Origin of the sequence: Rhizobium sp. 16-488-2b (assembly GCF_017741815.1) — a bacterium.
In the GTDB taxonomy this organism is placed as follows: domain Bacteria; phylum Pseudomonadota; class Alphaproteobacteria; order Rhizobiales; family Rhizobiaceae; genus Rhizobium.
Window position 1 is genome coordinate 111886 of sequence record NZ_JAGHMF010000012.1, and the last position, 57671, is coordinate 169556.

Genomic DNA, 57671 nt, shown 5'->3' on the forward strand with positions numbered 1-57671 from the left:
GTGGCCGGTCATCGGGTTCGCGCCGCGGGCGGCGAGGAAGAGACCGGCGCGGGCCAACTGCTCGCAGGTCATCGACAGCGCGCACTGGTGGAAATAGACGCCGAGCACATGCTCGACCGGATGATCGATGTTCTTGTAGGCGCGCATGAAATTGGCGAGCGCGAAATTGCGGTAGCCCGTCTGCGTCTCGGACTTCGCGACCTTGTCGTCGATCGTCACCGTCTCGTCGTCGGCCAGATAGCGCACGAAGCGCAGGACTTCGCCGATCGCCTCGCGCGGCTCGTGTCCGGCAAGCACCACGTCGGCAACGGCAATCGCGCCGGCATTGATGAAGGGGTTGCGAGGGATGCCGGCTTCCTGCTCGAGCTGGACGATCGAGTTGAAGGAGTTGCCCGACGGCTCGCGCCCGACCCGCTTCCACAGCCCCTCGCCGACCTTGCCGAGCGCCAGCGTCAGCATGAACACCTTGGAGATACTCTGGATCGAAAACGGTACGGCTGCATCGCCGACGCTAAAGACCTTGCCATCGACAGTGACGACCGAGAGCCCGAACTGGGCGGGATCGATCTTGGCAAGCTCAGGAATATAGTCCGCGACCTTGCCCTCGCCGATGCGCGGCTGAAGTTCGGTATAGATACTGTCGAGGACTGCCTGCAAATCCGTCATCACGACCCCTCTCAAGATAACAAAAAAGCCGCCCCGAGAGGCGGCTTTTCCGTATGCGAAAACGCCTCGCGCTAATTAACGCGAATAGAATTCGACCACCAGGTGCGGTTCCATGACAACAGCGTACGGTACGTCGCTGAGAGCCGGTACACGAGCGAAGGTAGCAACCATCTTGTTGTGGTCGACTTCGATGTACTCAGGAACGTCGCGTTCAGCCAGGCTGATAGCTTCGAGAACCGAAACCAGCTGCTTGGACTTCTGACGAACTTCGATGACGTCGCCGGCCTTGCAACGGTAGGAACCGATGTTGACGCGGACGCCGTTCACGGTCACGTGGCCGTGGTTGACGAACTGACGGGCAGCGAAGACGGTCGGAACGAACTTGGCGCGATAAACGATCGCATCCAGGCGGGATTCCAACAGACCGATGAGGTTTTCAGAAGTGTCGCCCTTGCGGCGAGCTGCTTCGGCGAAGATCGCGCGGAACTGCTTCTCGCGCAGGTCACCGTAGTAACCCTTGAGCTTCTGCTTGGCGCGCAGCTGCACACCGAAGTCCGAGAGCTTGCCCTTGCGGCGCTGGCCGTGCTGGCCCGGGCCGTATTCGCGGCGGTTCACCGGGGACTTAGGACGGCCCCAGATGTTTTCGCCCATACGGCGGTCAATTTTGTACTTGGACGATTCGCGCTTGCTCATCGTATTTCCTTTCAGAATGTTACGGCTGTTTGTTTCCAAACCGCTCGAAGGAAACACGCCCTCCTTTGGCCTCTTTGAGGGAGGCCCGACAGGATTTTCCGGTTACGCGAACTGGAAACTCCACGGGACATGTCAAATGAAACACGGGACATTGCTGCCCCGTGCTGGCGCGGTCTTTAGGGTGAAGTCACTGGAATGTCAATCACAATCCATGGCCACACCGGCAAAACCGTATGATCCCAAGCAAGCTGGAACGGCTTGCTTCCAAGCAAGCCGGAGCGGCTTACTTCATCGCGGCCTTCTGGGCTTTCAGGCCGAGTGCGTCGCTGATCGTGTAGAACAGATCGGTCTGGTCGGTCAAACCGCTGACATTGGCCGCGCGCGGACCGTAGGCTGCGATACGCAGCTGCGAACCGGTATGGCCCTGGTCGTCGACTTCGTCCGAGTTGCCATAGCTGACAGCCATCACGGCGCCATCCTTGGTCATCAGCGCTTCCGTCAAGCCGGGAGCCTTGGTGCTGGCGTCGATGATCTGGCTGGCATGGGCGTGGTCGGCGGTGACGATGACGAGCGTATCGCCCTTCTGCTCCGCGAACTTCAGCGCTTCCTGAACGGCTTCGTCGAGGTCGACGGTTTCGCCGATCTGGCCGCACGGGTTGGCGGCATGGTCCTGCTTGTCGATCGAGGCACCCTCAACCTGCAGGAAGAAGCCCTTCTCGTTGGTGCTCAAGAGCTCGATCGCCTTCGAGGTCATCTGCGCCAGCGTCGGCGTCGCGGCCGTGCGCTTCTCGTTCGGCTTGCAGACGACAGGCTCCTTCTCGACATTGCCATAGTGGCTGGCCTGCGGGCCCTGCCAGCGGATCGGCATGTTGCCCTCGGCGAAGAGACCGAGAACCGGGGCGCTGTCATTGGCCTGCTTGACGGCGGCAAGTTCATCGGCGTTGGTGACGATCTTGTAGCCGCGCTCCTCTGCCTGCTGGCGCAGCGTCTTGCCCTTCCATTCGCCAGCCTTTGCGGTCTCGCCGAAGCTCTTGGCGCCGCCACCGAGCGTCACGTCGGCGCGGGCGTTGATCAACTGCTCTGTGATCGAACCCTTGCCGCCGTTCTCAAGCGCGTTGCTGGCGCACCTCTCGGTCGTCGCTTCAGGACCATAGCATTTGCGCTGGGTGACATGGGCGATCTGAACGGCAGGCGTTGCGTCCTGCAGCTCCGCGGTGGATACGTTGCCCGTTGCCAGACCAGCAGCCTTGGCCTTTTCCAGCAGCGTCTCATGCGCCTCTTCGCGGATATCAACGCCGATCGCGCCGTTATAGCTCTTCACGCCGGTTGCCCAGGCGGTGCCCGATGCGGCGGAGTCTGTCACATAGGTTGGCTTGCCGGTTTTCTTGTCGAGCGAGTAATGGGTGTACTGGCCGGTGACGGGCAGAGCGTCGATGCCCTTGAAATACTGGCCGGCACCGACGGCGTAGTTGCGCGCGATGGTGATTTCGGAATCACCCATGCCGTCGCCGATCAGAAGGATGACGTTCTTCGGGCGGCCGTCGACGATCGCGGCACGGTAGGCCTCGGTGATGTCGCCGGAGATGCGGCGCGCGCCGCCGGGCGTGCTCAGGTCCTCGCTGGCGCCACGCTCCATGAGCTTGGTCGCAGCCGCATCGGCGGCATGAGCAGGCTGAATGGCAACGGTGGCAAGCAGCGCTGTTGCGAATGCTGTGATCGCACGGGTGGAATTCGACATGGCCAACATCTCCTTTGGGCAAAAGGTCTAAGTACGCCCGAGTAGGGCATGCGGGGTTATCCACCCCTGAGATGAACAGCATGTGACAGGACCAACCCTATCGTGTACCGAAATGCCGATACACGACAAAAAACCGCAAAGCGGCTTTCTATCTGAAAATGTGAATATGGAGGGTGGCTGCTTTTTATTCAGCAGCCGACTGCAGATCATCAGCGTCGGGCGCATTGGCATCGCCGGGCGCCGTCTGGCAGTTGATGTCGGGGAAAGCGACGATCCGCTTGCCGGAGAAATCAGTGTGCACGACAACCGTCCCCTGCTCCTCGAAATAGCCAAGGAGACGCCGGGCGCGACGGGCAGAATGCGTGCCATAGGCCCGCGCGATGCGGGCGTCGGACGGGCAAGGCTCGCCGCAGACGGCGGCCTTGGCGAGCATCAGGAAGACGCCCTGCAGATCATCCGTCACGCCCGAGGACAACGACAGCGCCGTCGCCCATGCTTCCGTCCCGGCGGTCTCGGGATCGACGCCCGAGCGCGATACGGCAACGCGACGGCGGAATTCCGGCAGCGACATCGGCGATCCCGGCACGCGGCGCATGCGAAGGCGCACGAGGAACTCCTGATAGAGCACCGAATCCGTGCGGAAGCCCGAGCCCGGATCATCGAGGATTTCGCTCAATACGGCCGAGACGCGCTCCTCTCGATCTTCCGCCGACATCTCTGGCTGGCTGGCGCGGCCTTCGGATGGCTGCGGCGCGGTGGCTGCGGGTGCGGAGCGCGAAAGCTCGGCCAGGATATCCGTGGTCGGGCGTGGCGCGGGCGCTGCGCGGCGTACGATCGGTCGCTGGAACTCTTCGGGATCCGGCGTGAAGATCAGGTCTTCGACATCCTGAGGAGAATCCGGCAGTGGCATCAGCTTGGGGCTCGACGAACGCGCCGAGGTCTCGACATTGCCGATCTGGATCGGCAGCGGCCGGCGCGACAGGGCCGGACCGAGCGCGACAAAATTACCGCGCTTCAGATCGCGGAACATTTCCGCCTGGCGGCGATCCATCCCGAGCAGGTCGGCGGCGCGCGCCATGTCGATATCGAGGAAGGTGCGACCCATCAGGAAGTTGGACGCTTCGGCAGCGACGTTCTTGGCGAGCTTCGCCAGACGCTGCGTGGCGATGACACCGGCCAGACCGCGCTTACGGCCACGGCACATCAGGTTGGTCATCGCGCCGAGTGAACTCTTGCGCGCATCGTCGGAAACTTCGCCGGCGACCGACGGCGCAAACATCTGCGCTTCGTCGACGACGACGAGGACCGGGTACCAGAATTCACGATCGGCATCGAACATGCCGTTGAGGAAGGCAGCCGCGGCGCGCATCTGCTGCTCGACCTCAAGCCCTTCGAGCGTGAGCACGCAGGAGACACGGTGCTGGCGAATACGATTGGCGATGCCGGCGAGTTCCGCCTCGGTGCGCTCGCCATCGACGACCACATGGCCGAACTTGTCGCTCAGCGTGACGAAATCGCCCTCGGGATCGATGATGACCTGCTGCACCCACGGCGCGGATTGCTCGAGCAGGCGCCGCAACAGGTGCGATTTGCCGGAGCCGGAATTGCCCTGAACAAGGAGACGGGTCGCCAGAAGCTCCTCGATATCGAGCGTGGCCGGATTGCCTCCCGACGCCGATCCCATATCGATACCAACCTGCAAGTCCCATTCCCCTTCTGAAATCAACGCCACTCTTTAGCAGATTCGCGGCGGAATGCTCGGCCTACCGAACAAAACCCACAACCAATCACACCTTTTCGAATCAGGCCGCCTTGTCCGCCACGACCGCCCTTGCTTGGCTCTCTGCCCTAGGGATCAGCATGCGGGTGAAGAGCAGGCTGACGGCAAGCGGAATGAGCAGGATGCCCAGCCCGACACGCAGCCCGAACGCCTCGGCCACAAAGCCGATCGCAGGCGGGCCGACGAGGAAACCGCTGAGCGCGATGAAGGTCAGGATGGCGACGCTTGCGGCCGCCGGCCGGTCCGTCAGGCTGGCAGATGCCGTGACCGCGAGCGGGAAGCCGACCGAGACGCCGACGCCGATCGCCGCAAAACCGATCAGCGCCACCGCCGTGTTCGGCGCCAAGAGCACGATCACCATGCCGGCAAGCGACGCACAGCCGCAGACCCGCGCGATGACAACAGCGCCGAAGCGGCTCTTCATGTAATCGCCGCCGAAACGCCCCGTCGCCACGAGGCAGGCGAAGACGGAGTAGCCGAGACCGGTCAGCGCGCCGGTCGCGAACAGCACGTCGCGCAAATAGACCGCCGACCAGTCGGCGATTGCCCCCTCGGTCATGGTGATGCCGAAGGTGAAGGCGCAGATGCCGAGAAGGGCTGCACTCGGCAGCTTGAACGGCGCGCTTTGCGCATGCGATGCCTCGGCCGCCGGATCGGGCCCGAGCGGCAGACGCACGCTGACGAAGAGCGCGATCGGCAGCACCAGCAGCGCGATCAGGGCGATCGACCAGTTCGCCGGCAGATGCAGCGCGGCAGCACCGACGCCCAGCAGGCTACCCGCCATGATGCCGAGGCTCCAGAAGCCATGGCAGCGGCTCATGATCATGAGGCCGGTCGTCTTTTCCGCCCGGTCGGCCTCGACATTGAGCCCGAGTTCAAGCGTCGATAGCGTGACTCCAAGGATCATCAACGCGAAGAACAACGTCGTGATGTTGTCGGCGAAGGCCGGCAGGGAGACGACCGCGAGAAAGGCCACGAAACCATAGATGATCGTCGCGCGCCCGCCGATTTTCGCGACCAGCCGGCCAGCAAAGGGCAAGGTCATCAGCGTGCCGATCGGCAGCCCGAGCAGCGCGATGGCGAGATCGGCCGGCCCCATGCCGAGCTTCGCCTGCACATCGGGAATGCGCGGCAGCCAGCTGCCGAAGGCGATCGGCTGCAGAAAGAAGATTAGCATCACAAGTCTTTGAAACGACATAAGACAGTCCCCTGTTCGCGTCAGGGAGCCGAAGCCCGCGAACGATTCTCCATCTCAGAGCTTGCGATATCGGCATCGCGAAGGAAAGCGCTGGCAGCGCGAAAGATCGCCGCCACGGAACGATGTCACCTGACGGTGAGACCAAATCCCTGCATCAGCCGTTTCGTCGAAAAATCCGGATTGCCCGAGGTGAAGACCGCGAAGTCGAAATTGTCGGGATGCACGGCATCGGCCACTTCAGGCACGAGGCTGCGCGCGCGCCGGGCGATGGCCTCCGCCGGATCCAGCCAATCGACCGGCCACGGCGCCAGTCTCCGGAAGATGTTGGCCATGAACGGATAGTGCGTGCAGGCAAGCACGACGATATCCGTCTTCCTGCCATCCTTCTCGACGAAGCACTGCGCGATCTCGCCCATGACAGCCTCGTCGGAGAGCGTATCACCCCGAATATAGGCTTCCGCCATGCGGGCGAGGTTCTCCGAGCCGACGAGGCGCACATGGCACTGCTGCGCGAAGGACTGGATGAGATCACGCGTATAGGCGCGCTTGACGGTTCCGGGTGTCGCCAGAACCGAAACGAGCCCCGAGCGCGTCCGCTCCGCCGCCGGTTTGATCGCCGGCACGGTGCCGACGAACGTCATGCCGGGGAATGCGGCGCGCAGGTCGGCGCCGGCGAGCGTGAAGGCCGTGTTGCAGGCGATGATGCAGACCTCTGGGTCATGCTCGCGAAGCAGCTTCGCAAAGAGATCGATGATCCGCTCCCTCAGAGCCTGCTCTTCCCAGCCGCCATAGGGAAAACCGGCATCGTCGGCGACATAGATGAAACCGCGCTCGGGCATCAGTACCCGCGCCTCGCGCAGCACCGTCAGCCCGCCAATACCTGAATCGAAGACCAGGACGGGTTTCAGCTCATGCGTCGCTGCTGTCATCTTCCTGATGTTCCTTGACGTCTGCGGGCGCCCGGCTTCCGCGCGGATATTTCCGCGAGAAACGGTCGAGGGAGGAGATCACGCCGCGCATCACGCTGATTTCCTGCTCCGTGAAGGCGCGGCGAGAAAGGACTGCCCGGAGATTGTCGATCATTTTCGGCTTTTTCGCGGGCGGATGGAAATAATTGCGCGATTCCAGTGCTTCTTCCAACTGGTCGTAGAGCCCGTGCAATTGCTCCTTCGTCGATTGCGTCTGCTCCATCGCCTGGAAGGGAACGCTGCCGAGATCCTCCATGCCCGATTTCATCCACTCGTAGGACATCAGGAGCACGGCCTGTGCGATATTGAGCGAGGCGAAGGCGGGATTGACGGGGAAGGTCACGATCTCGTCGGCCAGCGCCACTTCTTCGTTGGACAGGCCCCAGCGCTCACGCCCAAAGAGGATGCCGGTCCCCTCGCCCGCCGTAAACCGCGCACGCAACGTCTGCGCCGCCACCACGGGCGAACGCACCGGCTTGAAGCCATCCCGCTCGCGCGCCGTCGTCGCATAGACGAAGTTGAGATCGGATATCGCCTCTTCCAGCGTCTCGAACACCTTGGTGCCCTCGATCACGTGGTCGGCCTTGGAAGCGGCGGCCTGTGCCTTCTCGTTCGGCCATCCGTCGCGCGGATTGACGAGGCGCAGTTCGGAAAGACCGAAATTCGCCATGGCCCGCGCCACCATCCCGATATTCTCGCCCATCTGCGGTTCGACCAGAATGATGACGGGACCTTCCGTCAGAAGAAGACGCTCGCTGTTCGTGCCTGCCATGAAGTCAAAATCCTTTTGCTAGGCGCGGAAATAGCCAAGACCGGCCGAAACGGCAAGGCTTATGCGGTGCGGCGTCGCCTCATTCCGCGTCGTCATCGAGGTGAGCATCGAGATCAACGTCAGGAGTTTGCGCAACGGTGCGGCCATGGCGGATGGACGTGACCTCGATTGCTTCGCCGTCGTAGGAATAGTCGAGCAGGTAATCGCCAACCACCAGTGTTCGGTTGCCCGATATCTGCAGGCCATGCATGTGGTTTCCGACCTCCGGAAAGGTGCGAAGCAATTCCCTCGCCTCCTTCACGGCCTGCGAGAATTTGCGGGCCGCGGCGGGGCTGTGATGGCGCAGGTATTCGGCTTCTCTACGGACGTAATTGGCCGCATCCCTAGAAAGCCGGACAGGGATCATGCGACCTTCCCGGCGATGATCTTGTCCATTTCGGCGATCACATCGTCGAGGTCTTCATACTCGCCCGATGCGATCTGCTCGCGCCCCTTGATAGCAGCGAAAATGTCCGCGCCTTCGTTCAGCAGATATGTCCTCAACGCGCGAACGATGATGTAGCTTCTGGATCGGTCGGTCGCATCGGCAATGGCTTGAATATCCGACAACACCTCACTGGGAATGCGAAGCGTGACGGATTCGGACATGTTTGCTTTCGTCATCGTCGTCTCCTGCCTCAAGCTAAACGTTTAGCAAGACATTGTAAGACAAATCTCTGATCAGCACAAACAAGCGGTCGGCTCCCGGTGCGGTGAGCCTCTACATCACGTTACGCGTCCGGATACAGCCGCTCGAGCGTCAGGCCGATCATCTCAAGCCCCTGCCGCCACCCCCTGCTGGCGTGCGGATGGTGACGCGTGGTCGATACGGGAATCTTGCGATCGACAAAGAAACACTCCGAGCGGCGCGCCGATGCGGACGTGACGCGGGCGAGGCTGGCGTCGATCAATTGGCGCGCATCGTCGCCGGTGATCGAAGCCTCCCGGTTCTTCGCCATCATCCGCGCCCAATAGGTGGCGGCCAGAAAGATCGCCAGCGTCTGCCGGACCTGTCCCGGCCTGGTGACAACCGACCATGACGAGCCGAGCGGGCGTGCCGTCGTCGCCAGATCCTTGTAGGCGGCGTCCAGCGCCTGCGACAGGCCAATCAGCCTATGTCGCGGCTCGCCGGCGGCGGTGGCCTTCAGCAGCGCGTCCAAAGCAGCGAACCATTTGTCCAGCACAAGATCGAGTGCGCCGCGAGTCCGCGCCGGAAAGACGACGAAGGCGACCAGCGTACCGACCGCGGCGCCGAGCGCGGTTTCCTCGACACGAAGCAACAAGAGATCCAGCGTCAGCGATCCGATCATCCCGTAAACCAGGCAAAGCGCGATCGACACGAAGAAGGTCATCGTCGCATAGCTCGTCTGCAGGAAGTAGAAGGCGAGGAAGATGGAGAGACTTGTGATCACGAGCGCTGGAGCCAGATGGCCCCTCAACAGCGTCGCGAGCAGAAGCCCGATGCCGATGCCGAACAGCGTCCCCACCGAGCGTTGCAGCGCCTTCATTGCCGTATCGCCGCGCGAATTGGTATTGGTGAAGACGAGGAAGGAGGCGAGCACCGCCCAGAACCAGCGCTCTCGCGACAGACCGAGACCGAGCGTCATGGCGATCGCCGCGGCGACGGTGATCTGCAGCGCCGAGCGCATCAGCGGATTGCTTAACGAGAAATCCAGCTGAGACGCTGAAGCCGGCGCCTCGGCCACGGCGGCGATATCGGCAAAGCCCGTCCGGTTGCCCTCTTCGATGGTCTCGACGAGCTCAGCCCGCGCATTGCCAAGCCTGATCAGAGCGCGTCTAGCCTCGGCCGAGGGACCTTCGTCATCCTCGGTCGGCGGGCGCACCTTGTGGCCCTCGATGATCCGATGCACCAGCTCGAAGGACGGCAGCGATTGCGAGCAGAGCATGATCGCGCCCTCCGTCGCCAGATGCGCATCGAACAGGCGAATCGCCAGTTCGCCCGCCGGCTCGGTGCCGGGATCAAAGACGCCGCTCGGAGGGCGCGGAATGAAGCTCTCGGCCATCAGCACCACCTCCTTCAGCCGCTCCTCCAGCTGATTGAGTTCCTGCCGGTCCGCATCCGAAACATGCCCCTCCGCTGCCAGTGCGGCGATCTTGAAGAGGATCTGGTTGATCCGCCCCTGCACGCTCTCAAGCGACCGCAAGAGATCGCGCCGCCAGTCATCAGGCAGCACGACGGAGCGCACCGCATGCGCAATCAGCGAGGAGACGATCGGGCCGATCGCCACGAAGGACAGCTCGGCAAGCGGCGGCTGGAAATAGGCGCCGAGAAAGTACGACATGAAGGCGAACATGCCGATCGCATGGCCGCGCGGCCCGAAAACACGTGCGGAAGCCGCGAGAAAAATGATCATAAGAAAAGCGGCGTCGGAGATCAGCCGGTGCCCTTCAAGCCCTGCTGCGATGACTACGACCACCAGACTGGCGGCGCAGCCGAGAAGTCGCGTCACTAGCTGCCGCCCGCCGCCCTTGTCGCGCACCGCGACACCGCCCTCGATCGCCAGCACGATCCCGAGCCCATAGGAGGCGATAGGCAGCGGAAACAGCAGTGAATGGATGACGAGCAGGACACCGAAGGAGAGCGCCACCGACAGCGTGACGCGGAGCGCCATCCTCAGCCGCGACAGCGCCGGATCGTTGGCAAGCAGCCAATCTCGAAAATCAAAACCGGAAAACAAAGAGTTCAGGCCCCGGAGCGGAGGAATGGTGTTTCACCGCTCACATATCGCCAAGGCTCTTAAAAGCAAATCAATCTTCGCGTCGAAGGCGTCCGACCGATAGGCCGTCACTGCCCCTTGGCGATCTGCACCATGGTGTTCTTCAGCGAGTTCGCGGGCTGCCCGGGATCGCCTTCGGTGAAGACATCGTCGACGACAGCCTTGCCGCCCTCTTCCAACACCTCGAAGCGCACGGTCGTCAGTGCCTGCTTGTCGTCGACGCCGTCCATGCAGGTCTGCTTTTTGAACGTCACCACCACTTCCGTCGCGCCGTTTTCGCCGGGCTTCGGCGTATAGGTCATGTCCTGCAGCGGGCACGCATCCTCGCCGTTGACGATGACATCGTAATCGAACGGCGACACGCCATCCTCGTCGGCCGCGGGGTTCTGCATCGCGGCGCGGTACTTGGCGACGAAATCCTTGCTGTAGATGCGCGTCAGCCTGCTCTCGTCGAAGATGTCTTGCCAGTCCTCGTCGGCGCCAGACCAGTTCTTGGTCGTGGCCCCCATGATCTCCTTGACCGGCGCCGTCGCGTCAGCGGCGAATACCGTGGCAGTGAGGCCGAGCAAGGCGGCAAAGGCAAGCGAAATCGTCTTCATGATCAAATGTCCGAGGCAATGGTTTTGCGCGGAGACTAGCCATTTTCCGTGTCTTGGCAATGGCGCAAAAACACACAAATCAGCCCTGCTTGCGGCTTTGCACTCCGGGCGCACAATGCTATAGCCCACGGGATTTTATATCACCCACCAGGGACGCATGTCCCTCAAAAGCTTAACGAGGCAGATACATGAAGAAGATCAAGGTCGCCAACCCCGTCGCCGATCTCGACGGCGATGAAATGACGCGCATCATCTGGCAGTTTATCAAGGATAAGCTGATCCATCCGTATCTGGACCTCGAAATCGACTATTACGACCTCTCCGTCGAAAACCGCGACGCCACCAACGACCAGGTGACCGTTGATGCCGCCAACGCCATCAAGAAGCACGGCGTGGGCATCAAGTGCGCGACCATCACGCCGGACGAAGATCGCGTCAAGGAATTCAACCTCAAGCAGATGTGGAAGAGCCCGAACGGCACGATCCGCAACATTCTCGGCGGCGTCATCTTCCGCGAACCGATCATCTGCCAGAACGTGCCGCGCCTCGTTCCCGGCTGGACCAAGCCGATCGTCGTCGGCCGTCATGCCTTCGGCGACCAGTACCGCGCCACCGACTTCAAATTCCCCGGCAAGGGCAAGCTGACCATCAAGTTCGTCGGTGAAGACGGCCAGGTCATCGAGAAGGAAGTGTTCGACGCTCCAGGCGCCGGCGTTGCCATGGCCATGTATAACCTCGACGAGTCGATCCGCGAATTCGCGCGCGCCTCGATGATGTACGGCCTGATGCGCAAGTGGCCGGTCTACCTGTCGACCAAGAACACCATCCTCAAGGCCTATGACGGCCGCTTCAAGGACATCTTCCAGGAAGTCTACGAAGCTGAATTCCAGGATCAGTTCAAGGAAATCGGCATCACCTACGAGCACCGTCTGATCGACGACATGGTCGCATCCGCTCTGAAGTGGTCCGGCGGTTACGTCTGGGCTTGCAAGAACTACGACGGCGACGTCCAGTCCGACACCGTTGCCCAGGGCTTCGGCTCGCTCGGCCTGATGACCTCCGTTCTTCTGACGCCGGATGGCAAGACCGTCGAAGCCGAAGCCGCGCACGGCACGGTGACGCGTCACTACCGCCAGCACCAGAAGGGCCAGGAAACCTCGACGAACTCTATCGCTTCGATCTTCGCCTGGACCCGTGGCCTCGCGCACCGCGCCAAGCTCGACGACAACGCCGAACTGGCGAAGTTCGCAGCCACGCTCGAAAAGGTCTGCGTCGACACGGTTGAGGCTGGCTTCATGACCAAGGACTTGGCGCTGCTGATCGGCCCCGATCAGCCTTGGCTCTCGACCACGGCTTTCCTCGACAAGATCGACGAAAACCTGCAGAAGGCCATGGCATAAGCCATCTGAAATATGCGAACGATGCGGCGGGGTTTTCCCCGCCGTTTTCGTTTCAGGGACATTAGGAGGGGACCAACAAGATGACCACGACCATCCGCCCGCTACAGCCATCGGACCGTAGCGCCTGGGAACCACTCTGGGCCGGCTATCAGCGGTTCTATGAAGTCACGATCCCCGACGAGACGACGGACCTCACCTGGGGCCGCTTCCATGACCCGGCAGAGCCGATGCACGCGCTCGGCGCCTTCGATGGCGACGGCAGGCTGGTCGGCATCGTGCACGCGATCTTTCACCGCTCCACCTGGCTGCCGAAATGGACCTGCTACCTGCAGGATCTCTATGTCGACGACAGCCAGCGCGGTCTCGGAACCGGCGCGGCATTGATCGAGGCCGTCGCCGATCTTGCGCGCGAGCATGGCGCCGGCCGGCTCTACTGGATGACACACGAGACCAACGCCACGGCGCGAAAGCTCTACGACCGCATCGCCGAGCGCTCCGGCTTCATCCAGTATCGCAAGGCGCTCTGACCGGCGCCGCTACTGCCAAAAATCTGACGTCGCCATGCCATAGACGTTGCCTCGCCGCTGGCCCGCGCCAGTTATGTAAAAAACGAGGAGAACACCATGGCCGACGAACTGATCTTCTACACCAACCCGATGTCGCGCGGACGGATCGCCCGCTGGATGCTGGAGGAAACCGGCGCTCCTTATACGACGGAGGTCCTCGGCTTCGAAAGCAGCATGAAGGCGCCGGATTATCTCGCCGTCAACCCGATGGGCAAGGTGCCGGCGATCCGCCACGGCAAGACTGTCGTCACCGAATGCGCCGCCATCTGCGCCTATCTGGCCGAAGCCTTTCCGGAGGCAGGCCTTGCGCCGACGGCCGAAGAGCGCGGCAGCTATTTTCGTTGGATGTTCTTCGCCGCCGGCCCGCTGGAAGCAGCCACCACCAACCGCGCGCTCGGCTTCCATACGCCGGCCGACAAGAGCCGGATGGCGGGCTATGGCAGCTATGCCGACGTGATGGACACGCTCGAAAAGGCCGTCAGCGCCTCGCCCTATATCGCCGGCAACCGCTTTACGGCGGCCGACGTCTATGTCGGCTCGCATGTCGGCTGGGGCCTCGGCTTTGGCACCTTCGAGAAACGCCAGGCCTTTGCCGATTACGTCGCCCGCGTCACCGACCGCTCCGCCTACAAGCGGGCGAACGCGATCGATGACGAAGCCACCAAGGCGCTGCAGAAAAGCGCCTGATCAGGCTCATGCGAGCGGCATGTAGATCTCGGTGACTAACTCGGTCGGCGGCACGTCGCGCGGATTGTTGAGGTAATCCTCGAACATCAGCCCATCGCGCAGCTGCCGGCCCGACGCCGGCAGCCATTCCGAAAACAGCCACTGATAGGCCTTGTGCATATCGGCATAGGGTCCCTTGTGGCTGAGCACCGCATACTCCCCGCCATCGAGGGTGAAGGGCTCAAGCGGTGCCTCGACCGCAATCCCGCCTTGGACGGAGACACAGGCGATGGAGCGAAGCTTGTCTGCCGGCACGAGATCGGGATCGTCGAAATAGACGCCGATCATCCGCATATCCGGCTTCGCCAGCCCGCGCGCGTGGAGCGTGCCGAAGAGAACCTCGAACGCCTTGCTGATCTGCATATACGAGCCCGTGTGGCGCACGCCGACAAGCGCGATCGGCTCGATCTTCAGTAAGGTAACGTTGAACATGGCCTTGGTCCTTCCGTTAGGTGAGGGTTGGAATTCCGTATGGCTTCCCTCTTTCCGATAACGGGCCGGCGGCATGCCGTAGACCGATTTGAAAATGCGATTGAAAGACTGGAGGTTGGGATAGCCGGATCGCCTGGCAATCTCCCCGATACCGAGATCCGAACGGACGATATCGCCCGCCGCGCGATGCAATCGCAGCCGCTTGACGGTCGCCGCCAGCGTCTCGCCATGAACCGCGCGATAGATCCGGTGCCAGTGATAGCTTGACATGCAGGCGATCTCGGCGAGCGTGTCCATATCCAGCTCTTCATCGAGATGATCATGGATATAGGCTGAAACCCGCCTCAGGCGGCTTTCGTAGAGTGCCCATGCCGTGGTGCCGTTCATGTCGAAACCTCATGCCAGTTGACCGGCTGCAGACAAGCATAACGCGATTTGACAAATCCTGCTGAGTTGATGAGCAGCATGGAATTTGCGCTTCTCCATTTCAGCAAAGCGCCCCCTCTCTGCCCTCATCCCTGTGCTCGTCACAGGGATCCAGCGCGATCAAGTCATTGATCGCAATAGATTCTCTTCGCCGCGCGGACGCGCGCCGGCTGGATTCCTGTGACAAGCACAGGAATGAGGGCGGCAAGGATCTGCCGGCGCAAAAGAAAAAGGCGGGCACCCGAAGCACCCGCCTTTCGCAATTCAATCAAGAGCCGGCCGATCAGCCAGCCAGCGCAGCCGCCACGGCCTCGAGCGCCTCATCGGCCTTCGATCCATCCGGACCGCCGGCCTGCGCCATGTCCGGACGGCCGCCGCCGCCCTTGCCGCCGAGAGCGGCAGAGGCGATGCGGACCAGATCGACGGCGCTGAAGCGGCCGACGAGATCAGCGGTGACCGCGACCACGGCGCTGGCCTTGCCGTCTTCGGATACGCCGATCAGCGTCACGACGCCGGAACCGAGGCTGGCCTTGCCGTCGTCGGCGAGACCCTTCAGATCCTTCGGATCGACGCCGGAGATGGCCTTGCCGAGGAACTTGACACCAGCGATGTCGCGCACCGCCTCTTCCGAGGCGCCCTGCCCGCCGCCCATGGCGAGCTTGCGCTTGGCGTCCGCCAGTTCCTTCTCGAGCTTGCGGCGCTCGTCCATCAGCGCTTCGACGCGCGTCAGCACGTCAGCCGGCTGTACCTTGAGCGAGGTCGCCAGCGCCTTCACGCGCTCGTCCTGTTCGGCGAGATAGGCACGCGCCGCCTCACCGGTGACCGCTTCCAGACGGCGAACGCCGGAGCTGACGGCGCTGTCGCCGAGAATGCGCACGAGGCCGATGTCACCGGTCGCCGACACATGCGTGCCGCCGCAAAGTTCGATCGAGTAAGGCTTACCTGTCTTCGCGCCATGCAGCCCCTGGCCCATGGAAACGACGCGGACTTCGTCGCCATACTTTTCGCCGAACAGCGCCATCGCGCCCTCGGCGCGGGCGTCGTCGACGCTCATCAGGCGGGTCGTGACCGGCGAATTCTGCAGAATGATCTCGTTGGCCATATCCTCGACCACCTTGAGCTCTTCCGCCGTCATCGGCTTCGGATGCGAGACGTCGAAGCGCAGGCGATCCGGCGTGACCAGCGATCCCTTCTGGGCCACATGGGTTCCGAGCACTTCGCGCAGCGCTTCATGCAGCAGGTGGGTCGCCGAGTGGTTGGCGCGGATATGCGAACGGCGGGCGTGATCGACGGTCAACGCCACGGCATCGCCGGCCTTGACCGTTCCTTCGACGACGGTGCCCGTGTGAACGAACAGGCCCTCGCCGCGCTTTTGCGTATCGGTGATTTCGATCTTGGCGTTATCGGACGAAATGACGCCCGCATCGCCCATCTGGCCACCGGATTCACCGTAGAACGGCGTCTGGTTGACGACGATCTGCACCTTGTCGCCCTTGGCTGCTTCGGAGACAGAGGCACCGTCCTTGACGATCGCCTGAACGACGCCTTCGGCGATCTCGGTGTCATAGCCGAGGAATTCGGTGGCGCCGTGCTTGTCGCGCAGCTCGAACCAGATCGTCTCGGTCGCCTTGTCGCCGGAGCCGGCCCAATGCGAGCGGGCTTCGGCCTTCTGGCGCTCCATGGCGTCGGTGAAGCTAGCAAGATCGACGTTGATTTCGCGGGCGCGCAGCGCGTCCTGCGTCAGGTCGAGCGGGAAGCCGTAGGTGTCGTAAAGCTTGAAGGCGGTCTCGCCGTCGAGCATGTCGCCCTTGCCGAGCGTCGTCGTGGCATCCGACAGAAGCGACAGGCCGCGCTTCAGCGTCGTGCGGAACTTGGTCTCTTCCAGCTTCAGCGTCTCGGTGATCAAGGCTTCCGCGCGCACCAACTCCGGATAGGCGCGGCCCATCTGCTGGATCAGCGCAGGCAAAAGCTTCCACATCAGCGGCTCGCGCGCGCCGAGCAGTTCGGCATGGCGCATGGCGCGGCGCATGATGCGACGAAGCACGTAACCGCGGCCTTCGGCGGACGGCAGAACGCCGTCGGCGATCAGGAAGGCGGACGAGCGCAGGTGGTCGGCGATGACGCGATGGCTGGCGCGCTGCTCACCCTCGGCCTTGACGCCGGTAGCTTCCTCCGACGCCGAGATCAGCGCGCGGAACAGGTCGATGTCGTAATTGTCGTGCTTGCCCTGCAACAGGGCTGCGATACGCTCGAGACCCATGCCGGTGTCGATCGACGGACGCGGTAGGTCGACACGCTCTTCCTTGGTGATCTGCTCGTACTGCATGAAGACGAGGTTCCAGATCTCGATGAAGCGATCGCCGTCTTCTTCCGGCGAACCAGGAGGGCCGCCCCAGATGTGGTCGCCGTGATCGTAGAAGATTTCCGAACAGGGGCCACACGGGCCGGTGTCACCCATCGCCCAGAAATTGTCGCTGGTCGGGATGCGGATGATCTTGTCGTCGGAGAGGCCGGCGATCTTCTTCCAGAGATTAAAGGCTTCGTCATCGGTGTGATAGACGGTGACCAAAAGGCGCTTGGCGTCGATACCGAATTCCTTGGTGATCAGCGTCCAGGCATGCTCGATCGCCTGCTCCTTGAAGTAATCGCCGAAGGAGAAATTGCCGAGCATTTCGAAGAAGGTATGGTGGCGCGCGGTATAGCCGACATTGTCGAGGTCGTTATGCTTGCCGCCGGCGCGCACGCACTTCTGCGCGGTCGACGCCGTCTTGTAGGGGCGCTGCTCGAGACCGGTGAAAACGTTCTTGAACTGCACCATGCCGGCGTTCGTGAACATCAGCGTCGGGTCGTTGCGCGGCACCAGCGGGCTCGATGAAACGATCTCGTGGCCGTTCTTCTTGAAGTAGTCGAGGAAGGTCGACCGGATTTCGTTCACACCGCTCATGCTATGCCCTTCAGTGCTGCCCAAGGCAGGTCAAATCTTGAAAATTCAGTGGCTTTTATCGCTGACGTTAACCACTGTCCAGCAGACAAACAAAACCGGCTGCATTCTGATCAAGGAATGCAGCCGGCTTTGAACTATTCAGTCGTGGATCGAGGCTTATTCGCCGTCGGAATCGTTGGCGTCAGGGCCGCCATTCTGCAGCTGATCGGCGATCAGGCCGGCGTTCTGGCGGATCGACGTTTCGATTTCGCGCATCAGCTCCGGGTTATCCCGCAGGAACGTTTTGGCGTTCTCGCGGCCCTGGCCGAGACGCTGGCTGTTATAGGAGAACCAGGCGCCCGACTTCTCGACGATCCCGGCCTTGACGCCGAGGTCGACCAGCTCGCCGGTCTTCGATACGCCTTCGCCATACATGATGTCGAATTCGACCTGCTTGAAGGGAGGCGCCATCTTGTTCTTGACGACCTTGACGCGCGTCTGGTTGCCGATCACCTCTTCGCGCTCCTTGACGGCGCCGATGCGGCGGATGTCGAGGCGAACCGAGGCATAGAACTTCAGCGCGTTACCACCCGTCGTCGTTTCCGGCGAACCGAACATGACGCCGATCTTCATGCGGATCTGGTTGATGAAGATGACCATGGTCTTCGACTTCGAGATCGAGGCCGTCAGCTTGCGCAGCGCCTGGCTCATCAGTCGCGCCTGCAGACCCGGAAGGCTGTCGCCCATCTCGCCTTCGATTTCGGCGCGCGGCGTCAGTGCCGCGACCGAGTCCACGACCAGCACGTCTACCGCACCGGAGCGCACCAGCGTGTCGGTGATTTCGAGTGCCTGCTCGCCGGTATCCGGCTGCGAGATCAGGAGATTGTGCAGATCGACGCCGAGCTTGCGGGCATAGACAGGATCAAGCGCGTGTTCCGCGTCGACGAAGGCGCAGATGCCGCCCTTCTTCTGGGCTTCCGCGATCGTCTGCAGCGCGAGTGTCGTCTTACCCGAGCTTTCCGGCCCGTAAACCTCGATGATACGTCCCTTCGGAAGACCGCCGATCCCGAGTGCGATATCCAGTCCGAGAGAGCCCGTCGAAACGGTCTCGATCTCGACCACGCCCTCGTTCGAGCCGAGCTTCATGATAGAGCCCTTGCCGAACGACCGCTCGATCTGTGAGAGTGCCGCTTCAAGTGCCTTGCTTTTGTCCACCGATTTGTCCTCTACAAGCCGCAATGTATTCTGTGACATTCGATCCACCTTTAGGTTATTGAAGCCGCTCAAGCAATGTCGCCGCCGATGTCGATTTTGTACCGCATTTGTTCTCATCACGCAAGTGCCGTTCAAAGCATTGAAAAAAAGAGGTAAAACGGCCTGTGTTCTACATTTGTTTTATCCATGCAAAGCAAGAGCTTACAGCACCTGGACGGCGGCTGACCGCGCGTCCGGAGGCCGCTCGATTCGGCCAAGACGGCATTTCGGAGCGATGAGATGAGCAAGAAGATTCTCGTCCTTGGCGGCGCCCATGTCGATCGCCGCGGCCGCATATCGGGCGCGACGGCAGATGGCGCCAGCAACCCCGGCTCCTGGTTCGAGGAAGCAGGCGGCGGCGGCTTCAACGCGGCCCGCAACCTCGCCCGCCTCGGCTTCGACGTTACGATGATCTCGCCGCGCGGCGGCGATCCGACCGGGGAGATGGTGAGCGAAGCGGCAGATCTCGCCGGCGTCAACGACCGCCCCTTCATCTTTCTCGACCGCAAGACGCCGAGCTATACCGCGATCATCGAGCGCGACGGCAATCTGGTGATCGCGCTTGCCGACATGGATCTCTACCGCATGTTCGTGCCGCGCCGCCTGTCGATCCGCTCGGTGCGCGACGCGTTTTCGGCGACCGACATGATCCTCTTTGATGCCAACCTGCCGGAGGAAACGCTGGTCTCGATCACCGCTCGCGCCAAGACGCTCGGCAAGCCGGTGGCGGCGATCGCCATCTCGCCGGCAAAGGCCGTGAAGCTGAAGGCCTGCATTGATGGGATCGACTATCTCTTCCTCAACGAGGCCGAGGCCAGCGCGCTGACCGGCGAGCGGCCGGAAAACCCCGTCCACTGGCCGTCACTGCTCGGTGATATCGGCCTCAGGGGCGGTGTGGTCACCCGGGGACAGCGCGAGCTGATCGCCTTTTCCGCCGGCCACGTGGCGGCGCTGCAGCCGGCCAATGTCGAGCATGTGTCCGACGTGACCGGTGCCGGCGATTCGCTTGCATCAGGCGTTATCGCAGCACTTTTGCGCGGGCTACCGATGAGCGAGGCCATCCGCGAAGGTGCCGCTGCCGCAGCGCTGACGGTCCAGTCGCCCAACGCGGTCAACGAAAATCTCTCCGCCGATCTGCTGAAACAGGCTCTGGCTCTTGTCCCGCCGGCGAGAATTCTGCATTGAAACCCAATCAGACGAAATGGAAGATCCGATGACGAACACTCTCTCCTCCAAGCTGCCGATCACCTATTCCAAGGAAGTGGCGAGCGCCAAGCAGCGTGGCGCGCCGATCGTTGCGCTCGAATCGACGATCATCACCCACGGCATGCCCTACCCCGGCAATATCGAGATGGCCCGCAGCGTCGAATCGATCATCCGCGAACAGGGTGCTGTCCCCGCCACCATCGCCGTCATCCACGGCACGCTCCACATCGGCCTTGAAGCCGAAGAGCTGGAGCAGCTGGCCAAGGCCAAGGATGTGCTGAAGGTCTCGCGCGCCGACCTCGCCTTCGCGATCGCCGAGCGCCGCCATGGCGCAACCACGGTCGCCGCCACGATGATCGCCGCTGAACGCGCCGGCATCAAGGTCTTCGCGACCGGCGGTATCGGCGGCGTGCATCGCGGCGCGGAAGAGAGCTTCGACATCTCCGCCGACCTCGAAGAACTTGCCCGCACCGGCGTCATCGTCGTCTGCGCCGGCGCCAAGGCGATCCTCGACGTGCCGAAGACGCTGGAAGTGCTGGAAACCGCTGGCGTGCCCGTGGTCACTTACGAGAGCGAAGAATTCCCGGCCTTCTGGTCGCGCTCCTCCGGCCTGCGCAGCCCGCTGACGCTGAACAGCCCGGCCGCCATCGCCAATTTCCAGACGGTACGCGAACAGCTCGGCATCGACGGCGGCATGCTGATCGCCAATCCTGTGCCCGAGGCCGACGAGATTCCGGCAGAAGAGATGGAAATCTACATCCAGCGCGCGCTCGACAGCGCCGAACGCGACGAAATCTCCGGCAAGGCGGTCACGCCCTACCTGCTGAGCACCATCTTCGACCTGACCGACGGCCAGAGCCTGAAGACCAATATCGCACTGGTGGAAAACAACGCGCGGCTTGCCGGTGAGATCGCGGTTGCGCTCAACGCCTGAAGATAAACAACCGAGGGCAGCGCCAGGCTGCCCTCTCTTCATCTTTCTTTGGTATGGTCACGCGTCTCGTGAACCTTTTACCGCGCACCCCCCTCATCCGACCCTTCGGGCCACCTTCTCCCCGTTGGGGAGAAGGGGAGATGGAGCAAAACAGCTCGCCACAAGTCTCTTCTCCCCCACGGGGAGAAGATGCCGGTAGGCAGATGAGGGGGCCAAACCGCACAACGCGTCCCGGCAAACCGCAGGAAAAACACTAGCATCCTCAGGCCTGCCAGCGCCCTCACCTACCCCTCAAGCGTCTCCTTGACCACCACAGCCAGCTGCTTCAGCGAAAACGGCTTCGGCAGGAACCCGAACTTGGACTCTGGCGGCAGGTTGCGCGCGAATGCGTCCTCGGCATAGCCCGAGACGAAGATGAACTTCAGATCAGGATATTTCTTGCGCAGTTCGCGCAACAACGACGGCCCGTCCATTTCAGGCATGACGACGTCGGAGACGACGATATCCACCTTGCCGTCGAGCTCATCCATGATGTCGAGCGCTTCCACGCCCGATCCCGCTTCGTGCACCGTATAGCCGCGCGTCTCCAGCATGCGCTTGCCGCCGCGACGCACCGCCTCCTCGTCCTCGACGAGCAGGATGACGGCCGAACCTGTCAGGTCTTCCGGTTGCTCCGGCTTGGCGGGTGACAGGGCGACGACGTTGTCGGCGCTTGGGGTGACCGCATCGGCCTCGGCAGCAATCGCCGGCTCGACGATGTGACGCGGCAGGAAGACACGGAAGGTCGTGCCCTTGCCGACTTCCGATTCCGGCTGGATGTAACCGCCGGATTGCTTGACGATGCCGTAGACCATCGCGAGCCCAAGACCCGTGCCCTTGCCCACCTCCTTGGTGGTGAAGAAGGGCTCAAAGATCTTGTCCATGATCTCAGGCGCGATCCCGGTGCCGTTGTCCGACACCTCGACCAGAACCATGTCCTCATGCGGCATGTAGGAGTAGTTGAAAGCGGCGACTTCGGCAGCCGTCGCGTTCTTCGTGCGCACGGTCAGCTTGCCGCCCTCGGGCATCGCGTCGCGCGCATTGACGCAGAGGTTGATCAGCACCTGCTCGAACTGCGAAAGGTCGGTCTTCACGGGCCAGAGATCGCGCCCGTATTCGACGTCGAGCTTGACATTGGTGCCCGACAGCAGCCGGTCGACCAGCATCCTCAAATCTCCGACGACATCGGTGAGATTGAGCACGCTCGGCCGCATCGTCTGCTTGCGCGAGAAGGCGAGCAGCTGGCGCACCAGAACGGCGGCGCGGTTGGCGTTGCGCTTGATCTCCATCAGATCCGCAAAACCAGGATCGGCCGGGCGCGCCTGCAGCAGCAGATGGTCGGACGACAGAAGGATGGCGGTCAAGACGTTGTTGAAGTCGTGCGCGATGCCGCCGGCGAGCGTGCCCACCGCGTTCATCTTCTGCGTCTGCGCCATCTGCGCCTCGAGCGCCTTCTGCTCCGTCACCTCGACTGCGTAGACGATCGCGGCCTCTTCAGGCGCTTCATCGCTCTGGTCGATCACGGCGTTGACGTAGAAGCGGAAATGCCTGTTGTCATCGGCCTGCGTCTTGGAATCGAGCGGAGGAATATCGCCCTGCCGGTCCTTAGCGGCGGCAAGCGCGCCCTGCAGCCTCGGCTTGTCGACATCCTGCACGATCGTTTCGAACAGCGCGCCGTTCTCGACGTCATCGCGCGACACGATGCCGGAGAAGAGTTTCAGGAACGGCGCATTGGTCCTCAGGATGCGGCCGTCGCCATCGACGGAGGCGATCGCCATCGGCGTATTGTTGAAGAAGCGCGTGAAACGCATCGATGCAGCCGACGCCGACTGATCACCAGCCGTGCTGTCGCGCCGCGTCAGAACGATCGAGCGGCTCTCGCCGGGTGCGCCGTCGCGCATTGAGGTGACGCTGTGAACGATCTGCACCGGAACGCCCTGCCCGTTCGATTTCTTCAGGTCGAGATCGAGCGTCACCGTCTTCTGCAGACCGGGATCGGCCTGCACGGATTGGATCAGCGCCAGCCCCTCGCCGGCCACCATGTCGCCGATCGTCATCGAACCGGGAATGAACTTGGTGAGGTCGATCCCCAGCCACTCGGCAAGCGTCGCGTTGAGATAGAAGATCTCGCCCTTGCGGCCCGCCGAAAAGAAGCCGGCAGGCGCGTGGTCGAGATAATCGATGGCGTTCTGCAATTCCTTGAAGAACCGCTCCTGGTCGTCACGCTCCGACGTAATGTCGCTGATCTGCCAGATATGCAGCGGCCGACCGCCGCTCTCCTCGCTCTGCAGGATACGCGCCTTCAGGCGGTACCAATGGGCGCCAGATCCGTTCAGCGATGGCCCCAGCGCGCGCAGCAGGCGGAACTCCTCGCGTCCTTCGCGGCCCTCGCGCAGCCCGTTGGAGAGCCGGTAGAGCGCCTCGTTGGATTCGCGGTGGCGCGACAGAAGCGCTTCCAGCGTCTGCACCTCGGTCGGCTTGCGCGCGCCGGTCAGCGCGCCGTAAGCGGCATTGGCGTAAACGATCCGGCCCTTCTCGTCGGTGATCAGCGATCCGTCGGGATGGCTGTTGAGAAAGGCGCGGGCAAGGCTATCCGATTGGCGCTGCGGCATCACCTCGATGAAGCCGATGATCGACGACACCAGGAAGAAGATGCCGACCATGGCCAGCACGCCGAGAACGCCGAGCACCATCTCGTTGTCGAGCGAGGTCTTGAACACCACGAAGGCGGCGGCGACGCCGATCAGCACCAGCGCCAGAAGCAGGATCCGCACGGCGGTTCCCGCGCGCCCTCCACGGTCCACGAGCGGTTCGCTAAAATTGTCGGCCTGACGGGATTTCGTCATGTACTTCCTCGCATTGCCCGCCGGCCTTCATTCGTGACTAACAGACGAAGCAGGAATCAGGCGCCTCTTCCTTCTTAGCAATTTGCTGCCCCGCCAAAAACACCACACTCCATGAAGAGTGATTGAATTCACAAGCTACAGCGCCAGTTTTGCCGTTAAATGTAGATTGAGACGTTCCACAGACATTGCGTCGCACCTTTCGGTGACTGGACAAGCCGCCTCCCCCTTGTCTAGGAAGCTTAAAAGTCGTCATGTGGTTGAACGCCGCAAAGGAGTACGTGACTATGTTCGATGGCATCATGGAATCTTATGGCAGCCGCTTCATCATTGCCGCGGGCGGCGTGGCCATCGCCCTGCTGCTGCTCGTCGCGGTCCTCTGGATCATGCGCAACCGGGCATCCTCGCCCTTCGTTCGCGGCGGCCGCAACCGCCAGCCACGCCTTCAGGTTCTCGACGCCGCAGCCGTCGATGCCCGACGCCGCCTTGTGCTGGTGCGCCGCGACGATGTCGAACACCTGATCATGATCGGCGGCCCATCCGATATCGTCATCGAAAGCCGCATCCTGCCGGATGGGCAGGTCGCCACCAGCGAGCCGGCACGCCCGGAAGCACCACAGCCGGCCGCCCCCAGCGAACGGCCAGCAGAGCCCGTGATGACATCCTCCGTGGCTGAGCCCGAGCCCTCGGTCATCGTCCCACCCGCACCGCGCCCGGCCCCCACGCGTGGCCTGTCGCCGATCGAAGAGTTCGCACCGAGCGCCGAGCGTCTGGACACCCCGCCGATCGCGCCACCGCCGGCTCCGCAGCATCAGGTATTCGAGCCCGAGATCGAACCCGCGCCACGCCCTGTCCCTGTACAGGTCGCGCCGGTATCGATCACGCCAGCACCCGTCGCACCGCGCCCGCAGCCTCCGGTATTCTCGCGGCCGGAGCCTGCGCCGATCGAAACGGCCGAAGCCGTCGATATCCTCGATTCGGCACGCCAGCGCGTTCTGACGCCGCAGAGGATCGAGCCGCAGGTGATGAGCCCGCCGACGCCGCCGCAGCGTGTCGACCTCTATCCGCCGGCACCTCAGGCGCCAACGCCGCAGCCGGCCGCGTTCCAGCCCGTCGCTCGCCCGGCCCCCTCGGCCCAGCCCAGCGACTTCCAGCGTGTCCTGGAAGAGGAAATGACCAGCAATCTGGCGGCTGAGCGCCCAATGGCACAGCACAATGCGCCGATGCACAATGCACCGCCGGTGCAGAACGCGCCTGCTCGCCCCGCACCCTCCAACATGCCGCGCCGCGATCCGGAGATGGCACCAATCACAGGCGCCGACGCCGCCCTTCAAAACGAGGTGGCCCGCATTTTCGGCGAAATGAGCGTCAACCGCGACAAATGATCGGCGGCGGCGCCAGCCGCCCGTTTCCTGCAAACAAAAAAAGGCACCGCGCGATGGCGGTGCCTTTTTAGTTTGTGATGTAACCGGAATTATTCGTCCCGGTAGACCTTTTCACGACGCTCGTGGCGTTCTTGCGCTTCGATGGACAGCGTTGCGATCGGGCGGGCGTCGAGACGCTTAAGGCCGATCGGTTCACCGGTTTCCTCGCAATAGCCGTAAGTGCCTTCCTCAATACGCTGCAGTGCGGCGTCGATCTTGGATATCAGCTTTCTCTGGCGGTCACGGGCGCGCAGCTCGATGGCTCTGTCCGTCTCGGACGACGCTCTGTCGGCGAGATCCGGATGGTTTGCGCTTTCCTCGGCAAGATGCTCGAGGGTTTCGCGCGCCTCTCTGAGGATGTCGTTCTTCCAGGCAATCAGCTTCGCCCTGAAATAGGCGCGCTGGTTACCGTTCATGAACTCTTCCTCTTCCGAGGGCACGTATTTGCTAAGATCGATCTTCTCACTCAACGCGATTCTCCTGAAGAACATCTCATCTGGCGGCTGTATATCCCGACCACGGCGTCGGATTCAAGCCCAATCCGCTAGGTAAACACATTTTTAAATCTGTCACAATTTTGAGCTAACAGGCTATTTTTACGTCACTATTTTTCAAAGCCACCGTTTCAGCTTGCCAGCTGAAGTAGCAGCGCCTGTGCAACTTGCCCACTGGATTCCGCGCGCCGGTTGACGAAGACACCGGGCTGGCGCTACTGAAATAGATCAATCGACCGGGGACTTTCCGATGACCGCAATCGTGCCGCCGCCTTCCCGGATTTATCTTTTGAGACACGCCGAAGCGGCATTTCCCGCCCCCGGCCAGAGCGATTTCGACCGCCCGCTGAGCGAGCGCGGTTATGCCGCAGCCGAGATCCTAGCCGAGAACGCGGCCGACAAAAGCTACAAGCCCGACCTCGTCGTCAGCTCCACCGCCATACGCTGCCGACAAACGGCCGATGCCTTGCACCGCGCGATGGGCGAAAACCTCGATGTCCGCTTCGTCGACGCGCTCTATAACGCCACGCCCGAAATCTATCTCGATATTCTCGGCGCGCAGCAGGACATGGGCGCCGTCATGCTTGTCGGCCATAATCCCGTCATCGAGCAGACGCTCGAGGCGCTGATCGGCCACCAGCTGCTGGCGCAGGCGTTGCCGAACGGCTTTCCGCCGGGCGGTCTGGCGGTGCTCGATTTCGACCAGGGCCGCAACAACTGGCGCCTGATCGACTTCATGATCGACTGACAGGCGCGCAACCTTCTTTTTCTTCGGCGTGCCGGTTCCTATATGGCGTCTACCAGCAATCGGAATTTCGCCTTGCCGCCAAGCATGACATCCTTCACCGACGACGCGCGCATCGCCTTCGACACCCTGTCGGACCGCGCCTCCGGCCTCGTCAACCCGACGATCCGCCTCGGCGTCACCGGCCTGTCGCGGGCGGGCAAGACGGTCTTCATCTCCTCGCTGGTCCATAACCTGCTGCATGGCGGCCGCCTGCCCCTGTTCGAGGCCGTCCAGTCGGGCCGCGTCTCCGCCGTCCGGCTCGAAGAGCAGCCAGACGACAGCGTACCGCGCTTCCAGTACGAGGATCACATCAAGGCGCTGGTGAAAGACCGCATCTGGCCCGATTCCACACGCGCAATCTCAGAGCTTCGGCTGACCATCGATTATCAGAGCGCCAGCGGCTGGAGCCGCTTCTTCTCGCCAGGCAGGCTCTCGATCGACATCGTCGACTATCCCGGCGAATGGCTGCTCGACCTGCCACTGCTGGCAAAGGACTACCGCACCTTCAGCGAAGAGACGATCGCGCTGGCTCGCACCGGCATCCGCACCGAGCTCTCCAAGCCATGGTTGGCGCTGACCGACGATTGCGACATCAACGCCCCGGCGGACGAAATGCGCGCCCGCGAACTCGCCACCGCCTTCGCCGATTACCTCAAGGCCTGCAAGGCCGATGAGCGCTCTCTGTCGACGCTACCACCCGGACGCTTCCTTCTGCCCGGCGATCTCGACGGCTCGCCGGCGTTGACCTTCGCGCCGCTGGTGCTGCCGCCGACGGGCAAGCCAGAAAAAGGATCGCTCTGGGCGATGATGGAGCGACGCTACGAGGCCTACAAATCCGTGGTCGTCAAGCCGTTCTTCCGCGAGCATTTCTCCCGGATCGACCGCCAGATCGTCCTTGTCGATGCGCTGCAGGCAATCAATCGCGGCCCCGAGGCCGTGCAGGATCTGGAGCGCGCGCTGACGGACGTTCTTGCCTGTTTCCGCCCGGGCACGAATTCGCTGCTGTCGTCGTTGCTTGGCCGCCGCATCGACCGCGTTCTGGTCGCCGCCACCAAGGCCGACCACCTGCATCACGAAAGCCACCACCGCCTCGACGCCCTGACGCGTCGCTTGGTCGACCGCGCCATCCAGCGCATCGGCATGGCCGGCGCCGGCATCGATGTCATGGCGCTTGCCTCCGTGCGGGCAACACGTGAGGCAACCGTCAAGCGCGACGGTCACGAGCTGCCGGTCATCGTCGGCACGCCGATAGAGGGTGAAACGATTTCTGGCGAAACCTTCGACGGCATCAGGAAGACCGCGATATTCCCGGGCGACCTGCCCGAAGACCCCTCAGCCCTCTTTGCAAGCATCGAATCGGGCGACGAGAATGTGCAGCTGCCCGACGTGAACGTCGTCCGCTTTCGCCCGCCGAGCCTTGAGGAGACCGGCGGCATCAAGCTGTCGGTGCCGCATATCCGGCTCGACCGGGCCATGCAGTTTCTGTTCGGAGATCGCCTCGCATGATCAAGCCGCCCGCCGACCAGCCCCCGCGCCGCGCGCCGGCCGCCTTCGCCTATGAGGACGAGCGCGAGCAGCACAAACCGGAGACTAAAGCCGGCCGGCCGACAGCAGAGCCCCGCAAGCCGGCCGCCTTCTCGAGCGAGATCACGCTGACACCGGACGAGGACGATCCCTTCATCAATCCGGACAAGGACCTCCCGGCCCTGCCCGTCGCCCAGCCCCGCAAACGGGGCACTTCCTTCGGCAAGATCGCGCTTGGTGCTTTTGGCGTGCTGTTTTCGCTCGCCTTCGGGCTCTGGACAGACAGCCTGATCCGCAACCTCTTCAGCCGCGCCGACTGGCTGGGCTACACAGCGCTTGCCGCGGTCGGCATCGGCATCCTGGCTGTCATCGCGATGGTCGTCAGGGAGACCGCTGGCATGATGCGGCTGGCCGCCGTCCAGACGATCAAGGCCGAGGCGGAAGCGGCTATCTTGGAGACCAAGCCCGCCAAGGCCCGTGCGCTCGTCAAGAGCCTTGAGCACCTGCTATCAAACAAGCCGGAGACCGCCCGCGGCCGCGCCACGCTGAAGGCGGCCGAAACCGATATTATCGACGCCCCGCATCTGGTGGCGCTTGCCGAACGCGAGCTACTCGCACCGCTCGACCGTCAGGCCCGCAGCCTCATCCTCAACGCCTCCAAACGCGTCTCGGTCGTCACCGCCGTCAGCCCGCGCGCCATCGTCGACCTGCTCTACGTTCTCTACGAGGCCGCCAAGCTCATCCGCGCCATGGCCGATCTCTATGGCGGCCGGCCCGGCACATTCGGCATGCTGCGGCTGATGCGCGACGTTCTCGCCCATCTCGCCGTCACCGGCTCGATCGCGGTCGGCGACAGCCTCGTCCAGCAGGTTCTCGGCCATGGCCTGGCATCCAGGCTCTCGGCACGTCTCGGCGAAGGCGTGATCAACGGCCTGATGACCGCCCGCATCGGCATCGCCGCCATGGACCTCTGCCGCCCGCTGACGTTCCGCGCCCTGAAGCGCCCGGGAATCGGTGACTTCATCGGCGATCTCACGCCATCGATGACGAAGAGTGACGGCAACGGGCGGAATTGAGCCAGGATCCGTAAACCATTCGCTCCAAACGGTCGACTTCAGGAATCTAATGGGATTCAACAGTTTACGTGAGACCAACCAGCGCGCGGCCGGCACTGAAAAGCCCGCAGACGCGCGGCTTCTGACCCATTGGAAACCAAGCATTAACCATTTTTCGGCAAAACTTGGCAGCAGTTAAGCGATATGGTTCGCCAAGGAAAATCCATGTACTCGCGCAAGTTTCTCTATCTCTTCGGTCTCGCGGCAATCGCCCTGTCGCCTTTTGCCGAAACGGCTCCAGCAGCCACCGCCGCCACGCGTGACAAGGCATTCTTCGAATCCGTCGCGGGCTCCTGGAGAGGTCCGGGCGAAATCGTCGCCGGCAAGTACAAGGGCACCAAGTTCACCTGCAACCTGATCGGCGAACCCGTCACCGACGGCACGGGCGTCAAGCTCGACGGCAGCTGCCGCGTCGGCGTCTTCAAGCAGCCGATGAGCGCGCTGATCACCCAGTCTGGAAACAGCTACAAGGGCAAGTTCCTCGATGGCGCCGCCGGCAAGGGCCTCGACGTTGTCTCGGGCACAGTGACTGAGGACACCGTCGTGGTCGGCCTCAACCGCGCCAAGCTCAACGGCGCCATGATCGCCCGCGTCCGCGACGACAAGACGATGAACGTCACGGTTTCGGTCAAGGTCGAAAGCCAGATGATCCCGGTGATCGGTCTGACTCTGTCGCGCCAGGTCGACGAAATGACGGTCGGCTCGGTCGAATAATCAATAGAGACAATTGAAGCATACGACGAAGCGGCCACTCGGCCGCTTCTTTTGTTTCAGGCGTCACGCCACCAATCCATGTTCTGATCAGCAACCTCGATCCCCTGGATGTCGGCGCGAGCAAGCCAGTCGCGCACCGCGACACCCTTGACGATCAGATCAGGCGCGAAGTCGGCAAGCGGCATCAGCACGAAGCCGCGATCGGTCATCCTTGGATGCGGGAGCTCCAGCCTCGGCGCGTCCTGGCTGATATCGCCATAGGTCAGCACATCGATATCAAGCGTGCGCGGACCCCAGCGCTCGATGCGCTCCCGCTTCATGCCCCGCTCTATGTCGAGACAGACATCGAGCAGCGCTTCCGGCTGAAGCGATGTCGCCACTTCGGCGCAGCAATTGAAGAAGAACGACTGGTCCGTCTTGCCCCAGGGCGGCGTGCGGTAGAGCCGGGAGACCGCGACGACGCGGCAATCCGCTCGCGCGTCCAGCGCCTTGAGCGCCTGCGCCATGGAGTGGACGGGATCGCCGATATTGCCGCCAAGCCCAAGCGTGGCGGTCTCAAAAGCCATGTCAGACAAAATGTTCGACGCTCACCTGGACGAAATCAAGCACGCCGGGAACCGGCGCGTTCGGCTTGCGGACCGTAATCTTCGCCCGCTTGATCTGCGGGAATTTCTGACAGAGCCCCTTGGCGATATCGAGCGCCAGAGCCTCGATGAGATAGCGTCGCTTGCCGGTGACAATCTCCTCGATGACGGTGAAGGCGATGCCGTAATTCACGGTATCGTCGATCGAATCCGTCTCCAGCGCGGTGCCGGTCACGACATCGAGCTCGGCATCGACAAAGAAACGCTGCCCCAGAAACTCCTCTTCGTCGTGAACGCCGTGGCGGGCGAAGAAGGCGCAATTCTGCAAGGTGATGGTGTAGGTGGTGCTCATAACGTGCCCTTCCGCTCGAATGCGTCGCGTGCCTTCAGCATAGCATCAGTCACGGCAAGCGCGTCCCTGTTGATTGCGACATCGTGTACCCGAAAAATAGCGGCGCCCTTCAGTCTCAGGAGCACGCTGGTGGCCGCCGTGCCCGCATCGCGATCGGCCGCCTCGCGGCCCGTGACCGCACCGACGAACCGCTTGCGCGACGTGCCGGCCAGGATCGGAAAGCCAAGCCGTTGAAGCTCGTCGCAACGCGCCATCAGTTCGAGATTCTCTTGCGTATCCTTGGCAAAGCCGAATCCGGGATCGAGAACGATGCGGTCCCGCGCCACGCCGGCGCGTCCGGCGATCTCGAGAGACCGCTCAAGAAAAAGAAACTGATCGGCGATGACATCATCCAGCTTGTCGCGGTCGCGGCCCGTGTGCATCACGCAGAGCCCCGCGCCGGTCCTGGCGGCGATATCGGCGATATCGGGCTCCTTCTGCAGCCCGAAGACATCGTTGACGATATGCGCACCGGCCTCGACGGCAAGGCGGGCGGTCTCGGCGCGATAGGTATCGATGGAAATCAGCGCCTCGGTCTTGCCGCGCAGCGCCTCGATGACGGGCAGCACTCGCGCCTGCTCTTCACGCGCATCGACGCTCGCCGCATCCGGCCGCGTGGATTCGCCGCCGATATCGATAATGCCGGCACCGGCCTCGACCGCATCAAGCGCATGCGCCACGGCCTTGTCGACGCTGTCGTAGCGACCGCCGTCGGAAAAAGAGTCAGGCGTGACGTTGACGATCGCCATGATGACCGCGGTCGAGCCGAGCTCAATCTCGCGGCCGTGCCCGACGCGCCAGAAACTGCTGCCAAGCTTTGCCACCTGCATTCATCCTATCGATCGAAAAAACAGCGTCATCATATTGCGCTAGCGGTGGCTATGCCCCAAGCTCCCGCAAACTTCAACATGAGTATTTGCAGAATGCCGTCCGTGTCGCGTTATATGCCGCTCCTCCTCGCCATTTCCGTCTCGCTGTCCGCTGGCTATCCCGCAAGCGCCGCCGTGGTGGCCACCAAGAGCTATTCCTATTTCAACATCAAGGGCAAAACCGCCGACGAACTGGACGAGCAGCTGAGCACGCGCGGCCCGACGGCCAACGGCCCGTCTGCCCGCCACCCCGGCGCCACCAAGATCCGCTTCGGCGGCGACGCCACCTATGTCGAGGAAAACGGCCGCTGCCGCGTCAGCACCGCTCGCGTCACCGTGCACACGCAGATCATCCTGCCGCGCTGGAACAATCGTCGCGGCGCCAGCCCCGAGCTGTCGATGATCTGGGACACGCTGTCGAGCGACATCAAGCGGCATGAGGAACGCCATGCCGAGATCGCCCGAACCCAGGCGCGCAACATGGAACGCAAGATCATGGCGCTTCCGCCGCAGCCCAATTGCGAAGCCATGCAGGAGCTGGTGACGGAGGTGTCGACGCGGGGAATTGCCGAGCACGACAGGCTGCAGGCGCGATTCGATCAGGTGGAGGCCGTCAACTTCCAGAAGCGCATGCTGCGCCTGCTGAATAATCGCCTGAAACCATCGGACGGCGAAAAGTAGCTGATTCTCGGGCGGAAATCGACGGCCGGACCTTAGCCGCGCAATGAAAATTGTGCGAAACCGACACGGCCCCAGCCAATGAATGGTAATTTCTCACCATAGATTTGTGAAACACAACGCGCTAATATTCAGTCATTCGAAAGTTCAGGTCCGTTAGCCGGGACTTTCGTTTTCTGGGTTCTCCTGGCGCGTTGCGAAGCCGCGGTCGATCCTCCCTTGGCCGTAGGTAATGCGCCTACCTCGCCTCGCTCGTCACATCGGCAAGCGAGGCTTTTTTTGGCCGGTTCATCCTAGGGAGAATTATGTCTGGGAGATTAAGCCTGGCGTTCCGGCACGTGCACGGTCAGCCCGTCCAGCGCCGCCTTCATGCGGATCTGACAGGAGAGACGCGAGGTCGGGCGAACGTCGAAGGCGAAATCGAGCATGTCTTCTTCCATCGCTTCAGGCGGACCGACGCGCTCGGTCCACTCCTCGTCGACGTAGACATGACAGGTCGCGCAAGCGCAGGCGCCGCCACATTCGGCTTCGATGCCCGGCACGGAGTTGCGCACGGCGTTTTCCATGACGGTCGATCCCTGATCGACATCAAGATCGAAGCGCGTACCGTCGAAAGCGACAATGGTCAGTTTGGGCATGGTGTTTTCCGGTGATCATCAATGGGATGGGTTTGGATTTTTACTTCCAACAATTACGCGAGGCAGTCAACAACGACCGCCCTTGCGCTCTTCATTCCAGATTTGGAAGCGACACGCTTGTCAGATTGCGCCACGCCAGGAGCAATAAAAAGACCCGCTGCTCCGCAATGGTGCAACGGGTCCCATGATCGAACACCTGATGGCGTCATTGCCGCCTAACGGCAAAGCTTCAGAATGAAATTCTCCGCCTCGATGACGGCGACGCCGACGGCCGCCATGTTCGAGGCATCGCCGCAATTGCCCTCAAGCGCTTCGGCCGCGTCGCGTACCCTGAAGGCGCCGACGGCGCTTGCCGCACCCTTGAGCTTGTGGGCGGCGGCTACGATCGCCTTGCCGTCGCCGGAAGACATGTCGTGCAGGCAGGCGCGGGCCTGACGCGCGAACATCTGCAGGACTTCCAATTCAAGCGCCTTGTCGCCCATCGTCTGGTTGGCCAGATGAACAAGATCGACCGGCCGCTGTTGCGAGGGAACCTGTCCCTCGCCATGATCTGGCGCCGCGAACGCAATACTGACTGCTGCCATATGCCAATTCTCCCGTCTTAGGTCCCGCCGTTTGAATGATGTTGCGGGGGCGCAGTGCCAATCGCGTTAAATTCGGGCGCAATCAGGGCGAATTTCTCGTCGTATGGTTAACGCCCGTCAAACACTTCTAACACATTGGATTTCAAGGCCGCGCTGGCGTTAATTCGGGTTAATCAAGCGTTAATAACTCGGCATTTGACCGAAGGCGTTAATTGTCTAGCAGGCCCGGATGTGTCACTACGATACGACTGGGAGAGCTGGGTTGTGGAAGCCTTTGCTCGCCAAGTGGATAATGGTAATGTTTTGATACCGTAAGTGTGCGAAAGCAGCTATCCACTCTGAAATGACATACTTATCCGCTCTACGAATTTTGGGCGGACAGGTTCAGAGGCAAGGTTTGTTCGGGTGACGCGGAAACCCGAATGCGTAGTAAACCGGCTGAGATGTAACGAGGCGTAACGGAATGGCGAACAACAAGTACAACGAATCGATCGAGGACAAGGCGTTCAAGGCGCTGGATGAAGCCCTGCAGATCGACTTCGAGGACGATGATACGCCGTCTCCACAAGTCAGGAAGCAAGACGCCTCGGAGGCAAAAGTGTCCGAAAAGCCAACTGTCCGCAATCAGCGTAAAGACGATGCCAAGCAGCAGCGCCCCGCCGCAACGCCCCGCTCCCCCGAGCAGGGATCGCGCGCGCCGGCCTTTGCCGCCAACGACGGCAGCCGGGTCAGCCCCGCTTCGCTCTTGAAATCGCTCGACAACGGCTCCGCCCGTCCGGCACTGCGCAACGCCACGCTCGTTTCGCTTCTCTGGATCGTCGGCGGCCTCGGCCTGATGTCGCTCCTCTATTCGCCGCAGATCTGGCAGATCCGCTCGATTTCCGACCTCGTCGCCCTGCCCGGCGTGATCGCCGGTCTCGTCGGCATCATCATCCCGGTTCTCCTGTTCTACGCCTTCGCCATCATGATGGCACGCGCCCAGGACATGCGAAACGCCGCCCGCTCGATGGCGGAAGTGGCACTGCGCCTGTCCGAACCGGAAACAATCGCGTCGGAACGCATCATGACGGTCGGCCAAGCCGTTCGTCGTGAAGTCTCCGCCATGAACGAAGGCATCGAGCGCACCATCGCCCGCGCCTCCGAGCTCGAAACCCTCGTCCACTCGGAAGTCAACGCGCTGGAGCGCAGCTACGCCGACAACGAACTGCGCGTACGCGGTCTCGTCCACGAACTCGGCTCCGAGCGCGAAGCGATCGTCAATCACGCCGAGCGCATCCGCACCTCGATCGTCGGCGTTCACGACCAGCTGCGCGAAGATCTGTCGCTGGCGACCGAAGAAATCGCCGTGCGCCTCGCGACCTCGGGCGAAGCCTTCGCCTCGATGATCGACACGCGCGCCGCCACGATCACCGAGAAGTCGGAATCCGCCATCCAGTCGCTTGGCACCCTGCTCGCCGCCAAGACCGATTCGCTGCTGCAGACGCTGACCTCCTCCGGTTTCGCGCTCGCCAACGAGTTCGATAACCGCCTGGATTCGCTGACGTCGAGCCTCAGCGACCACGGCAACACCATTCTCAGCCAGTTCGAGACGCGTGCGTCCACCATGGACAGCAACGCCGAGAAGCTGAACGCTGCACTCAACGACCGCGCCCGCCAGCTGAACGAGATCCTGATCGCGCGCACCCGCGATATCAACGAGAGCCTGACCGGCGGCGAACGCACCATCACAAGCACGCTCGACGACGTTCTCGCCAAGCTGAACAGCACGCTCGACGAGCGCGGCACCAGCTTCCGCCACAGCCTGCAGTCCAGCGTCGATGACACGATCATGGACCTAGACCTGCGCTCCGGCTTCTTCGACGAGCGCCTGCAGGCGACCGTCGCCCAGCTGTCCACCTCCTTCGACGAACGTGTCGCCGAATTCGCCAACGCCTTCGACAAGCGCGCCGGCACGCTCGACACCAAGCTGATGGAGAGCCTGAACCGCATCAACGACACGCTGACCGGCGGCTCGGACTCGCTGAACGGCATCCTGAGCTCCAGCATCGAGCGCATCGGCTCGTCGCTGACCGACCAGTCCTTCGCGCTGACGACGGCGCTTTCGACCGGACGCGAAATCCTGGAAAGCACCCTCACCGACAAGGTGGACGAAGTGGCCAGCGCCATTGGCGCGCGCACCACGGAAATGACCTCCGCGCTCAGCCACGCCACCTCCGAAATCTCGCTGGCGCTTGCCTCCGGCACCTCGGAACTCCACAACAACCTGTCGGCCCGCGCCACCGAATTCCGCGACACGCTGCTGTCGACGACGTCGGATCTGAGCTCGGCTGTTTCGGCTGGTACCGATCAGATCACCTCGGCCTTCGGCCGCGCCGATGAGCTGAACACGACGATCTCCAAGCGCGCTGAGGACATCACCCAGGCGCTGGATTCCGCCCATGAGCGCATCGACGACGTCATGTCGGCACGCAGCGGCGTCTTCCTGGGCGCGCTGTCCGACAGCCAGTCGCGCTTCGAAAACACCCTTGCCAGCCGCTCGGAAGCGATCATCGAAGCCGTCACCGGCAGCCATGACCGCCTCGCCGATACGCTCGACGACAAGGCCATGGCGCTCGCGATCTCGCTCAACGAAAGCCAGAGCCGCTTCGAGGAGACGCTTGGGTCGCAGGTCGATGCCATCGCCGGCTCCATCGCGTCCGGTCATGATCGTCTTGCAGAGACGCTCGACGACCGCGCCATGGCGCTCGCCATTTCGCTCAATGAAGGCCACAGCCGTATCGAGGACACGCTCGGCTCGCATGCCGGCGCCATCTCGCAGTCGTTGGCAGCAGGCGAACGCAAGCTCGCCGACGCCATCGCCGAACGCAGCGCCGCCTTCAACGCCTCGATGAACGAAGGCCGCAGCCTGATCGAGACCGCGCTCGACACCCGCGCGGAAGCTATCTCGCAGTCGCTCGCCGCCGGCCAGGAGAAGCTGACCGAGGCGATCGACGACCGCGCCATGGCATTCGCCATTTCGCTCGACGACAGCCAGGGCCGCCTCGCCGATACGCTGGCGCACCACGCTGACGGCATTGCCGCCTCGCTCTCCAGCGGTCACGACCGCATCAGCGAAGCGCTCGAAGACAAGTCCATGGGCCTTGCGATCGCGCTCAACGAAGGCCACTCGCGCCTCGAAGACACGCTCGGCCGCCATGCCGGCAACATCGCGACCTCCCTCGCCAGCGGTCACGACCGGATCAACGAAGCCCTCGACGACAAGGCGATGGGTCTGGCGATCGCGCTCAACGAAGGCCACTCGCGCCTCGAGGATACGCTCGGCCACCATGCCGAAAGCATCGCGAACTCGCTCGTCAGCGGCCACGACCGTATCGAGAGCACGCTTTCGCAGAACGCCAAGTCGATCAACGACACGGTTGCCGACGTGCACGACCGCCTTGCCGACACGCTGGCCGAAAAGTCCATGGCGCTCGCCATTTCGCTCGGCGACAGCCAAAGCCGCTTCGACGAGGTTCTGGACGCCCGCACCAACGCGCTGATCGATAGCGTCGCCGGAGCCGAAGCCCGCGTCGCCGGCGCCTTCACCGACAAGGCCCAGGAAATCCGCGGCGCCTACACCGAAAACCAGCAGCGCCTGGAACGCACGCTCGCCGAGCACGCCTCCTCGATCTCCAGCACCATCACCGATGGTACCGACCGCATCGAAGGTGGCCTGACCTCAGCCGCCGACCGCTTCGAGGCGCTGACCGGCAATGCCACGACCAAGCTGGAAGACGGCCTCGTTTCGGCGCATGCCCGCATCCGCGCAACGCTCGACGACCGCACCCAGGCGATCAACCTGACGCTCAACGAAGCGCATAACCAGATCGGCGAAACGCTCTCCGACCAGGCGACGACGATCGGCGCCTCGATCGCCGCAAGCGTCAGCATGCTCGAAATGTCGCTGGAAGATCGCGAAGCCTCGATCCGCCAGGCGATCGACAACAGCGCCCAGTCGCTGGAAGACCGCCTGCGCGACAGCACCGGCAACATCGCCGGTCGCTTCCAGACCGCAGCCGACGAAATCTCCCGCTCGACCGAGAGCTTCGCCTCGCACCTCGACCAGTCGATCGACGGCATGACCGGCCGCTTCGCAGACACCGGCTCGCGCGTCGAAGCCGGTCTCGCAGCGCTCGAAAACCGCATCCGCGACGGCGTCGGCGGTGTTGCCCAGCAGGTCGATGCCGCGGGCGAACGCCTGACCGGCACGCTGACGGATGGTATCTCCAGGCTCGGCGCTCTCAGCGACGAAACCTCGGGCCGCATCGCATCCGCCGTCGATGACAGCATTGCCAAGTTCTCCGAGACGATCGATGGCCGCACCAGCCACCTCGCCTCCGAGATCGACAGCCGAGCCGCCAGCCTGACTGACGGTATCGACGCCCGCACCGCAGGCATCGGCGAAGCCATGGACCGTGGCACCGCCAAGATCGACGAACGCCTGTCCACCATGGACCGCGCGCTCAACGTCGGCCTAGACGCTGTCAACCGCACGATCGAAGGCAAGGCCGCCGGCCTCGCCGCCTCGCTGCGCAGCGCGGTTGCCGACACCACGCAGGGCATGGACGAGGAAGCCACGCGCGCCGCAGCCTCCCTCAGCCAGACCGGCCAGCAATTCGCCGAAGGCCTCGACGCCAAGAGCAGCGATTTCGCCCGCTCGATGGGTGAACGCTCCGAGCAGATCGTCGGTCGCGTCTCCGAGGCGCAGAACCGCCTCGCCGGCCAGGCCGCAGCCGTCGCCCAGACCTTCTCCGAAGCGGGCAACGCCATCATCAACAAGGTGGCAGAGGCCGAAACGCTGGTCAGCGGCCAGGTCGGCGCCATCTCCAAGGCACTGAACGACGCGCAGAACACCTTCGCCAGCCACGGCACGGATATCCGCACGACGATCGCAAGCGCCAGCGAAGAAATCGCCTCCACCATGGCCGATGTCGACCGTGCGCTCGAAGCACGCGGCAATGCAATCCGCAGCGGCCTTGAAGAGCGCTCGCGCGAACTTGACGGCACGCTCAACACCGTGGAGCAGGCCCTCGAAGCGCGTGGAAGCTCCATCCGCGCCGCCCTCGACGACCGCACCCGCGAGCTGAACTCCATGCTCGCAGGCCGCACGACCGAACTGTCGCGCATTCTCGACGAGACCGCCCGCCCGATGATCGATCGCTATGCGCAGACCGGCCGCGACGCGGCAGCGCAGATCACGTCTGCCGGCGAACAGAGTGCCGCACAGATCACCGCTGCCAGCGAGCAGAGTGCCGCACAGCTCACGGCGGCGAGCGACCAGAGCGCCGAGCGCCTGCGCGCCGAAAACACCGCTTTGATCGACGCGATCAACGCCCGCACCGAACGCGCCACCTCGGCCGTCGATGCAATCGAAAACAGCCTGCTCTCCAACGTCAACCGCCTGATCGACCGCCTGTCCGACAACAGCATGGTCATGGGCCAGATGATGAGCCGCGCGGCCGAAGAGCTGGGCGCCGTGGATAGCCGCCTCGGCGACACTACCTCGCGCTTCACCGACTCGGCCTCCAAGGCGGCCGAAATGGTCGCGGCCTCGACCCGCCTTCTCGAAGGCAAGGTCGATCGTCTCTCCGACATCTCCGGCCAGACGCTGTCGCAGGTCGGCAGCATCATCGGCCGCTTCGACGAGCACTCCAAGGTTCTGACGCAGGCCTCCAGCCTGCTCGGCGCCGCGCAGTCCAACCTCGTCTCGACGCTGGAAGATCGCGAATCCGCGCTTCAGTCGCTGTCGGTCGGCCTCGTCCAGCGCTCGGAAGACATCGAAAAGACGATGCGTGCCCTCGGCAGCATGGTCGACTCGGCCTTCGATCGCGCCGAACAGCGCTCGAACCAGGTCAGCCATAACCTGCGCCAGGGCGTCCAGTCCTCCTTCGCCGATATCAGCACCACGCTCTCGGATGCCGAAAAGCGCGCTGCGGAGGCCGCCGAAGCGATGCGCAGCAGCGTCAGCAAGGCCAGCGAAGACGTCAACGCAACGCTCGACACCACGCTTGGCAATGCCGAGCGCCGCTCCGGCGAACTCGCCAACCGCGTTCGCGGCGGCCTGACGGCGTCGCTGTCCGAGGTTGAACGGATGATGGGCGACGCAGGTCGCCTGTCGGATGGCGCCGCACAGCAGATGCGTGAATCGCTGCGCGAAGCCGTCGACGAAGCCGTCGCCCGCTTCTCCGGCGCCACCGAGGAAATCCGCCGCTCCGCCGGCGATATCCGCAAGGAACTGGACATGACGCGCAGCGAGCTGAAGCGCGGCGCATTCGACCTGCCTGAGGAAGCCAAGGAGAGCGCCGCTGCCATGCGCCGCGCCGTCTCCGAGCAGATCAAGGCGCTGCAGGACATCTCGCACATCGTCGGCCGCTCGACGCAGCAGCTCGAAGTCTCCGAGCCCGCCGCCCGCACGCTCGCCCAGCCACAACAGCCGCAGCCACAAGCTGCGCAGCGCCAGGCCCCGGTGCAGCCCGCGATCCAGCAGCAGCCGCAACCGGCTCCAGTACCGGCCCCGGCACCCGCGCCGCTGCCCACCCCGGCGGCCGCAGCCATTCCGCCGTCTTCGATCGAAGGCTTCGGCCTGCGCGGTTCGCTCGGCACGGCGGCAGCAACGCCTGCGACGCCGCAGCGCGCTCCTGCCGTAACCCAGGCGCCCGCCGCATCGCCGGCATCCGGCGGCTGGATCAGCGACCTGCTGCGCGGCGCATCGCGCGACGAGAGCGCCGAGGAATCCATTGCCCGCCAGCCGGCACCGCGCGTAGAAGCACCGGCACCCCAGGCGCCGCGCGCCGGCGACAACCGCAATCCGCGCCATGTGGTGGAATCGCTGAACTCGCTATCCGTCGACATCGCCCGCGCCATCGATCACGATGCCTCGGTCGATCTGTGGCGCCGCTACCAGCGCGGCGAGCGCGACGTCTTCACGCGCCGCCTCTACACGCTGAAGGGCCAGCAGACCTTCGACGAGATCAAGCACAAGTATGACCGCGAGCCGGAATTCCGCACCGCCGTCAACCGCTACATCGCCGACTTCGAAAAGCTGCTCGCCGACGTCGCCCGCACCGACCGCGACCGGACGATCACCCAATCCTACCTGACCTCCGACACCGGCAAGGTCTACACCATGCTCGCCCACGCGGCAGGCCGCCTGAACTGAGGCGCAACGAGAGACAAACAAAAAGGCCGCATCGGAAACGATGCGGCCTTTTTTTGTTTGGGCGACTGGGCGGCAATGCCCGAAGGTCATCGCTGGCGCGTCCGATCACGGCGTCGAAAACTCACTCCGCGGCAGCATTCTCCGTCAGCAAATGGCAAAGACTTGCCATTACCTCAGCAGCCTCCTTCAGCCCGGAGGCCACCACATGATCCGGCACGCCGTCATCGATCAGCGTCGCAAGCTCTGCGAGGTCGTAGACGATATGGCCGCGCCGTAGCTCGTTCTGGGCGAGATCGATGCCCAGTTCGGCATGCATGCGATGGATCGCTCTCGCGGCCGTTATGACGAGCATCCGCTTCTGCGCGCTGTCGGCCACGTCAAGGCGATCCGAGGCTTGAGCGGTCTCAAGTGATTGCAGCAGATACGGGTGCATGACGTCCTCCTTACCGGTCATCGAGCGATCGGCGGGCAGATCTCCTCCATCTTGTCCGCGAATCGCCATTTGGTTGCATCGTGAGGAATATTCACCAAAAACAATGAGGACTGCAACCCAGGGATTTACCAAGAAAAACAACATCTCTTTCGTCGTCCGCAGAGCCATCGACATCCCCGCGGCAAGCTCGCTGAGAGCGGCGCCAAGGCCTCCGCAACTCAAACAAAAAGGGCCGAACCCACAAGGTCCGGCCCTTCTGTTTCAGATCCACTCACCGGAAACCCGGTGCGCGGAGACTCTTACGTCTCGGCGTCCGGCGGCGTTTCGTCACCAGCCTCTGCGGCGGGCTCTTCGCCCGGCACAACGGCGGTCTCGTCGCCGTTCTCGGCACCTTCCTCGACCTCGTCTTCCGGATCGCGGATGCGCTCGACCGACACGACCTTCTCGTCCTTGGCGGTCGAGAAGATGGTCACGCCCTTGGTCGCGCGGCTGGCGATGCGGATACCGCCAACCGGCACGCGGATCAGCTGACCGCCATCCGAAACCAGCATGATCTGGTCGTTGTCATCGACAGGGAAGGCAGCGACGAGTTCGCCGATTTCGCCCGTCTTCGACGTGTCGGTGGCGCGGATGCCCTTGCCACCACGTCCGGAGATGCGGAAGTCGTAGGAGGAAGACCGCTTGCCGTAGCCCTTCTCCGAGACCGTCAGCACGTACTGTTCGCGTGCCTTCAGCTCTTCGTAGCGCTCGTCGCTCAGTTGTCCCTCTTCGGTGACTTCCTCGCCAACCAGCGCGATTTCTTCCGCTTCGCCCGTTGTCAGGCGACGCTCGTTGGCAGCGCGCTTCAGATAGGCGGCGCGTTCCCACGGCTCGGCATCGACATGGCCGACGATCGTCATCGAGATGATGCGGTCGTTATCGCCGAGGTTGATCCCTCGTACCCCGATCGAGTTGCGGCCCGCAAAGACGCGGACGTCATCGACCGCGAAGCGGATGCACTGGCCGAGTGCCGTCGTCAGAAGCACGTCGTCATGCTCGGTGCAGGTCTCGACGGAGAGGATTTCGTCGCCCTCTTCCTCGAGCTTCATCGCGATCTTGCCGTTGCGGTTGACCTGGACGAAGTCGCTGAGCTTGTTGCGGCGCACGGTGCCGCGCGTCGTCGAGAACATCACGTCGAGCGTTGCCCAGCTGTCCTCGTCTTCCGGCAGCGGCAGGATGGTGGTGATGCGCTCGCCTGGAGCAAGCGGCAGCATGTTGATCATCGCCTTGCCGCGCGAGGTCGGCGTGCCGATTGGCAGGCGATAGACCTTTTCCTTGTAGACGATACCGCGCGACGAGAAGAACAGAACCGGCGTATGCGTGTTGAGCACGAATAGCTGGCTAACGAAGTCTTCGTCACGCGTGGTCATGCCGGAGCGGCCCTTGCCGCCGCGGCGCTGTGCGCGGTAGGTCGTCAGCGGCACGCGCTTGATGTAGCCGAGATGCGAGACGGTAACGACCATGTCCTCGCGGGCGATGAGGTCTTCATCGTCCATCTCGAGGCCGCCATCCATGATCTCGGTGCGGCGCGGTGTGCCGAACTCGTCGCGGACAGCCGCGAGTTCGTCCTTGACGATCGACTGGATGCGGACGCGCGACGACAGGATATCGAGGTAATCCTTGATTTCCTCGCCGATCTTGTTGAGTTCGTCGCCGATCTCGTCGCGGCCGAGGGCCGTCAGACGGGCAAGACGCAGTTCGAGAATGGCCCGTGCCTGCTCTTCCGAGAGGTTGTAGGTCATGTCGTCGTTGATGCGGTGGCGCGGATCGTCGATCAGGCGGATCAGGCTTTCGACGTCATGCGCCGGCCAGCGGCGGGTCATCAGTTCTTCGCGGGCCGATTGCGGATCCGGCGCCTGGCGGATAACGCGGATGACTTCGTCGATATTGGCGACAGCGATCGCCAGACCGACCAAGACGTGCGCGCGTTCGCGAGCCTTGCGCAGCAGGAACTTCGTACGCCGGCTAACGACCTCCTCGCGGAACGAGACGAAGGCGCGCAGCATGTCGAGCAGCTGCAGCTGTTCCGGCTTGCCGCCGTTCAGCGCCACCATGTTGCAGCCGAAAGAGGTCTGCAGCGGCGTATAGCGATAGAGCTGGTTCAGGATGACGTCGGCATTGGCGTCGCGCTTCAATTCGACGACGACGCGGTAGCCCTGACGGTCGGATTCGTCGCGCAGGTCGGAGATGCCCTCGATGCGCTTGTCGCGCACCAGCTCGGCCATCTTCTCGATCATCGTCGACTTGTTCACCTGATACGGGATCTCGGTGATGATGATCTGCTCGCGATCGCCGCGCATCGGCTCGATGGTCGCCACACCGCGCATGATCACCGAACCGCGGCCCGTCTCGTATGCCGAGCGGATGCCGGAGCGGCCGAGGATCTTCGCGCCGGTCGGGAAATCGGGACCCGGAATGATCTGCATCATCTCGGGCAGCTCGATCGCCGGATCGTCGATCAGCGCGATACAGCCATTGATGACTTCGACGAGATTGTGCGGCGGAATATTGGTCGCCATGCCGACGGCGATACCGCCGGCTCCGTTGACGAGCAGGTTCGGGAATTTCGCGGGGACGACCACGGGCTCGGAGAGCGTGCCGTCGTAGTTGTCGCGGAAATCGACCGTTTCCTTGTCGAGATCGTCGAGCAGCGAATGCGCCGCCTTCTCGAGACGGCATTCGGTGTAGCGTTCGGCCGCCGGCGGATCGCCGTCGACGGAGCCGAAGTTGCCCTGGCCGTCGATCAACGGAAGGCGAAGAGACCAGTCCTGCGCCATGCGCGCCAGCGCGTCGTAGATCGCGGTGTTGCCGTGCGGATGGTATTTACCCATCACATCCCCGGTCACGCGGGCGCATTTGACGTATTTCTTGTTCCAGTCGATGCCGAGCTCGGACATGCCGTAGAGGATGCGCCGGTGCACGGGCTTGAGGCCGTCGCGCACGTCAGGAAGCGCGCGGCTGACGATAACGCTCATCGCGTAATCGAGATACGACCGCTGCATTTCCTCCATAATGGAGATGGGCTCGATGCCTGGCGGGAGCTTCCCGCCGCCGGGGGGTGTTTGCTCAGTCAAAATGGATCACGTCTCTTCTAGAATCACTTGAAGATTTATAGCGGAAAGGCTGTTCCTAAGCCAATTTTGCCGGAAGTTTTGAACAGGCTTTTACGGTCTAATCAGGGCAAAACGAGGCTTATGCGCCCCAATCACCATCACGCATGCCGCGCCATTTGCAAAATTGGTTTGCCCACATCACAATCGCGCGAAAACCAAGCCCGGATATGGGTATACGGAGACATGATGGCAAGCGCCGACCAACTGATCAACGCCTTTACAACCCTGCTCGTGACGATCGATCCCCCCGGTCTCGCGCCGATCTTTCTCGGCCTCACTGTTGGCATGAGCAGAGCCCAGCGCAAGCAGGTGGCGTTGCGCGGCACGATCATCGCTTTCATCATTCTCGCCGTCTTCGCGCTCTTCGGATCGAGCGTGCTGGGCGTGCTCGGCATCTCGATCGGCGCCTTCCGCATCGCCGGCGGCCTGCTGCTCTTCTGGATCGCCTTTGAAATGGTGTTCGAGAAGCGCCAGGACCGCAAGGAGAAGACAGGCACCGCCGCGATCACCGTCGACCACATCCAGAACATCGCCGTCTTCCCGCTGGCCATCCCGCTGATCTCGGGCCCGGGCGCGATTTCCGCGACCATCCTGATCGCAGGCTCGATGCAGACGGCCTTCGAGCTGGCGCAGCTGATCATCGTCATCGCCGCAAGCCTGCTGCTTCTCTTCCTGGCGCTGCTGATCGCCGATCGGCTCGACCGCTTCCTCGGCGTCACCGGCCGCGCCATCCTGACCCGCCTGCTCGGCGTCATCCTGGCGGCGCTCGCCACCCAATTCGTCGTCGATGGCATCAAGTCGGCGATGAACCTCGTTCCCTCGCCCGTCTGAGCTTTCAGTTAAAACGCAAACGGCGCGCCCCGAGGCGCGCCGTCTGAAACCTTTCGGTCTGTCGTTCGATCAAAACGGAATGTCGTCGTCGAGATCACGCGAGAAATTGCCGCCACCGCCGGAAGACGCACCACCGCCCGAGCCGCCACGGCCGGAAGACTGCGAGGGCGAGCCATAATCGTCGCCGTAACCGCCGCCACCGCCGAAATCACCACCGCCGGCATTGCCGCCACGGCCACCGCCGTAACCGCCGCCAGAACGATCGCCGCCGCCTTCGCCGCGTCCATCGAGCATCGTCAGCGTCGACCCGAAGCCCTGCAGTACGACTTCCGTGGAATAACGGTCCTGGCCCTGCTGGTCCTGCCACTTGCGGGTCTGCAGCGCGCCTTCGATATAGAGCTTGGCGCCCTTCTTGACGTACTGCTCGACGACCTTGCACAGGCCTTCGTTGAAGACCACGACGGTGTGCCACTCGGTCTTTTCGCGGCGCTCGCCGGAATTGCGGTCGCGCCAGGTCTCCGATGTCGCGATGCGGAGGTTGGCGATCGGCCGGCCGTCCTGCGTCCGACGGATTTCGGGGTCTGCACCCACGTTTCCGATCAGAATTACCTTGTTCACGCTGCCAGCCATACTTTTCACCTTCTTGTCGTGTTGCCGATATTGCGAAGCCCGCAACATGCGCAACGAAATTGACAACACCTTACCCCATCGGCCTTCGCCGGTGTGTGGTTGAGCTTCGTTAATCCACAACGAAATTTGTTCTTTATTTGTTCTATTTTATCATTATCATCCTGTCAACGGAATCGAAAAGCGTGAACCACAGGGATATTCAGCCTCGACTCGCCAGCCGGCATCACTACATAAAGGCTCTTCTTATCCCCCCGAGACATTGAAGCAGAAGACGATGAGCGAACTGAAGACGATTTCAATCCGTGGCGCGCGCGAGCACAATCTGAAGGGCATCGACCTCGATCTGCCGCGCAACAAGCTGATCGTCATGACCGGGCTGTCGGGATCGGGCAAATCCTCGCTCGCCTTCGACACCATCTATGCCGAGGGCCAGCGCCGCTATGTCGAGAGCCTGTCGGCCTATGCTCGCCAGTTCCTCGAGATGATGCAGAAGCCTGACGTCGACCAGATCGACGGCCTCTCCCCGGCGATCTCGATCGAGCAGAAGACGACCTCGCGCAACCCGCGCTCGACTGTTGGTACCGTCACCGAAATCTACGACTACATGCGCCTGCTCTTCGCGCGCGTCGGCGTTCCCTATTCGCCGGCCACCGGCCTTCCGATCGAAAGCCAGACCGTCAGTCAGATGGTCGACCGCATCCTAGCCTTCGAGGAAGGCACGCGCCTCTTCATCCTCGCGCCGCTCGTGCGCGGCCGCAAGGGCGAGTACAAGAAGGAACTCGCGGAGCTCATGAAAAAGGGCTTCCAGCGCGTCAAGATCGACGGCCAGTTCTACGAGATCGCGGATGCGCCCGCGCTCGACAAGAAGTACAAGCACGACATCGACATCGTCGTCGACCGCGTGGTCGTGCGCGCTGATGTCTCCGCGCGACTGGCCGACAGTTTGGAGACCTCGCTGAAACTCGCAGACGGCCTCGCCATCGCCGAATTCGCCGACAAGCCATTGCCAGTGGAGGAAACCGCCGCCGGCGGCTCGGCCAACAAGTCGCTCAACGAAACGCACGAACGCGTGCTTTTCTCGGAAAAATTCGCCTGCCCGGTCTCCGGCTTCACCATCTCGGAGATCGAGCCGCGCCTGTTCTCCTTCAACAATCCGGCCGGCGCCTGCCCGACCTGCGACGGCCTCGGCGCCCAGCAGAAGATCGACGCCAACCTGATCGTGCCGGAGCCCGAGCGCACGCTGCGCGACGGCGCCATCGCCCCATGGGCCAAGTCGTCCTCGCCCTATTATAACCAGACGCTGGAAGCGCTCGGAAAGCACTTCGGCTTCAAGCTCGGAGCCCGCTGGAACGACCTCTCCGCCAACGCACAGGACGTGATCCTCAACGGCACCGAGGAGAAGATCGAGTTCCACTACGTCGATGGCGCCCGCTCCTACACGACGCACAAGAATTTCGAAGGCATCATCACCAACCTCGAGCGCCGCTGGAAGGAAACCGACAGCGCCTGGGCGCGCGAGGAGATCGAGCGCTACATGTCGGCAGCGCCCTGCCCGTCCTGCAACGGCTTCCGCCTGAAGCCGGAAGCGCTGGCCGTGAAGGTCAACAAGCTGCATATCGGCCAGGTCACCGACATGTCGATCCGCATCGCCCGCGACTGGTTCGAAACGCTGCCGGATAGCTTCAACGCCAAGCAGAACGAAATCGCCGTCCGCATCCTGAAAGAGATCAGGGACCGCCTGCGCTTCCTGAACGACGTCGGCCTCGAATATCTGAGCCTCTCGCGCAACTCAGGCACGCTTTCGGGTGGCGAAAGCCAGCGCATCCGCCTCGCATCGCAGATCGGATCCGGCTTGACGGGCGTTCTCTACGTGCTCGACGAGCCCTCGATCGGCCTGCACCAGCGCGACAATGCGCGCTTGCTCGAGACCCTGAAGCACCTGCGAGATATCGGCAACACCGTCATCGTCGTCGAGCACGACGAGGATGCGATCCTGCAGGCTGACGACGTCGTCGATATCGGCCCCGCTGCCGGCATCCATGGCGGCCAGGTGATCGCGCACGGCACACCGCAGGACATCATGGCCAACCCGAAGTCACTGACCGGTAAATACCTGTCGGGCGAACTCGGCGTCACCGTTCCCGAGGAGCGCCGAAAGATTAAGAAGGGCAAGGAAATCAAGGTCGTCGGCGCCCGCGGCAACAACCTGAAGAACGTCACGGCATCGATCCCGCTCGGCGTCTTCACGGCGGTCACCGGCGTGTCCGGCGGCGGCAAGTCCACCTTCCTGATCGAGACGCTCTACAAGTCCGCCGCGCGTCGCGTCATGGGCGCGCGCGAAATCCCGGCGGATCACGACCGCATCGACGGATTCGAGCATATCGACAAGGTCATCGACATCGACCAGTCGCCGATCGGCCGCACCCCGCGCTCCAACCCGGCCACCTACACCGGCGCCTTCACGCCGATCCGCGACTGGTTCGCCGGCTTGCCGGAAGCAAAGGCGCGCGGTTACCAGCCCGGCCGCTTCTCCTTCAACGTCAAGGGCGGACGCTGCGAGGCCTGCCAGGGCGACGGCGTCATCAAGATCGAGATGCACTTCCTGCCCGACGTCTACGTCACCTGCGACGTCTGCCACGGCAAGCGCTACAACCGCGAAACGCTCGACGTCACCTTCAAGCAGAAGTCGATCGCCGACGTGCTCGACATGACCGTCGAGGAAGGCGTCGAGTTCTTCGCCGCCGTCCCCGCCGTGCGCGACAAGCTGCAGGCGCTCTTCGATGTCGGCCTCGGCTACATCAAGGTCGGCCAGCAGGCGAACACGCTGTCGGGTGGCGAAGCCCAGCGCGTCAAGCTCGCCAAGGAACTCTCGAAGCGCTCAACCGGCCGCACGCTCTACATTCTCGACGAGCCGACGACCGGCCTGCACTTCCACGACGTGGCGAAGCTGCTCGAAATGCTGCACGAACTGGTCAACCAGGGCAACTCTGTGGTCGTCATCGAGCACAATCTCGAGGTCATCAAGACCGCCGACTGGGTCCTCGACTTCGGCCCGGAAGGCGGCGACGGCGGCGGCGAGATCGTGGCGTCTGGCACGCCCGAGGCGATCGTCAAGGAAAAGCGCTCCTACACCGGCCAGTTCCTGAAGGAACTGCTGGAGCGGCGGCCGGTGAAGAAGGTGCAGGCGGCGGAGTGAGCGATATCCTCTCCACGGTGCGTGTGCTGATCGCTGACGGCAAGTTCAGGGTCTCGGCACACGCACTGCAGGAGTTGTTGAACGACCATCTGCTGATCGAGCCGTTGGTGATGGATATAATGTCGGCGGTGGTCGTGGAGGAGTATCCTGAGTATCACAAGGGACCCTGTGTTCTGGTCCTGCAGACGGATGAACGCGGACGCCCCATGCATTTGCTTTGGGGCATCCCATCAGGCGCATCCGAACCCGCGGTGTTGATAACAGCATACATTCCAGATCCAGATCGCTGGAATGACGATTTCACCAGGAGGAAGCCGCAATGACGAAACAGGCGTCGCAGCTCATTCGTGAGGGGGAGTATGCCGCGGAGGTCGTTGTGGAGCTTCACGACGACGGTGGCGAGTGGTCCCCAACGGTAAGCCCGGAGGGCATCCGCAAACTGGATCGCGTACGCCGCGCTCTTCGTGCGCATGATTTCGAACGCGCAGAGAAAGACGGACGCGTTTACCGCCTCGTGCCGCGCGAGGCTGACTATCCGAAGAGCGGTTTTGGCGAAAACGAACAGGATGGATTGAAGTCATGACAAACCCCGGCACCATTCGCGTCGGCATCGGCGGCTGGACGTTCGAGCCCTGGCGCAACCACTTTTTCCCGTCCACGCTGAAGCAGAAAGACGAGCTGAATTATGCCAGCCGGCAGCTGAAGGTCATCGAGGTCAACGGCACCTATTACAGCTCCCAGAAGCCCGAGACCTTCGCCAAGTGGGCCGTCGATGTCCCCGAGGGTTTCATCTTCTCGCTGAAGGCCAGTCGCTTCAGCACCAACCGCAAGATCCTCTCGGAAGCAGGCGAATCCGTCGAGCGCTTTCTCGACCAGGGCATCGTCGAGCTCGGCCCGCATCTCGGCCCCATCCTCTGGCAGTTCGCGCCGACGAAGAAGTTCGAACCCGAGGATTTCGAGGGCTTCCTGAAGTTGCTTCCGGATAAGCAGGATGGCCTGCAGCTTAAGCATGTGGTCGAGGTTCGCCACGACAGCTTCAAGGTGCCGGAGTTCGTAGCGCTGCTCGCGAAATACGGTGTCGCCCCTGTTGTCGCCGAGCATTTCGATTATCCGATGGTGGCCGATGTCACAGCCGATTTCGTTTATACGCGCCTGCAGAAGGGCTCGGACGAGATCCGGACCTGCTACCCGCCGAAGGAGCTGAAAGCCTGGGCCAAGCGCCTGGAGAGCTGGGCGGAAGGCAAGGTGCCTGATGATCTGCCGCTTATCGACAGCGACCGCAAGGTCAAGGTCGAGCCGCGCGACGTCTTCGCCTTCATGATCCACGAGGGAAAGGTCAACGCCCCCTTCGGCGCCATCGCGCTGCAGGAAGAGGTCGGCAAGTAGTCAGAGCGCCAAGGAATCAGCGTGACAAGCAATCAGAGTGGCAAGACGTGGCTGGCGAGGTCTTCCGCCGTCAGCCCCTTGCCGGCCCGGTTGCCCGCTTCGCCATGCATGTAAACGCCGGCGGCGGCCGCCTCGAAGGCCGGCAGCCCCTGCGCCATCAGTGCACCGATGATCCCCGCCAGCACATCGCCGGATCCGGCTGTGGCTAGCCAGATCGGCGCGTTGGCGTTGATCAGCGCCCGACCATCCGGCGAGGCGATCACGGTGTCGGGCCCCTTGTAGACGATGGCCGCATTGGCCCGCGCCGCGGCCGCCAGCGCCTTGTCGGCCTTGCCGAGATTGGCATCCGCAGCGATATCCGGAAACAATCGCGAAAACTCGCCTTCATGCGGCGTCAGAACCAGCCGCGTCTCGCCTTCAGCGAACAATGCGAACAGCGCCTCAGGATCGTCGCGGAAGGATGTGATGCCGTCGGCATCCAGAACCAGATGCCGCGCCGCGAGTGCCGCCACGAAACCGCGCGCCTTCTCGCCGGCTCCGAAACCCGGCCCGAGCACGAAGCTGCGCAACCGCTCATCCTTCAGCCAATCCAGGAGCTCGGCATCCCCATCGATACCGTGCAGCATCACGGCCGTCAGGTGCGTCGCGTTCTCATCCATGGCGTCGGCAGGCGAGGCGATCGTCACCAGCCCGGCGCCGGCCTTCAACCCAGACATGGCCGACATCCGCGCGGCGCCCGTCTTGCCCTTCTCGCCCGAGAAGATGACGAGATGGCCGCGCTTGTACTTGTGCGTCTCCTGCCCCGATGACTTCAGCCACCGCTGCCACTGTTCCGGCCGGTTCTCCGCCAGCTTGCCCGATGCCTGCCCGCGCACGATCCGCGCGGGTATGCCGATGTCGAGCACCTCGAGTACGCCCGATAGCTCCCGCCCCGGCATCAACAGGTGCCCCGGCTTGCGCGTCATGAAGGTAATCGTGCGCTCGGCGGCAAATGCGGTCCCCAGCACCATGCCCGTCCGGCCGTCAATGCCGGATGGCAGGTCGACGGCAAGCACCGGCAGGCGAGCTTTCTCGATACGCTCGATGACCGCATTGACGGCTTCGGGCACGGCCCGAGTCAACCCGGCCCCGAACAACGCGTCGATCACCACGTCGCCCTCGGCAGGCTGGTATTCCTTGATCGGCGCACCCGCACCGGACCAACCGCTGAAAGCCCGCGCAGCGTCGCCCTTCAGCCGATCGGGATCCCCCAAGTGAAACACCACAACCTCGACACCACTATCTTGCAGACAGCGTGCCGCAACATATCCGTCGCCGCCATTGTTGCCGGGACCGCACAGCACGACGGCGCGCCTGGCTGACGGATAGTGCCGCAGGAACGTCGCCGCCACGCCGGCGCCCGCCTGCAGCATGAGCCCGAAACTGCCGATGCCCGAGGCTGCTGCGGCGGCATCGACGGCAGTCATTTCTGCGGGGGTGAGGAGAAGGTCGGCGAGTTGATTGTCCATACGGACATTCAAGCAGAATCCGCCTAAAAAACAACCGATTGGCGCAAAATCTGGAAGGTTATTATTTAGTCATTTGCATATATTTTAATCCTCACCACAAGCCAGAAAGAAAGCATCAGACATCGCGAATATTCCTCATTTCGGTCGAAATTTAAGCTTTTCGCTTGCAACCCGCGCCGTTTTTGACAAAAAAATCGTTGAAATTGCTGAAAATCGCTCGACTTTCGGTCTCTGGCTGCCATTTCCACGAAGATTCCGCTTTCCAACTGGCACGATAACTGCATTCTATCGGGGGGTGGGTATGAGCCTGCTATAACGGGAGAAGCGGAGAGTCATTTTCTCATGAAAAAGATCGAAGCGATCATTAAGCCCTTCAAGCTTGACGAAGTGAAGGAAGCCCTTCAGGAAGTTGGCCTGCAGGGGATCACAGTCACGGAAGCAAAGGGCTTCGGTCGCCAAAAAGGCCACACGGAATTGTACCGTGGCGCGGAGTATGTCGTCGATTTCCTGCCAAAGGTGAAGGTCGAAGTCGTCCTCGCCGACGAGAACGCGGAAGCCGTCATCGACGCGATCCGCAAGGCCGCGCAGACGGGCCGTATCGGCGACGGCAAGATTTTTGTATCCAATATCGAAGAAGTCATTCGTATCCGTACCGGCGAAACCGGTGTCGATGCGATCTGACCTGTTTGGTCCAGGCGAGGCAATCGTCTCGTCTTCTCAAATGAAGGAACCATTTTATGGCGACCGCAAGCGAAATCCTCAAGCAAATCAAGGATAACGACGTCAAGTTCGTCGACCTGCGCTTTACCGACCCAAAGGGCAAGCTGCAGCACGTCACGATGGACGTGGTTTGCGTCGATGAAGACATGTTCGCCGATGGCGTCATGTTCGACGGCTCCTCGATCGGCGGCTGGAAGGCGATCAACGAATCCGACATGGTGCTGATGCCCGACACGGAAACGGTCCACATGGACCCGTTCTTCGCGCAGTCCACCATGGTCATCCTCTGCGACATTCTCGATCCGGTATCCGGCGAAGCCTATAACCGCGATCCGCGCGGCACCGCCAAGAAGGCCGAAGCCTATCTGAAGGCATCCGGCATCGGCGACACGGTCTTCGTTGGTCCTGAAGCCGAGTTCTTCATCTTCGACGACGTTCGCTACAAGGCCGACCCCTATAACACCGGCTTCAAGCTCGACTCGACCGAACTGCCGTCCAACGACGACACGGAATACGAGACCGGCAACCTCGGTCACCGTCCGCGCGTCAAGGGCGGCTACTTCCCGGTTCCGCCGATCGACAGCTGCCAGGACATGCGCTCCGAAATGCTGACGGTTCTCTCGGAAATGGGCGTCGTCGTTGAAAAGCACCACCACGAAGTGGCCGCTGCCCAGCACGAACTCGGCATCAAGTTCGACACGCTCGTCCGCAACGCCGACAAGATGCAGATCTACAAGTACGTCGTGCACCAGGTCGCCAATGCCTATGGCAAGACGGCAACCTTCATGCCGAAGCCGATCTTCGGCGACAACGGCTCGGGCATGCACGTCCACATGTCGATCTGGAAGAGCGGCAAGCCGAGCTTCGCGGGTGATGAATATGCAGGCCTCTCCGAGAGCTGCCTGTACTTCATCGGCGGCATCATCAAGCATGCCAAGGCGCTGAACGCCTTCACCAACCCGTCGACGAACTCCTACAAGCGTCTCGTCCCGGGCTATGAAGCACCGGTCCTGCTCGCCTATTCGGCGCGCAACCGTTCGGCCTCGTGCCGCATTCCATTCGGCAGCAACCCGAAGGCAAAGCGCGTCGAAGTCCGCTTCCCGGATCCGATGGCGAACCCCTACCTCGCCTTCGCCGCCATGCTGATGGCCGGCCTCGACGGCATCAAGAACAAGATCCATCCCGGCAAGGCCATGGACAAGGATCTTTACGACCTGCCGCCGAAGGAACTGAAGAAGATCCCGACGGTCTGCGGCTCGCTGCGCGAAGCGCTGGAAAGCCTGGACAAGGACCGCAAGTTCCTGACCGCCGGCGGCGTCTTCGACGACGACCAGATCGACTCGTTCATCGAGCTGAAGATGATCGAGGTCATGCGCTACGACATGACCCCTCATCCGGTCGAATACGACATGTACTACTCGGCGTAAGCCCTCAGAAAGCCCCGGTTCGCCGGGGCTTTCGCCTATTCGATGTCACGGAAGCCTCGCGCGGATGTGACACTCATGTGACGAGTTCTCGCACAAATCTTGATTTGAGTGAGATCAATCACCAAATCAGGTGATGAAAGGAAGTCGTACCATGAAAGAAAGACTAGCTAAGTTCAGTATCGGCGAAGTGGTTCGGCACAAGGTATTTCCGTTTCGCGGCGTCATCTTCGATGTCGATCCGGAATTCGCGAATACGGAAGAATGGTGGAATTCTATTCCCGCCGACGTGCGCCCCAGCAAGGACCAGCCCTTCTACCACTTGCTCGCCGAAAACGAAGAAAACGAATACGTCGCCTACGTATCCGAACAGAACCTGATGAATGACGAAAGCGGCGAACCGCTTCGCAATGAACAGGTCTACCAGATTTTCGATATGGCACCGACGGGACAGTTCAAACCCAAGATGAGCTTCACCCACTAAGCCGCTGCATATCCATTTCAAACCCCGCCCTCCCAGCGGGGTTTTTCTTTGGCCGGAACCCGGACCGCAGGCAACAAAAAACCCGGCTCGAAGCCGGGTTTCTCGACAATCCATGAGGATCGAAATTACTGGGCCTTGGCAGCCTTCTGGGCGTCTTCAAGCTTCTTGCGCGCTTCGTCGGCCTTCTTCTGCATGCTGTCCTGCAGGCTCTTCTGGCTTTCGGCGAGCTTGGAAGCGGAAACCGCTTCGCCGTCGAATGCACCGGTGAAGCCTTCAAGCGAAATCTTGATCGGGTTCGGCGCACGGCGGAAGTTGATCGAGGTCAGAACCAGGTCGGTGCCCTTCTTCAGGCTGGCGACCATGGCGTCCGTGAGCGGGATCTGCGCAACGCAGCGATCCGGCATGCACATCAGATAGTCGATCTTCTGCGGCTTACCGCCGTCGATCTGCATGCCGATGCCCGGAGGGATCAGACGTGCCGGAGGAACGGAAACCTGCAGGCTCTTGTTGTTTACCTTGCCGGAAACGGTGATGAGGCCAACGCCCGTAACGAGCTGACCGCCGGTGGCCAGAACAACGTTCTGCACAACACAGACGTCATTGTCTTCCTGCTTGTTGCAGGTCTTGTACCAACCAAGGCGCGGTGCGCCGGCAGCCTGTGCGCCAGCGTCGGCAGACGCATCCTGCGCATAAGAAGACACCGGAGCCACTGCGGCGCCAAGCATCACTGCCATTACGGACAGGGCTGCCCGTGTTTTCTTTTCAGACTTGAACATCATAACGAATTCCGTCTCCTGATATCCCGTTGGGACAGCCCATTTGCCGTCCTCACCAACAGGGTTGTTCGCATCTGACCTCTTAAAACAATGAGGCAAATGCATGACCCCCCCGACTTCGGGGTCCCTGTTACATCGCGTTGCTGGAGATTTCCAGTGTTTCTTTGGCGTTTTGTCTGCCGCTGGAAAGAATTTGCCGTGGATGGTGAATTGGGCCGGGCACATGATAGTCTTCGCGCGAATCGCGCCGTTTTCCGGAAAGGATTTCGACTATGCTCCGGATCGTTCTCCCCGTCGTCTTCACCCTGGTTTGCGGGGCAGCCGTTGCCGAACCCGTGCATGGCATCGCAATGCACGGCGCCCCTGCTCTGCCTGAAGATTTCAAGCACCTCCCCTACGTCAATCCTGATGTGAAGAAGGGCGGCAAGATCTCCTACGGTGTCGTCGGCACCTACGACAACCTGAACCCCTTCATCCTGAAGAGCATGCGCACCACGGCGCGTGGCATGTGGGACCCCGAATACGGCAATCTGGTCTATGAAACGCTGATGCTGCGCTCGCGCGACGAGCCTTTCACGCTCTATGGCCTCCTGGCGCAATCCGTCGAATGGGACGACGACAGGACCTACATTCAGTTCAACCTGAACCCAGCCGCCAAGTGGTCTGACGGCCAGCCGGTCACGCCCGAGGATGTCATCTTCTCCTTCAACATCCTGAAGGAAAAGGGCCGCGTGCCTTTCAGCACCCGCCTCAACGCCGTCGAGAAGATGGAGAAGGTCGGCGATCACAGCGTCCGCTTTACGTTCAACGACAAGGCCGACCGCGAATTCCCGCTGATTCTCGCCGGCTCGACGCCGATCCTCCCCAAGCACGCGATCGACGCCGAGAATTTCGACCGCTCGACGCTGAAGCCGCCGATCGGTTCAGGTCCCTACAAGATCAAGTCGCTGAAGCCGGGCGAAAGCATCACCTTCGAGCGCGACCCGAATTACTGGGGCAAGGATCTCCCGGCCAAGGTCGGCCTCGACAATTACGACCAGATCACCGTGCAGTATTTCCTGCAGGACACGACATTGTTCGAATCGTTCAAGAAGGGCGATGTCGATATCTATCCCGACGGCAGCCCCGGCCATTGGGCGAGCGCCTATAATTTCCCGGCTGTCACATCGGGCAATGTCGTCAAGGACACGTTTCAGCCCAAGCTGCCATCGGGCATGTTCGGCTTCGTCTTCAATACCCGCCGGCCGCTCTTCGACAATGTGAAGCTGCGCGAGGGCCTGTCGCTGATCTTCGATTTCGAATGGGCGAACAAGAACCTCTTTTCCAGCGCCTATATCAGGACGCAGAGCTATTGGCAGAACTCCGACCTCTCCAGCTTCGGCGTGCCGGCCGACGAGCGCGAATTGAAGCTGCTCGGCCCGATCAAGGATCGCATCGATCCCGCCATCCTCGATGGCACCTACAAGCTTCCCGTCACCGATGGCTCCGGCCGCGACCGCAATGTGCTGAAGCAGGCGGTCGGGCTTCTGAAGGAGGCCGGCTACACGATCAAGAACGGCAAGATGAGCGACGCCAACGGCCGCCCGCTTGCCTTCGAGATCATGACGCAGAACACCGACCAGGAGAAACTCGCCATCTCCTACCAGCGCTCGCTGCAGTTGCTCGGCATCAACGCCTCGATCCGCACCGTCGATGATTCGCAGTATCAGAGCCGCACCAACACCTTCGACTACGACGTCATCGTCAAATCCTTCACCTCGTCGCTATCGCCTGGCATCGAGCAGGTCGGCCGCTGGTCGTCAGCCTCGCGCGATCGCGACGGCACCGACAATTTTGCAGGCGTTGCCGATCCCGATGTCGATACGCTGATTCAGCACATCCTCAATGCGCGCTCGGCCGAGGATTTCACCGCCGCCGTCCGCTCACACGACCGGCTGCTGCTGTCGGGTCACTACGTGCTGCCGCTCTATCACGTCGACAACCAGTGGGTCGCGCGCAGCAAGCGTATCGGCCACCCCGACCAGGTGCCGCTCTACGGCTACCAGCTGCCGGCCTGGTGGGATCAGAGCGTCCAATAACAGGTGGTTCTCTTTTCCTGCCTGGTTGAACTGGCCACCCTCAGCGACTAGATGGCTTCAAACGCCCTTTTGGGGCCCAGCAATTCAGAAAAGGAAAGCCCATGGAACGCATA

The 57671-nt window shown here is 62.4% G+C and carries 48 protein-coding genes (2 of these 48 only partly in view); 22 read left to right on the plus strand and 26 right to left on the minus strand.

Annotated features, from left to right (window positions below):
- The 11 genes from J5286_RS12575 to J5286_RS12625 form a co-directional block, all read right to left on the minus strand.
- A protein-coding gene (locus J5286_RS12575; RefSeq protein ID WP_209190600.1) for a glutaminase crosses the window boundary here: on the minus strand, positions 1–666 show its 5' portion. 264 nt of this gene lie to the left of the window's left edge; 666 of the gene's 930 nt are visible here — the first part of the coding sequence; the start codon lies at positions 664–666; its stop codon lies off the left edge, out of view.
- Between the two features lie 75 nt (positions 667–741).
- Positions 742–1359 carry a 30S ribosomal protein S4 gene (gene rpsD / locus J5286_RS12580; protein WP_018902188.1) on the minus strand — a complete coding sequence of 206 codons (618 nt, stop codon included), beginning with the start codon at positions 1357–1359 and terminating at the stop codon, positions 742–744.
- A 283-nt stretch (positions 1360–1642) separates the two neighbouring features.
- Positions 1643–3097, minus strand: a complete 1455-nt coding sequence (phoA, locus tag J5286_RS12585; RefSeq protein ID WP_209190601.1) for an alkaline phosphatase — start codon at positions 3095–3097, stop codon at positions 1643–1645.
- Positions 3098–3281: 184 nt separating this feature from the next.
- Complete coding sequence (locus tag J5286_RS12590; RefSeq protein WP_209190602.1) at positions 3282–4799, minus strand: helicase HerA domain-containing protein; 1518 nt, start codon at positions 4797–4799, stop codon at positions 3282–3284.
- 100 nt (positions 4800–4899) lie between these two features.
- On the minus strand, positions 4900–6075 hold the full coding sequence (locus J5286_RS12595; protein ID WP_209190603.1) for an MFS transporter: 1176 nt from the start codon (positions 6073–6075) through the stop codon (positions 4900–4902).
- A gap of 125 nt (positions 6076–6200) precedes the next feature.
- Positions 6201–7004, minus strand: a complete 804-nt coding sequence (gene murI, locus J5286_RS12600) for a glutamate racemase (RefSeq protein WP_209190604.1) — start codon at positions 7002–7004, stop codon at positions 6201–6203.
- The gene (locus J5286_RS12605) at positions 6985–7815 is read right to left on the minus strand and encodes an RNA methyltransferase (RefSeq protein ID WP_209190605.1); all 831 of its coding nucleotides are present in this window, start codon (positions 7813–7815) and stop codon (positions 6985–6987) included. Before J5286_RS12605 ends, murI begins: the two co-directional genes overlap by 20 nt.
- Before the next feature lie 79 nt (positions 7816–7894).
- Entirely contained in the window at positions 7895–8221 is a 327-nt protein-coding gene (locus J5286_RS12610) for a type II toxin-antitoxin system RelE/ParE family toxin (RefSeq protein WP_209190606.1), read from the minus strand.
- Positions 8218–8478, minus strand: a complete 261-nt coding sequence (locus J5286_RS12615; RefSeq protein ID WP_047512196.1) for a CopG family ribbon-helix-helix protein — start codon at positions 8476–8478, stop codon at positions 8218–8220. The genes J5286_RS12610 and J5286_RS12615 overlap by 4 nt, the downstream gene beginning before the upstream one ends.
- 107 nt (positions 8479–8585) lie before the next feature.
- Positions 8586–10553: an FUSC family protein gene (locus J5286_RS12620; protein WP_209190607.1), complete on the minus strand. Its 1968-nt coding sequence runs from the start codon at positions 10551–10553 to the stop codon at positions 8586–8588.
- A gap of 107 nt (positions 10554–10660) precedes the next feature.
- Positions 10661–11191: a hypothetical protein gene (locus tag J5286_RS12625; RefSeq protein WP_209190608.1), complete on the minus strand. Its 531-nt coding sequence runs from the start codon at positions 11189–11191 to the stop codon at positions 10661–10663.
- A gap of 188 nt (positions 11192–11379) precedes the next feature.
- Between J5286_RS12625 and J5286_RS12630 the strand changes: the two genes are divergently transcribed.
- The 3 genes from J5286_RS12630 to J5286_RS12640 all read left to right on the plus strand — a co-directional run bounded on the left by J5286_RS12630 (position 11380) and on the right by J5286_RS12640 (position 13844).
- A complete protein-coding gene (locus J5286_RS12630; protein ID WP_047512202.1) occupies positions 11380–12591 on the plus strand; it encodes an NADP-dependent isocitrate dehydrogenase in 1212 nt (403 codons plus the stop codon).
- A gap of 80 nt (positions 12592–12671) precedes the next feature.
- Positions 12672–13118 carry a GNAT family N-acetyltransferase gene (locus J5286_RS12635; protein ID WP_209190609.1) on the plus strand — a complete coding sequence of 149 codons (447 nt, stop codon included), beginning with the start codon at positions 12672–12674 and terminating at the stop codon, positions 13116–13118.
- A gap of 96 nt (positions 13119–13214) precedes the next feature.
- The gene (locus J5286_RS12640; RefSeq protein WP_209190610.1) at positions 13215–13844 is read left to right on the plus strand and encodes a glutathione S-transferase family protein; all 630 of its coding nucleotides are present in this window, start codon (positions 13215–13217) and stop codon (positions 13842–13844) included.
- 6 nt (positions 13845–13850) lie between these two features.
- On the opposite strand, the gene J5286_RS12645 is transcribed toward J5286_RS12640, so the two are convergent.
- The 3 genes from J5286_RS12645 to recA all read right to left on the minus strand — a co-directional run bounded on the left by J5286_RS12645 (position 13851) and on the right by recA (position 18918).
- Complete coding sequence (locus J5286_RS12645; RefSeq protein WP_209190611.1) at positions 13851–14702, minus strand: AraC family transcriptional regulator; 852 nt, start codon at positions 14700–14702, stop codon at positions 13851–13853.
- A 322-nt stretch (positions 14703–15024) separates the two neighbouring features.
- Positions 15025–17685, minus strand: a complete 2661-nt coding sequence (gene alaS, locus J5286_RS12650) for an alanine--tRNA ligase (protein WP_209190612.1) — start codon at positions 17683–17685, stop codon at positions 15025–15027.
- Between the two features lie 156 nt (positions 17686–17841).
- A complete protein-coding gene (gene recA / locus J5286_RS12655) occupies positions 17842–18918 on the minus strand; it encodes a recombinase RecA (protein WP_026283682.1) in 1077 nt (358 codons plus the stop codon).
- A gap of 240 nt (positions 18919–19158) precedes the next feature.
- Here recA and J5286_RS12660 point away from each other — a divergent pair, with 240 nt between their 5' ends.
- Both J5286_RS12660 and J5286_RS12665 read left to right on the plus strand, forming a co-directional pair.
- Positions 19159–20103, plus strand: coding sequence for a carbohydrate kinase family protein (locus tag J5286_RS12660; RefSeq protein ID WP_209190613.1), 945 nt, complete (start codon positions 19159–19161; stop codon positions 20101–20103).
- Positions 20104–20131: 28 nt separating this feature from the next.
- Entirely contained in the window at positions 20132–21058 is a 927-nt protein-coding gene (locus tag J5286_RS12665; protein WP_026283681.1) for a pseudouridine-5'-phosphate glycosidase, read from the plus strand.
- 284 nt (positions 21059–21342) lie between these two features.
- Here the strand turns inward: J5286_RS12665 and cckA are convergent, their stop codons facing one another.
- Positions 21343–23943, minus strand: a complete 2601-nt coding sequence (gene cckA / locus J5286_RS12670) for a cell cycle histidine kinase CckA (protein ID WP_018900533.1) — start codon at positions 23941–23943, stop codon at positions 21343–21345.
- A 284-nt stretch (positions 23944–24227) separates the two neighbouring features.
- Here cckA and J5286_RS12675 point away from each other — a divergent pair, with 284 nt between their 5' ends.
- Positions 24228–25325: a flagellar biosynthetic protein FliO gene (locus J5286_RS12675; RefSeq protein ID WP_209190614.1), complete on the plus strand. Its 1098-nt coding sequence runs from the start codon at positions 24228–24230 to the stop codon at positions 25323–25325.
- An 89-nt stretch (positions 25326–25414) separates the two neighbouring features.
- On the opposite strand, the gene dksA is transcribed toward J5286_RS12675, so the two are convergent.
- The gene (dksA, locus tag J5286_RS12680) at positions 25415–25834 is read right to left on the minus strand and encodes an RNA polymerase-binding protein DksA (RefSeq protein ID WP_018900535.1); all 420 of its coding nucleotides are present in this window, start codon (positions 25832–25834) and stop codon (positions 25415–25417) included.
- 274 nt (positions 25835–26108) lie between these two features.
- Here dksA and J5286_RS12685 point away from each other — a divergent pair, with 274 nt between their 5' ends.
- The 4 genes from J5286_RS12685 to J5286_RS12700 all read left to right on the plus strand — a co-directional run bounded on the left by J5286_RS12685 (position 26109) and on the right by J5286_RS12700 (position 29998).
- Positions 26109–26606 carry a SixA phosphatase family protein gene (locus J5286_RS12685; RefSeq protein ID WP_209190615.1) on the plus strand — a complete coding sequence of 166 codons (498 nt, stop codon included), beginning with the start codon at positions 26109–26111 and terminating at the stop codon, positions 26604–26606.
- A gap of 72 nt (positions 26607–26678) precedes the next feature.
- A complete protein-coding gene (locus tag J5286_RS12690; RefSeq protein ID WP_209190692.1) occupies positions 26679–28151 on the plus strand; it encodes a YcjX family GTP-binding protein in 1473 nt (490 codons plus the stop codon).
- Entirely contained in the window at positions 28148–29245 is a 1098-nt protein-coding gene (locus J5286_RS12695; RefSeq protein ID WP_209190616.1) for a YcjF family protein, read from the plus strand. The genes J5286_RS12690 and J5286_RS12695 overlap by 4 nt, the downstream gene beginning before the upstream one ends.
- Before the next feature lie 204 nt (positions 29246–29449).
- On the plus strand, positions 29450–29998 hold the full coding sequence (locus J5286_RS12700) for a hypothetical protein (RefSeq protein ID WP_047512225.1): 549 nt from the start codon (positions 29450–29452) through the stop codon (positions 29996–29998).
- Positions 29999–30054: 56 nt separating this feature from the next.
- Here J5286_RS12700 and folK read toward each other — a convergent pair whose 3' ends face one another.
- The 3 genes from folK to folP are packed head-to-tail and all read right to left on the minus strand — an operon-like array spanning position 30055 to position 31803.
- On the minus strand, positions 30055–30573 hold the full coding sequence (gene folK, locus J5286_RS12705; RefSeq protein WP_209190617.1) for a 2-amino-4-hydroxy-6-hydroxymethyldihydropteridine diphosphokinase: 519 nt from the start codon (positions 30571–30573) through the stop codon (positions 30055–30057).
- On the minus strand, positions 30566–30934 hold the full coding sequence (gene folB / locus J5286_RS12710; RefSeq protein ID WP_018900541.1) for a dihydroneopterin aldolase: 369 nt from the start codon (positions 30932–30934) through the stop codon (positions 30566–30568). The genes folK and folB overlap by 8 nt, the downstream gene beginning before the upstream one ends.
- Positions 30931–31803, minus strand: coding sequence for a dihydropteroate synthase (gene folP, locus J5286_RS12715; protein WP_209190618.1), 873 nt, complete (start codon positions 31801–31803; stop codon positions 30931–30933). The genes folB and folP overlap by 4 nt, the downstream gene beginning before the upstream one ends.
- Before the next feature lie 93 nt (positions 31804–31896).
- Between folP and J5286_RS12720 the strand changes: the two genes are divergently transcribed.
- Entirely contained in the window at positions 31897–32523 is a 627-nt protein-coding gene (locus J5286_RS12720; RefSeq protein ID WP_209215351.1) for a DUF922 domain-containing Zn-dependent protease, read from the plus strand.
- A 314-nt stretch (positions 32524–32837) separates the two neighbouring features.
- Here J5286_RS12720 and J5286_RS12725 read toward each other — a convergent pair whose 3' ends face one another.
- Both J5286_RS12725 and J5286_RS12730 read right to left on the minus strand, forming a co-directional pair.
- Positions 32838–33158, minus strand: coding sequence for a 2Fe-2S iron-sulfur cluster-binding protein (locus J5286_RS12725; protein ID WP_018900544.1), 321 nt, complete (start codon positions 33156–33158; stop codon positions 32838–32840).
- A gap of 215 nt (positions 33159–33373) precedes the next feature.
- A complete protein-coding gene (locus J5286_RS12730) occupies positions 33374–33742 on the minus strand; it encodes an Hpt domain-containing protein (RefSeq protein ID WP_209190619.1) in 369 nt (122 codons plus the stop codon).
- 463 nt (positions 33743–34205) lie between these two features.
- Here J5286_RS12730 and J5286_RS12735 point away from each other — a divergent pair, with 463 nt between their 5' ends.
- Positions 34206–40940 (plus strand): apolipoprotein A-IV repeat region-like domain-containing protein, encoded by a 6735-nt coding sequence (locus J5286_RS12735; protein ID WP_209190620.1) that lies wholly within the window; start codon positions 34206–34208, stop codon positions 40938–40940.
- A 121-nt stretch (positions 40941–41061) separates the two neighbouring features.
- Here J5286_RS12735 and J5286_RS12740 read toward each other — a convergent pair whose 3' ends face one another.
- Both J5286_RS12740 and gyrA read right to left on the minus strand, forming a co-directional pair.
- Positions 41062–41541 carry a hypothetical protein gene (locus tag J5286_RS12740; RefSeq protein WP_209190621.1) on the minus strand — a complete coding sequence of 160 codons (480 nt, stop codon included), beginning with the start codon at positions 41539–41541 and terminating at the stop codon, positions 41062–41064.
- 131 nt (positions 41542–41672) lie between these two features.
- The gene (gyrA, locus tag J5286_RS12745; protein ID WP_209190622.1) at positions 41673–44486 is read right to left on the minus strand and encodes a DNA gyrase subunit A; all 2814 of its coding nucleotides are present in this window, start codon (positions 44484–44486) and stop codon (positions 41673–41675) included.
- Positions 44487–44711: 225 nt separating this feature from the next.
- Here gyrA and J5286_RS12750 point away from each other — a divergent pair, with 225 nt between their 5' ends.
- On the plus strand, positions 44712–45356 hold the full coding sequence (locus J5286_RS12750; RefSeq protein ID WP_018900549.1) for a MarC family protein: 645 nt from the start codon (positions 44712–44714) through the stop codon (positions 45354–45356).
- A gap of 69 nt (positions 45357–45425) precedes the next feature.
- Here J5286_RS12750 and J5286_RS12755 read toward each other — a convergent pair whose 3' ends face one another.
- Positions 45426–45986, minus strand: a complete 561-nt coding sequence (locus tag J5286_RS12755) for a single-stranded DNA-binding protein (protein ID WP_209190623.1) — start codon at positions 45984–45986, stop codon at positions 45426–45428.
- Positions 45987–46260: 274 nt separating this feature from the next.
- On the opposite strand from J5286_RS12755, the gene uvrA reads away from it, so the two are divergent.
- From uvrA to J5286_RS12775, 4 genes are read left to right on the plus strand one after another with little or no spacing between them, the layout of a single operon-like run.
- Positions 46261–49182: an excinuclease ABC subunit UvrA gene (gene uvrA, locus J5286_RS12760; protein WP_209190624.1), complete on the plus strand. Its 2922-nt coding sequence runs from the start codon at positions 46261–46263 to the stop codon at positions 49180–49182.
- Positions 49179–49505, plus strand: a complete 327-nt coding sequence (locus J5286_RS12765) for a DUF4258 domain-containing protein (protein ID WP_209190625.1) — start codon at positions 49179–49181, stop codon at positions 49503–49505. The genes uvrA and J5286_RS12765 overlap by 4 nt, the downstream gene beginning before the upstream one ends.
- A complete protein-coding gene (locus J5286_RS12770) occupies positions 49502–49765 on the plus strand; it encodes a hypothetical protein (RefSeq protein ID WP_209190626.1) in 264 nt (87 codons plus the stop codon). Before J5286_RS12765 ends, J5286_RS12770 begins: the two co-directional genes overlap by 4 nt.
- Positions 49762–50568, plus strand: a complete 807-nt coding sequence (locus tag J5286_RS12775; protein WP_209190627.1) for a DUF72 domain-containing protein — start codon at positions 49762–49764, stop codon at positions 50566–50568. The genes J5286_RS12770 and J5286_RS12775 overlap by 4 nt, the downstream gene beginning before the upstream one ends.
- A 32-nt stretch (positions 50569–50600) precedes the next feature.
- Here J5286_RS12775 and J5286_RS12780 read toward each other — a convergent pair whose 3' ends face one another.
- Entirely contained in the window at positions 50601–52076 is a 1476-nt protein-coding gene (locus J5286_RS12780; RefSeq protein WP_209190628.1) for an NAD(P)H-hydrate dehydratase, read from the minus strand.
- A 342-nt stretch (positions 52077–52418) separates the two neighbouring features.
- Here J5286_RS12780 and J5286_RS12785 point away from each other — a divergent pair, with 342 nt between their 5' ends.
- The 3 genes from J5286_RS12785 (at position 52419) to hspQ (ending at position 54704) form a co-directional block, all read left to right on the plus strand.
- A complete protein-coding gene (locus J5286_RS12785; protein WP_018900556.1) occupies positions 52419–52757 on the plus strand; it encodes a P-II family nitrogen regulator in 339 nt (112 codons plus the stop codon).
- Between the two features lie 56 nt (positions 52758–52813).
- Positions 52814–54223, plus strand: coding sequence for a type I glutamate--ammonia ligase (gene glnA, locus J5286_RS12790; RefSeq protein WP_018900557.1), 1410 nt, complete (start codon positions 52814–52816; stop codon positions 54221–54223).
- Between the two features lie 151 nt (positions 54224–54374).
- Entirely contained in the window at positions 54375–54704 is a 330-nt protein-coding gene (hspQ, locus tag J5286_RS12795; protein WP_018900558.1) for a heat shock protein HspQ, read from the plus strand.
- Between the two features lie 125 nt (positions 54705–54829).
- On the opposite strand, the gene J5286_RS12800 is transcribed toward hspQ, so the two are convergent.
- The gene (locus J5286_RS12800; RefSeq protein ID WP_111563521.1) at positions 54830–55483 is read right to left on the minus strand and encodes an invasion associated locus B family protein; all 654 of its coding nucleotides are present in this window, start codon (positions 55481–55483) and stop codon (positions 54830–54832) included.
- Between the two features lie 269 nt (positions 55484–55752).
- On the opposite strand from J5286_RS12800, the gene J5286_RS12805 reads away from it, so the two are divergent.
- Together J5286_RS12805 and J5286_RS12810 are read left to right on the plus strand one after the other, a co-directional pair.
- Positions 55753–57558, plus strand: coding sequence for an extracellular solute-binding protein (locus J5286_RS12805; RefSeq protein WP_209190629.1), 1806 nt, complete (start codon positions 55753–55755; stop codon positions 57556–57558).
- Between the two features lie 101 nt (positions 57559–57659).
- On the plus strand, positions 57660–57671 hold the 5' portion of the coding sequence (locus J5286_RS12810; RefSeq protein ID WP_209190630.1) for a DsbA family oxidoreductase. It continues 660 nt past the right edge of the window; the window shows 12 of its 672 coding nt (coding positions 1–12); it begins with the start codon at positions 57660–57662; its stop codon lies beyond the right edge, outside the window.

Excerpts from the sequence above, each read along its gene's own strand:
- J5286_RS12800 (WP_111563521.1), bottom strand. The coding sequence starts at position 55,483 with ATGATGTTCAAGTCTGAAAAGAAAACACGGGCAGCCCTGTCCGTAATG.
- J5286_RS12730 (WP_209190619.1), bottom strand. The coding sequence starts at position 33,742 with ATGGCAGCAGTCAGTATTGCGTTCGCGGCGCCAGATCATGGCGAGGGA.
- folP (WP_209190618.1), bottom strand. The coding sequence starts at position 31,803 with ATGCAGGTGGCAAAGCTTGGCAGCAGTTTCTGGCGCGTCGGGCACGGC.
- alaS (WP_209190612.1), bottom strand. The coding sequence starts at position 17,685 with ATGAGCGGTGTGAACGAAATCCGGTCGACCTTCCTCGACTACTTCAAG.
- J5286_RS12750 (WP_018900549.1), top strand. The coding sequence starts at position 44,712 with ATGGCAAGCGCCGACCAACTGATCAACGCCTTTACAACCCTGCTCGTG.
- J5286_RS12775 (WP_209190627.1), top strand. The coding sequence starts at position 49,762 with ATGACAAACCCCGGCACCATTCGCGTCGGCATCGGCGGCTGGACGTTC.
- J5286_RS12665 (WP_026283681.1), top strand. The coding sequence starts at position 20,132 with ATGACGAACACTCTCTCCTCCAAGCTGCCGATCACCTATTCCAAGGAA.
- J5286_RS12695 (WP_209190616.1), top strand. The coding sequence starts at position 28,148 with ATGATCAAGCCGCCCGCCGACCAGCCCCCGCGCCGCGCGCCGGCCGCC.
- cckA (WP_018900533.1), bottom strand. The coding sequence starts at position 23,943 with ATGACGAAATCCCGTCAGGCCGACAATTTTAGCGAACCGCTCGTGGAC.
- J5286_RS12630 (WP_047512202.1), top strand. The coding sequence starts at position 11,380 with ATGAAGAAGATCAAGGTCGCCAACCCCGTCGCCGATCTCGACGGCGAT.
- glnA (WP_018900557.1), top strand. The coding sequence starts at position 52,814 with ATGGCGACCGCAAGCGAAATCCTCAAGCAAATCAAGGATAACGACGTC.
- J5286_RS12720 (WP_209215351.1), top strand. The coding sequence starts at position 31,897 with ATGCCGTCCGTGTCGCGTTATATGCCGCTCCTCCTCGCCATTTCCGTC.
- J5286_RS12635 (WP_209190609.1), top strand. The coding sequence starts at position 12,672 with ATGACCACGACCATCCGCCCGCTACAGCCATCGGACCGTAGCGCCTGG.
- J5286_RS12645 (WP_209190611.1), bottom strand. The coding sequence starts at position 14,702 with ATGAACGGCACCACGGCATGGGCACTCTACGAAAGCCGCCTGAGGCGG.
- recA (WP_026283682.1), bottom strand. The coding sequence starts at position 18,918 with ATGTCACAGAATACATTGCGGCTTGTAGAGGACAAATCGGTGGACAAA.
- J5286_RS12610 (WP_209190606.1), bottom strand. The coding sequence starts at position 8,221 with ATGATCCCTGTCCGGCTTTCTAGGGATGCGGCCAATTACGTCCGTAGA.
- J5286_RS12700 (WP_047512225.1), top strand. The coding sequence starts at position 29,450 with ATGTACTCGCGCAAGTTTCTCTATCTCTTCGGTCTCGCGGCAATCGCC.
- J5286_RS12595 (WP_209190603.1), bottom strand. The coding sequence starts at position 6,075 with ATGTCGTTTCAAAGACTTGTGATGCTAATCTTCTTTCTGCAGCCGATC.
- J5286_RS12770 (WP_209190626.1), top strand. The coding sequence starts at position 49,502 with ATGACGAAACAGGCGTCGCAGCTCATTCGTGAGGGGGAGTATGCCGCG.
- J5286_RS12660 (WP_209190613.1), top strand. The coding sequence starts at position 19,159 with ATGAGCAAGAAGATTCTCGTCCTTGGCGGCGCCCATGTCGATCGCCGC.
- J5286_RS12725 (WP_018900544.1), bottom strand. The coding sequence starts at position 33,158 with ATGCCCAAACTGACCATTGTCGCTTTCGACGGTACGCGCTTCGATCTT.
- rpsD (WP_018902188.1), bottom strand. The coding sequence starts at position 1,359 with ATGAGCAAGCGCGAATCGTCCAAGTACAAAATTGACCGCCGTATGGGC.
- J5286_RS12615 (WP_047512196.1), bottom strand. The coding sequence starts at position 8,478 with ATGACGAAAGCAAACATGTCCGAATCCGTCACGCTTCGCATTCCCAGT.
- J5286_RS12640 (WP_209190610.1), top strand. The coding sequence starts at position 13,215 with ATGGCCGACGAACTGATCTTCTACACCAACCCGATGTCGCGCGGACGG.
- folB (WP_018900541.1), bottom strand. The coding sequence starts at position 30,934 with ATGAGCACCACCTACACCATCACCTTGCAGAATTGCGCCTTCTTCGCC.
- J5286_RS12755 (WP_209190623.1), bottom strand. The coding sequence starts at position 45,986 with ATGGCTGGCAGCGTGAACAAGGTAATTCTGATCGGAAACGTGGGTGCA.
- J5286_RS12685 (WP_209190615.1), top strand. The coding sequence starts at position 26,109 with ATGACCGCAATCGTGCCGCCGCCTTCCCGGATTTATCTTTTGAGACAC.
- J5286_RS12605 (WP_209190605.1), bottom strand. The coding sequence starts at position 7,815 with ATGGCAGGCACGAACAGCGAGCGTCTTCTTCTGACGGAAGGTCCCGTC.
- J5286_RS12805 (WP_209190629.1), top strand. The coding sequence starts at position 55,753 with ATGCTCCGGATCGTTCTCCCCGTCGTCTTCACCCTGGTTTGCGGGGCA.
- hspQ (WP_018900558.1), top strand. The coding sequence starts at position 54,375 with ATGAAAGAAAGACTAGCTAAGTTCAGTATCGGCGAAGTGGTTCGGCAC.
- J5286_RS12675 (WP_209190614.1), top strand. The coding sequence starts at position 24,228 with ATGTTCGATGGCATCATGGAATCTTATGGCAGCCGCTTCATCATTGCC.
- J5286_RS12785 (WP_018900556.1), top strand. The coding sequence starts at position 52,419 with ATGAAAAAGATCGAAGCGATCATTAAGCCCTTCAAGCTTGACGAAGTG.
- phoA (WP_209190601.1), bottom strand. The coding sequence starts at position 3,097 with ATGTCGAATTCCACCCGTGCGATCACAGCATTCGCAACAGCGCTGCTT.
- J5286_RS12735 (WP_209190620.1), top strand. The coding sequence starts at position 34,206 with ATGGCGAACAACAAGTACAACGAATCGATCGAGGACAAGGCGTTCAAG.
- murI (WP_209190604.1), bottom strand. The coding sequence starts at position 7,004 with ATGACAGCAGCGACGCATGAGCTGAAACCCGTCCTGGTCTTCGATTCA.
- J5286_RS12625 (WP_209190608.1), bottom strand. The coding sequence starts at position 11,191 with ATGAAGACGATTTCGCTTGCCTTTGCCGCCTTGCTCGGCCTCACTGCC.
- uvrA (WP_209190624.1), top strand. The coding sequence starts at position 46,261 with ATGAGCGAACTGAAGACGATTTCAATCCGTGGCGCGCGCGAGCACAAT.
- J5286_RS12780 (WP_209190628.1), bottom strand. The coding sequence starts at position 52,076 with ATGGACAATCAACTCGCCGACCTTCTCCTCACCCCCGCAGAAATGACT.
- J5286_RS12740 (WP_209190621.1), bottom strand. The coding sequence starts at position 41,541 with ATGGCTCTGCGGACGACGAAAGAGATGTTGTTTTTCTTGGTAAATCCC.